At 66.7% G+C, this 56,676-nt stretch carries 52 protein-coding genes and 1 pseudogene (2 of these 53 running past the window's edge); 24 read left to right on the top strand and 29 right to left on the bottom strand.

Annotation, left to right across the window (positions count from 1 at the left end):
- A protein-coding gene (locus tag AB4Y80_RS02125; RefSeq protein ID WP_442211649.1) for an HAD-IA family hydrolase crosses the window boundary here: on the top strand, positions 1-2,512 show its 3' portion. 629 nt of this gene lie to the left of the window's left edge; only the last 2,512 of its 3,141 coding nucleotides appear in the window; its start codon lies beyond the left edge, outside the window; it ends in the stop codon at positions 2,510-2,512.
- On the opposite strand, the pseudogene AB4Y80_RS02120 reads toward AB4Y80_RS02125, so the two are convergent.
- Positions 2,509-2,928, bottom strand: a pseudogene (locus AB4Y80_RS02120) (putative PEP-binding protein); the annotation flags it as partial. The gene AB4Y80_RS02125 and the pseudogene AB4Y80_RS02120 overlap by 4 nt on opposite strands.
- Positions 2,929-3,009: 81 nt before the next feature.
- Entirely contained in the window at positions 3,010-3,180 is a 171-nt protein-coding gene (locus AB4Y80_RS02115; protein WP_442211648.1) for a PEP/pyruvate-binding domain-containing protein, read from the bottom strand.
- Positions 3,181-3,341: 161 nt separating this feature from the next.
- Here AB4Y80_RS02115 and AB4Y80_RS02110 point away from each other — a divergent pair, with 161 nt between their 5' ends.
- Complete coding sequence (locus AB4Y80_RS02110) at positions 3,342-4,775, top strand: DUF4389 domain-containing protein (protein ID WP_442211647.1); 1,434 nt, start codon at positions 3,342-3,344, stop codon at positions 4,773-4,775.
- Here AB4Y80_RS02110 and AB4Y80_RS02105 read toward each other — a convergent pair.
- The 6 genes from AB4Y80_RS02105 to AB4Y80_RS02080 all read right to left on the bottom strand — a co-directional run bounded on the left by AB4Y80_RS02105 (position 4,675) and on the right by AB4Y80_RS02080 (position 13,323).
- Positions 4,675-5,967, bottom strand: a complete 1,293-nt coding sequence (locus AB4Y80_RS02105; protein ID WP_442211646.1) for an MFS transporter — start codon at positions 5,965-5,967, stop codon at positions 4,675-4,677. The genes AB4Y80_RS02110 and AB4Y80_RS02105 overlap by 101 nt on opposite strands.
- Before the next feature lie 67 nt (positions 5,968-6,034).
- Positions 6,035-6,781: a respiratory nitrate reductase subunit gamma gene (gene narI, locus AB4Y80_RS02100; protein ID WP_442211645.1), complete on the bottom strand. Its 747-nt coding sequence runs from the start codon at positions 6,779-6,781 to the stop codon at positions 6,035-6,037.
- Between the two features lies 1 nt (position 6,782).
- Positions 6,783-7,403 carry a nitrate reductase molybdenum cofactor assembly chaperone gene (narJ, locus tag AB4Y80_RS02095; RefSeq protein ID WP_442211644.1) on the bottom strand — a complete coding sequence of 207 codons (621 nt, stop codon included), beginning with the start codon at positions 7,401-7,403 and terminating at the stop codon, positions 6,783-6,785.
- Positions 7,400-9,103: a nitrate reductase subunit beta gene (gene narH, locus AB4Y80_RS02090; RefSeq protein ID WP_442211643.1), complete on the bottom strand. Its 1,704-nt coding sequence runs from the start codon at positions 9,101-9,103 to the stop codon at positions 7,400-7,402. Before narH ends, narJ begins: the two co-directional genes overlap by 4 nt.
- Positions 9,103-12,816, bottom strand: coding sequence for a nitrate reductase subunit alpha (locus tag AB4Y80_RS02085; RefSeq protein ID WP_442211642.1), 3,714 nt, complete (start codon positions 12,814-12,816; stop codon positions 9,103-9,105). Before AB4Y80_RS02085 ends, narH begins: the two co-directional genes overlap by 1 nt.
- 84 nt (positions 12,817-12,900) lie before the next feature.
- Positions 12,901-13,323: a pyridoxamine 5'-phosphate oxidase family protein gene (locus AB4Y80_RS02080; RefSeq protein WP_442211641.1), complete on the bottom strand. Its 423-nt coding sequence runs from the start codon at positions 13,321-13,323 to the stop codon at positions 12,901-12,903.
- Between the two features lie 247 nt (positions 13,324-13,570).
- Between AB4Y80_RS02080 and AB4Y80_RS02075 the strand changes: the two genes are divergently transcribed.
- Together AB4Y80_RS02075 and AB4Y80_RS02070 are read left to right on the top strand one after the other, a co-directional pair.
- Positions 13,571-13,897: a DUF3040 domain-containing protein gene (locus tag AB4Y80_RS02075; RefSeq protein WP_442211639.1), complete on the top strand. Its 327-nt coding sequence runs from the start codon at positions 13,571-13,573 to the stop codon at positions 13,895-13,897.
- 133 nt (positions 13,898-14,030) lie between these two features.
- A complete protein-coding gene (locus AB4Y80_RS02070) occupies positions 14,031-14,699 on the top strand; it encodes a response regulator (RefSeq protein WP_442211638.1) in 669 nt (222 codons plus the stop codon).
- 26 nt (positions 14,700-14,725) lie between these two features.
- On the opposite strand, the gene AB4Y80_RS02065 is transcribed toward AB4Y80_RS02070, so the two are convergent.
- A complete protein-coding gene (locus tag AB4Y80_RS02065; RefSeq protein WP_442211636.1) occupies positions 14,726-16,417 on the bottom strand; it encodes a GAF domain-containing sensor histidine kinase in 1,692 nt (563 codons plus the stop codon).
- A gap of 191 nt (positions 16,418-16,608) precedes the next feature.
- On the opposite strand from AB4Y80_RS02065, the gene AB4Y80_RS02060 reads away from it, so the two are divergent.
- From AB4Y80_RS02060 to AB4Y80_RS02015, 10 genes are all read left to right on the top strand, one after another.
- A complete protein-coding gene (locus tag AB4Y80_RS02060; protein WP_442211635.1) occupies positions 16,609-17,079 on the top strand; it encodes a pyridoxamine 5'-phosphate oxidase family protein in 471 nt (156 codons plus the stop codon).
- A gap of 54 nt (positions 17,080-17,133) precedes the next feature.
- Positions 17,134-18,204: a zinc-dependent alcohol dehydrogenase family protein gene (locus AB4Y80_RS02055; protein ID WP_442211634.1), complete on the top strand. Its 1,071-nt coding sequence runs from the start codon at positions 17,134-17,136 to the stop codon at positions 18,202-18,204.
- An 11-nt stretch (positions 18,205-18,215) separates the two neighbouring features.
- Positions 18,216-18,857, top strand: coding sequence for an NADPH-dependent F420 reductase (locus AB4Y80_RS02050; RefSeq protein ID WP_442211633.1), 642 nt, complete (start codon positions 18,216-18,218; stop codon positions 18,855-18,857).
- 7 nt (positions 18,858-18,864) lie between these two features.
- On the top strand, positions 18,865-19,320 hold the full coding sequence (locus tag AB4Y80_RS02045) for a universal stress protein (protein ID WP_442211632.1): 456 nt from the start codon (positions 18,865-18,867) through the stop codon (positions 19,318-19,320).
- A gap of 75 nt (positions 19,321-19,395) precedes the next feature.
- On the top strand, positions 19,396-21,267 hold the full coding sequence (locus AB4Y80_RS02040) for a heavy metal translocating P-type ATPase (protein ID WP_442211707.1): 1,872 nt from the start codon (positions 19,396-19,398) through the stop codon (positions 21,265-21,267).
- A 222-nt stretch (positions 21,268-21,489) separates the two neighbouring features.
- Positions 21,490-21,951 carry a universal stress protein gene (locus AB4Y80_RS02035; protein WP_442211631.1) on the top strand — a complete coding sequence of 154 codons (462 nt, stop codon included), beginning with the start codon at positions 21,490-21,492 and terminating at the stop codon, positions 21,949-21,951.
- Positions 21,948-22,115 (top strand): hypothetical protein, encoded by a 168-nt coding sequence (locus AB4Y80_RS02030; RefSeq protein WP_442211630.1) that lies wholly within the window; start codon positions 21,948-21,950, stop codon positions 22,113-22,115. The genes AB4Y80_RS02035 and AB4Y80_RS02030 overlap by 4 nt, the downstream gene beginning before the upstream one ends.
- Positions 22,112-22,819, top strand: a complete 708-nt coding sequence (locus AB4Y80_RS02025; RefSeq protein ID WP_442211629.1) for a cytochrome b N-terminal domain-containing protein — start codon at positions 22,112-22,114, stop codon at positions 22,817-22,819. The genes AB4Y80_RS02030 and AB4Y80_RS02025 overlap by 4 nt, the downstream gene beginning before the upstream one ends.
- Complete coding sequence (locus AB4Y80_RS02020; RefSeq protein WP_442211628.1) at positions 22,816-23,769, top strand: hypothetical protein; 954 nt, start codon at positions 22,816-22,818, stop codon at positions 23,767-23,769. The genes AB4Y80_RS02025 and AB4Y80_RS02020 overlap by 4 nt, the downstream gene beginning before the upstream one ends.
- Positions 23,756-24,505, top strand: a complete 750-nt coding sequence (locus AB4Y80_RS02015; protein WP_442211627.1) for a VIT1/CCC1 transporter family protein — start codon at positions 23,756-23,758, stop codon at positions 24,503-24,505. Before AB4Y80_RS02020 ends, AB4Y80_RS02015 begins: the two co-directional genes overlap by 14 nt.
- Before the next feature lie 78 nt (positions 24,506-24,583).
- On the opposite strand, the gene AB4Y80_RS02010 is transcribed toward AB4Y80_RS02015, so the two are convergent.
- The gene (locus AB4Y80_RS02010) at positions 24,584-24,841 is read right to left on the bottom strand and encodes an SHOCT domain-containing protein (protein ID WP_442211626.1); all 258 of its coding nucleotides are present in this window, start codon (positions 24,839-24,841) and stop codon (positions 24,584-24,586) included.
- A gap of 226 nt (positions 24,842-25,067) precedes the next feature.
- Between AB4Y80_RS02010 and AB4Y80_RS02005 the strand changes: the two genes are divergently transcribed.
- Positions 25,068-26,093 (top strand): zinc-dependent alcohol dehydrogenase family protein, encoded by a 1,026-nt coding sequence (locus tag AB4Y80_RS02005; RefSeq protein WP_442211624.1) that lies wholly within the window; start codon positions 25,068-25,070, stop codon positions 26,091-26,093.
- A 299-nt stretch (positions 26,094-26,392) separates the two neighbouring features.
- Here AB4Y80_RS02005 and AB4Y80_RS02000 read toward each other — a convergent pair whose 3' ends face one another.
- The 3 genes from AB4Y80_RS02000 to mgtA form a co-directional block, all read right to left on the bottom strand.
- Complete coding sequence (locus tag AB4Y80_RS02000) at positions 26,393-26,866, bottom strand: hypothetical protein (RefSeq protein ID WP_442211623.1); 474 nt, start codon at positions 26,864-26,866, stop codon at positions 26,393-26,395.
- Between the two features lie 115 nt (positions 26,867-26,981).
- Positions 26,982-27,851, bottom strand: coding sequence for a universal stress protein (locus tag AB4Y80_RS01995; protein ID WP_442211622.1), 870 nt, complete (start codon positions 27,849-27,851; stop codon positions 26,982-26,984).
- Between the two features lie 153 nt (positions 27,852-28,004).
- Positions 28,005-30,656 carry a magnesium-translocating P-type ATPase gene (gene mgtA, locus AB4Y80_RS01990; RefSeq protein WP_442211621.1) on the bottom strand — a complete coding sequence of 884 codons (2,652 nt, stop codon included), beginning with the start codon at positions 30,654-30,656 and terminating at the stop codon, positions 28,005-28,007.
- A gap of 319 nt (positions 30,657-30,975) precedes the next feature.
- Here mgtA and AB4Y80_RS01985 point away from each other — a divergent pair, with 319 nt between their 5' ends.
- From AB4Y80_RS01985 to AB4Y80_RS01975, 3 genes are all read left to right on the top strand, one after another.
- Positions 30,976-33,312, top strand: coding sequence for a phosphoketolase family protein (locus AB4Y80_RS01985; RefSeq protein ID WP_442211706.1), 2,337 nt, complete (start codon positions 30,976-30,978; stop codon positions 33,310-33,312).
- Positions 33,313-33,569: 257 nt separating this feature from the next.
- Complete coding sequence (locus AB4Y80_RS01980; protein WP_442211620.1) at positions 33,570-35,267, top strand: molybdopterin-dependent oxidoreductase; 1,698 nt, start codon at positions 33,570-33,572, stop codon at positions 35,265-35,267.
- A gap of 244 nt (positions 35,268-35,511) precedes the next feature.
- Positions 35,512-36,018 (top strand): GNAT family N-acetyltransferase, encoded by a 507-nt coding sequence (locus AB4Y80_RS01975; protein WP_442211619.1) that lies wholly within the window; start codon positions 35,512-35,514, stop codon positions 36,016-36,018.
- Between the two features lie 17 nt (positions 36,019-36,035).
- Here the strand turns inward: AB4Y80_RS01975 and AB4Y80_RS01970 are convergent, their stop codons facing one another.
- Positions 36,036-36,761 (bottom strand): SOS response-associated peptidase, encoded by a 726-nt coding sequence (locus AB4Y80_RS01970; protein ID WP_442211705.1) that lies wholly within the window; start codon positions 36,759-36,761, stop codon positions 36,036-36,038.
- 125 nt (positions 36,762-36,886) lie between these two features.
- Between AB4Y80_RS01970 and AB4Y80_RS01965 the strand changes: the two genes are divergently transcribed.
- Positions 36,887-37,156 (top strand): mycoredoxin, encoded by a 270-nt coding sequence (locus AB4Y80_RS01965; protein ID WP_442211618.1) that lies wholly within the window; start codon positions 36,887-36,889, stop codon positions 37,154-37,156.
- Here the strand turns inward: AB4Y80_RS01965 and AB4Y80_RS01960 are convergent.
- From AB4Y80_RS01960 to AB4Y80_RS01920, 9 genes are all read right to left on the bottom strand, one after another.
- Positions 37,153-37,938, bottom strand: a complete 786-nt coding sequence (locus tag AB4Y80_RS01960) for an IclR family transcriptional regulator domain-containing protein (RefSeq protein WP_442211617.1) — start codon at positions 37,936-37,938, stop codon at positions 37,153-37,155. The genes AB4Y80_RS01965 and AB4Y80_RS01960 overlap by 4 nt on opposite strands.
- A 23-nt stretch (positions 37,939-37,961) precedes the next feature.
- Entirely contained in the window at positions 37,962-38,612 is a 651-nt protein-coding gene (locus AB4Y80_RS01955; protein WP_442211616.1) for a 3-oxoacid CoA-transferase subunit B, read from the bottom strand.
- Complete coding sequence (locus AB4Y80_RS01950; protein WP_442211615.1) at positions 38,609-39,319, bottom strand: 3-oxoacid CoA-transferase subunit A; 711 nt, start codon at positions 39,317-39,319, stop codon at positions 38,609-38,611. The genes AB4Y80_RS01955 and AB4Y80_RS01950 overlap by 4 nt, the downstream gene beginning before the upstream one ends.
- Positions 39,320-39,411: 92 nt before the next feature.
- Positions 39,412-40,623, bottom strand: coding sequence for a thiolase family protein (locus AB4Y80_RS01945; RefSeq protein WP_442211614.1), 1,212 nt, complete (start codon positions 40,621-40,623; stop codon positions 39,412-39,414).
- A 128-nt stretch (positions 40,624-40,751) separates the two neighbouring features.
- Entirely contained in the window at positions 40,752-41,819 is a 1,068-nt protein-coding gene (locus tag AB4Y80_RS01940; protein ID WP_442211613.1) for a maleylacetate reductase, read from the bottom strand.
- A 74-nt stretch (positions 41,820-41,893) separates the two neighbouring features.
- Positions 41,894-42,466, bottom strand: a complete 573-nt coding sequence (locus AB4Y80_RS01935; protein WP_442211612.1) for a YceI family protein — start codon at positions 42,464-42,466, stop codon at positions 41,894-41,896.
- A 10-nt stretch (positions 42,467-42,476) separates the two neighbouring features.
- The gene (locus tag AB4Y80_RS01930; protein ID WP_442211611.1) at positions 42,477-43,193 is read right to left on the bottom strand and encodes an alpha/beta hydrolase; all 717 of its coding nucleotides are present in this window, start codon (positions 43,191-43,193) and stop codon (positions 42,477-42,479) included.
- 66 nt (positions 43,194-43,259) lie between these two features.
- Positions 43,260-44,213, bottom strand: coding sequence for a VOC family protein (locus AB4Y80_RS01925; protein ID WP_442211610.1), 954 nt, complete (start codon positions 44,211-44,213; stop codon positions 43,260-43,262).
- A 61-nt stretch (positions 44,214-44,274) separates the two neighbouring features.
- Positions 44,275-45,942: an FAD-dependent monooxygenase gene (locus tag AB4Y80_RS01920; protein WP_442211609.1), complete on the bottom strand. Its 1,668-nt coding sequence runs from the start codon at positions 45,940-45,942 to the stop codon at positions 44,275-44,277.
- Between the two features lie 332 nt (positions 45,943-46,274).
- Here AB4Y80_RS01920 and AB4Y80_RS01915 point away from each other — a divergent pair, with 332 nt between their 5' ends.
- The 3 genes from AB4Y80_RS01915 (at position 46,275) to AB4Y80_RS01905 (ending at position 49,095) form a co-directional block, all read left to right on the top strand.
- Positions 46,275-47,252 (top strand): helix-turn-helix domain-containing protein, encoded by a 978-nt coding sequence (locus tag AB4Y80_RS01915; protein ID WP_442211608.1) that lies wholly within the window; start codon positions 46,275-46,277, stop codon positions 47,250-47,252.
- Positions 47,253-47,395: 143 nt separating this feature from the next.
- Positions 47,396-48,484 (top strand): S-(hydroxymethyl)mycothiol dehydrogenase, encoded by a 1,089-nt coding sequence (locus AB4Y80_RS01910; RefSeq protein WP_442211606.1) that lies wholly within the window; start codon positions 47,396-47,398, stop codon positions 48,482-48,484.
- Positions 48,481-49,095, top strand: a complete 615-nt coding sequence (locus AB4Y80_RS01905; protein ID WP_442211605.1) for an MBL fold metallo-hydrolase — start codon at positions 48,481-48,483, stop codon at positions 49,093-49,095. Before AB4Y80_RS01910 ends, AB4Y80_RS01905 begins: the two co-directional genes overlap by 4 nt.
- Here AB4Y80_RS01905 and AB4Y80_RS01900 read toward each other — a convergent pair.
- Genes AB4Y80_RS01900 through AB4Y80_RS01890 form a run of 3 tightly spaced genes read right to left on the bottom strand, consistent with a single transcriptional unit; the run spans position 49,092 to position 51,149 of the window.
- Positions 49,092-49,802, bottom strand: coding sequence for a lipoate--protein ligase family protein (locus tag AB4Y80_RS01900; protein ID WP_442211604.1), 711 nt, complete (start codon positions 49,800-49,802; stop codon positions 49,092-49,094). The genes AB4Y80_RS01905 and AB4Y80_RS01900 overlap by 4 nt on opposite strands.
- Positions 49,799-50,617: a thioesterase family protein gene (locus AB4Y80_RS01895; protein WP_442211603.1), complete on the bottom strand. Its 819-nt coding sequence runs from the start codon at positions 50,615-50,617 to the stop codon at positions 49,799-49,801. The genes AB4Y80_RS01900 and AB4Y80_RS01895 overlap by 4 nt, the downstream gene beginning before the upstream one ends.
- Positions 50,618-50,627: 10 nt before the next feature.
- Complete coding sequence (locus AB4Y80_RS01890; RefSeq protein WP_442211602.1) at positions 50,628-51,149, bottom strand: DedA family protein; 522 nt, start codon at positions 51,147-51,149, stop codon at positions 50,628-50,630.
- Between the two features lie 173 nt (positions 51,150-51,322).
- On the opposite strand from AB4Y80_RS01890, the gene AB4Y80_RS01885 reads away from it, so the two are divergent.
- Together AB4Y80_RS01885 and AB4Y80_RS01880 are read left to right on the top strand one after the other, a co-directional pair.
- Complete coding sequence (locus AB4Y80_RS01885; RefSeq protein ID WP_442211600.1) at positions 51,323-52,549, top strand: FAD-dependent oxidoreductase; 1,227 nt, start codon at positions 51,323-51,325, stop codon at positions 52,547-52,549.
- Between the two features lie 9 nt (positions 52,550-52,558).
- On the top strand, positions 52,559-54,187 hold the full coding sequence (locus AB4Y80_RS01880) for an AMP-binding protein (RefSeq protein WP_442211599.1): 1,629 nt from the start codon (positions 52,559-52,561) through the stop codon (positions 54,185-54,187).
- On the opposite strand, the gene AB4Y80_RS01875 is transcribed toward AB4Y80_RS01880, so the two are convergent.
- The 3 genes from AB4Y80_RS01875 to nrdE form a co-directional block, all read right to left on the bottom strand.
- Positions 54,184-54,717 carry an NUDIX domain-containing protein gene (locus AB4Y80_RS01875; RefSeq protein ID WP_442211598.1) on the bottom strand — a complete coding sequence of 178 codons (534 nt, stop codon included), beginning with the start codon at positions 54,715-54,717 and terminating at the stop codon, positions 54,184-54,186. The two genes, AB4Y80_RS01880 and AB4Y80_RS01875, sit on opposite strands and share 4 nt — an antisense overlap.
- A gap of 4 nt (positions 54,718-54,721) precedes the next feature.
- Complete coding sequence (gene nrdF, locus AB4Y80_RS01870; RefSeq protein ID WP_442211597.1) at positions 54,722-55,699, bottom strand: class 1b ribonucleoside-diphosphate reductase subunit beta; 978 nt, start codon at positions 55,697-55,699, stop codon at positions 54,722-54,724.
- Between the two features lie 631 nt (positions 55,700-56,330).
- Positions 56,331-56,676, bottom strand: partial view of a class 1b ribonucleoside-diphosphate reductase subunit alpha gene (nrdE, locus tag AB4Y80_RS01865; protein ID WP_442211704.1) — the 3' portion only. 1,775 nt of this gene lie beyond the right edge of the window; 346 of the gene's 2,121 nt are visible here — the last part of the coding sequence; its start codon lies beyond the right edge, outside the window; it ends in the stop codon at positions 56,331-56,333.

The raw sequence follows: 56,676 nt of genomic DNA, 5'->3' as shown, positions 1-56,676 counted from the left end.
CCACGCGGAGCGGCTGCGTGCCGCCGGTGCCACGGTACTGGTGGCCTCGCTTTCCGGGCTCGACTGGGCAACAGTGGAGATCCCGGTACCCGCACGGCGGCCTACTCCCCCGGCCCCGGACCCGTGGAGCCTTCTCAGCCATGGCTTCGACCCGGCCCACGAAGGGCGGTGGGAGACCATGTTCACGCTGGGCAACGGGTATTGGGCCACCCGCGGATCCCAGCCCGGCTCCACCCAGGACGGAGTGCACTGCCCGGGAACGTACTTCGCCGGCGTCTACAACCGGCGGGTGACGACGCTCGGGCACACGGAGGTGGAGTCCGAACACCTCGTCAACGCCCCCGACTGGACCTACCTGGCCGTTTATGGACCGGGTGGGGAAGCCTACAGCGTTGGCTCCTCCCTCCTGGTGGACCACACCCGGCGCCTTGACCTGCGCCGGGGGATTCTCTCCATTGACGATACCTACGTCGATGCAGCCGGACGGGCGGTCTCGACGGCGATGCGCCGGCTTCAGTCGCAGGCCGACCCCCACCTCGCGGCCATGCAAACCCGGCTGGTGGCCGGGAACTGGTCCGGAACCATTGCCATCTGCTCGGCCATCAATACGGCCGTGGCAAACCGGAACGCCGCCGGGGACGCCATGCTCGCTGGCGGGCACCTCCTGCCTCCCACCGTCAGCCGACCCGGCACGGACGCCGTGCTGGTCGAGGCCCAAACAAGCCAATCACGGCTCACCGTTGCCCTGGCCTCGCAAACACGGGTCCTGGACCGGCACGGACATGCCGTACCCCACACGAGCCGCTTCGTCTCCGACGGCGGCTTGTTCGGCCATGAGATCACGCTCTCGCTCACCGCCGGTGAGCCCGTGATCATCGAAAAGATCGTCGCGGCCGCGACGTCCCGGGATCCGGCCTTGTCCACGGCAGGGCTGGACGCCGCGGGGCGCCTGGCCCGGGCCCCGGGCTTCGCCGAGTTGCAAGGCGAGCATGTGCGCGCGTGGCAGGGGTTGTGGTCGCGTTTTGCCGTCGAACTGCCCGCGGACACCGGGGCCGCACTAGCCATGAACCTGAACACCTTTCACGTCCTGCAATCGGTGCCGACCGGCGTCGAGCTCGACGCCGGTATTCCGGCACGAGGGCTCCATGGTGAGGGCTACCGCGGGCACATCTTTTGGGATGAACTGTTTGTCTACCCCATGCTGACCCTTCGCCGTCCGGCCCTGACCCGCTCCCTGTTGATGTACCGGTACCGACGCCTGGGCCAGGCACGGGCGGCGGCCTCGGCGGCCGGCCTCAAGGGGGCGATGTTTCCGTGGCAGAGCGGCAGCAGCGGTCGGGATGAGACACCGGCACAGCTGTTCAACACCCTTGACGGGCGGTGGATGCCCGATAACTCCCACTTGCAGGTCCATGTGGGGCTGGCGGTGGCCTACAGCGTCTGGCAGTATTACCAAGCCACCGCCGACGACGGATTCCTGGCGCAATACGGCGCGGAGATGCTGGTCGAGGTGGCACGGTTCTTTGCCGGGCTGGCAACGTATGACCCCACAGGCGACCGCTTCGACATTTCCGGGGTCATGGGCCCGGACGAGTTTCATGATGCCTACCCGGACGGCCCCGGCACGGGTCTTCGGAACAACAGCTACACGAATGTCCTTACCTCGTGGGTCTTGTCCCGGGCCGACGAAGCCATGGCAGTCCTCGCCGGATTGGACACCCCGGACGGCGCCGCGCTGTGGGCTCCCGCCGCGCAGGAGTTGCGGGACTGGGACCACATCAGCCGCCGACTGCGCGTGCACTTCCACGCAGACGGCATCATCAGCCAGTTTGACGGCTATGAAGCACTGGCCGACTTCGACTGGAAGGCCTACCGGGACAGGTACGGCGACCTCGGGCGCCTGGACCTGATCCTCCAGGCCGAGGGAGACAGCACCAACCGCTACCAGATTTCAAAGCAGGCGGACGTCCTGATGCTGTTCTACCTCTTTTCCGCCGAGGAGCTGCGCGCGATCTTCGAGCGCCTCGGCTACGCCCTGCCGGCGGCATTGGTGCGCCGGACCGTCAGTTACTTCCTGGCGCGCACCAGCCACGGGTCCACCCTGAGCCGGTTGGCACACAGCTGGGTGCTTGCTCGCAGCGACCGGGAAAAATCGTGGTCCCTGTTCAACCAGGCTTTGGAGTGCGATCTGGCCGACAGCCATGGGGGCACGACGCGCGAGGGTGTCCACCTCGGTGCCATGGCGGGCACGGTGGACATGGCCATCCGCTGCTACGGCGGGGTGGAAACCCGCCAGGATGAGCTGCTGATCCATCCGAGGCTGCCCGCGGAATTGCCCCGAGTCGTTTTCCAGCTCAGCTACCGCGGGCAACCCATCGACGTCGAGCTCACGCACAGTGCGGCGGTGTTGCGCCTGCACCCGGGGACCATGGCGCCCATCCACGTCCGGGTCGAGGGCATCCGGCGGACGCTGCATCCCGGGTCGGTGTTCCGGCTCGCCCTCCGGAACTAGCCCCTCAGCGAGAGGGACACGCGGGCTGGACCACCGGCCGCCTCGGCTGCCGCAATGACGGGGAGGGTGCGCAGGAAGCTGTCCGGATTCAGCGAGATGGAATYGATGCCCTGCGCCACCAGGAATTGTGCAAAGTCCGGGTGGTTGCTGGGCCCCTGGCCGCAGATTCCAATCCGAATCCCGACCGTGTGGGCCTTGTGGATGGCGTCGCCGATGACCGACTTTACGGCGTCGTCCCGTTCGTCGAAGATGACATTGGAGGGAACCTCGCACATCATGTAGACCTGCAGCGCCGCCTGGCCCCGGGTGAGCCCATTCTCGTTCATCACCGCCAAGACACGGTCCGCCTCGGCCAGGGTCCGGCAAAACGGAACCATCACGATCACATTCTTGAAACCGCAATGTCCCCGAAGCCGGACGATGATGGGGACCCAGTCGGGATCGGTTTGCCCAAGCACCGTGCCGCTCTTGCGGGCCTGGACCGTCTCCGGCTTGGCCTAGACGATGAACAACTCACCGGTGATGCCATCCTTGGCCCATTCCATGTCCATGGGATGTCCGTAGTGGCTCTCTATCTGCACGGCCCACCTGCCAAGGCGCACCACGTCGACGTCATCGAGCCGAACAGAGGCCGACCCCGGGTCTGCACGACCTGTTTGCGTTCTCATGTCTCTCACGATGCACCACCCCGCCGAGACCCCGTAGAGGCAAAGGTCACGTTCAGATTCCTTGTGGCCGGGACCCCCGGCTCCCAATTCAACTTCGATGACCTTTGCCTCTATCACTCCATCCGCCCGCATTGCATGGTGGCAACAAGGAAAGGACCACGATGACAAACAATCCGACGGTTCAAAATGGCAGCCCGGGTCCCGGGACGGCTCGCACCTCGGGAGCGGGCGCCATTGTCGCCCTTGTCCTGGGTACGCTTCTGGCGCTGGTTGGTGTGCTTGGGCTCGTCGGCGCGATCACCTCGGCCGTGGTGACGTCCAGACAGGGAGCGGACGGCTACTTCAGTTCGCCCCTGCGCCCGTTTTCCACCAATTCCTTTGCACTCACTTCCCCCTCTGCCCACGTCGGTGCCGACAAGCTTCCCTTTGACCTGGGCAGCCTCCGGCTCGACGCCGCATCCACGGCAGCCGGCGGCCAGGTCTTCATCGGCATCGGTGCGAAGGCTGACGTGGACAAGTATCTGAGCAATGTCCACGCAACCGAGATCACCGGCCTGTCGTCGTCGCCGTTCCAGGTGGAATACCGTGATGTGCCGGGAGCGGCCACGCCGGAGTCCCCCGCTGGGCAGGGTTTTTGGGCCGTGTCCGCCGCCGGGGCAGGGACACAACAGATCACCTTTGACCTGCGCAGCGGCGACTGGGTGGTGGTGATCATGAACGCCGATGCCCGCGCCGGTGTCTCCGTCAACATGCGGGCCGGCTTCCACTCCGAATTGTTTGGAGTCATCACCCCCGCCTTAATGGTTGGGGCGATCGTGTTCCTGATCGTCGGGGCGGGATTGATCGCGCTCGGGGCCGTCGGCCTGGGAAGGCGGGCATCTTCATCCGGGCCGGGCGCCTTGGGGCAGGGCACATCCGGGCACGAGGACAAGGTCTACCCGGCCAGGCTTTCCGGGCAACTGGACCCGCAGCTTTCCCGCGGCCTGTGGCTGGTCAAATGGCTACTGGCCATACCCCATTTCATCATTCTGTTCTTCCTGTGGTTTGCGCTGTGGGTCACAACGATCATTGCCGGATTCGCCATTCTCTTCACCGGCCGCTACCCGCGCGTGCTCTTCGACTTCGCCGTCGGGGTGCTGCGCTGGAGTTGGCGCGTCGGTTTTTACGCTTACTCGGCCCTGGGCACCGACAAGTACCCGCCATTCACCCTCGCCTCCGCCGTCTACCCGGCCGACTTCGACGTGGACTATCCCCAGCGGCTCTCCCGCCCGCTGGTCCTGGTCAAGTGGTGGCTGCTGGCCATCCCCCACCTGCTCATCATTTCCATCTTCACCAGCACGGCCTGGGCGACCTGGGGATGGAGGGAGAACTGGCCTTCGGACGCCGGGCGCACTGCCGGATTCTCCCTGCTCGGTCTCCTGGTGCTGATCGCCGCCATCATGCTGCTGTTTTCCGGCCGTTATCAGCGGACACTTTTCAACCTGATCATGGGGATCAACCGGTGGATCTACCGCGTCGCCACTTACGTTCTTCTCCTGCGGGACGACTACCCGCCGTTCCGGCTGGACCAGGGGCCGGGCGAGCCGGGGTCCTGACGCTCACCAGGGTAAACACAAAGGCCAACAGGGCCGTCACCACCAGCAGGGACAGCCCAATGGCGTACTTGTAGTTGGTCGCGTCCGGGTTGTAGGTCATGCCCATGACCAACGGCGGGAAATAGCCGCCGAGTCCCCCGGCGGCACTGACGATGCCGCCGATGGTGCCCACCTTGCCTTCCGGGGCCAGGACGCCCACCCAGGCGAACACGCCGCCCGCACCCAGGCCAAGAGCGGCGGCCATGGCAAGGAACACCGGGCCGGCCTGGACGTCCGCGACCGGTTGCAGGGCCACCAGCCAGCCCAGCACCGCCACCCCGGCCAGGGACACCAGGACCACCGGCTTCGAGCCGACCTTATCCGCCATCACGCCGCCGATCGGGCGGGCGATCACGGCGGCCAGCGCAAAGCCGGCGGTGCGGGCGCCGGCGTCCGCGGGGGAAAAGGAATAGACGTCGCGCAGGTAGGTGGGCAGGTAGGTGGCGAAGGAGACGAAGCCGCCAAACACCACCGCATACAGGAAACACATTTTCCACGTCACGGCGAGCCGGGACGCGTCCCGCATCCTGGGCATGACGGGTGCCTTGTTCGGCGTCCAGCCGGGGGCATTCTTCATGAAGACCCACACCAGCACGGCCATCACGGCCAGGACGCCGGCAATCAATAGGTGCGTCGGCACGTAGCCGATCGCCTTCACCAGCCGGGGGTTCAGGAAGGCGGCCAGGGCCGTGCCTCCCATGCCGGAGCCAAAGACCCCTGTGGCGAAGCCGCGTCGCGCGGGCGGGTACCAGGCGCTGACGAACGGGATTCCCACGGCAAAAACGGTGCCCGCCACGCCCAGCAGGAAGCCGGCGGCCAGCACCAGTGCGAAGGAGTTCAAGGACCCGCCCAACGCCACCAGCAGCACCGGGGCAATGGTGGCCACCAGCACAAACGTGAACAGGGCCCGGCCACCGTACCGGTCCGTCATGATGCCCACCACAATGCGGCCCAGTGAACCCACAAAGATGGGCATGGCCACCAGGACGCCCATGGTCCCGGCAGAGAGATTCAGTGTCTGGGCGTAGTGCGTGCTGAGGGTCGCCACCACGTTCCAGGCCCAAAACCCGACCACGGACGCGGCGGTGGCCAGCACCAGGTTTCGGGTTTGACCGCCCCGGGGAGGCGGCGCTGCTGCCCTGACTTCTGCCATGGTCTCTCCTTGCAAGACGGTGCGGTTCAGCGCGGTGGCCGGAGCATGGTGATGAGAAGGTGGCGCTTCAGCGTTGTCGGGTGTCCCGGTCCTTGGTGCCCACCGCGGACCAGCCGTGCCGGTTCGGGGCGCTGGGGCCCTTGTCCCGCGAACGATAGACGATGTAGGGACGGAACAGGTAGTGCAGCGGTGCGGTGAACGCGTGGACGAGGCGGGTGAACGGCCAGATGGTGAACAGCAGCATCCCCACCAGCGTGTGGATGTGGAACGACGCCGGCGCCGCCGCCATCGCCGCGATGTCGGGTTGAAAGACAAACAGCGACCGGAACCACGGCGAGACGGTGTCCCGGTACGTGAGCCCGTGTTCGTTAAAGAACACGCTGGCCAGGGTTGTCCACAGGCCGAAGACAATCGCGGCCAGCAACACCACGTACATGAGCTTGTCGTTGCGGGTGGTGGCCATGAAAACCGGTCCGGTCTTGCGGCGGCGATAGATCAGGATGACAATGCCGCCGAGGGTGCCGACCCCGGCAATTGTGCCGACAAACAAGGCGTTGAAGTGGTAGAGGGACTCGGTCATGCCCAGCGCTTCGGTCCATGACTTGGGGATGACCAGGCCGAAGAAATGGCCGGCTATCACCGCCAGCAGGCCGAAGTGGAAGAGCGGCGACCCTATGCGCAGCAGCCGTGATTCGTACAACTGCGAGGACCGCGTGGTCCAACCGAATTGGTCGTATTTGTAGCGCCAGATGAGCCCGCCAACCAGCACCACCACCATGAGGTACGGCAGAATGCCCCACAATATGACGTCCACGTCAGGCCCCCCTCAACGGCAGGAGGCGCGGATCATAGGGGTCCAGCCCCACAGACTCGGTGGGTGGACCGTGGCCCGCCATGCGCATGACCGCTTGCTCATTCGCCGGCGAGGCGCCGGGGAGCGTGTCGCACACGGCCTGGACCATGGCAGCATGCGGGAGGGAATCGCGCAGCAGGCCAAACTTGATGAGTTCCAAGCTGGGGCGGAACTGCTGGAGCAGCTCCTGGCCGGCCGCCAGGTCAACGGTTGCCGCGAACTCAAGGACCATGGGCAGGTAGTCCGGCAATTCGCCCTGCGTATCCACCAAGGCGTCACTGCCGCGATAGACCTTCTTAAACGCGCCGAGCACCTCGCCGCGGCGGCGGGTGTCCCCATCCGTCCAATAGGACAGGTGCAAGGCATGCCGCTTGCCGAGATCGAACTCTTTCACGTAGTCCGCCTGGGTCGCCATGAGATCGGCGGATTCCAGGGTATCCAGCACGGGGGCAAACGGCGCCAGGGCTCCGGGAAACTCGCCCAGGGCCGCCCTGATGAGGGGCACCCGGGAAACCAGCTCGGCGTCCGGGTAGGCCAGGCACCAGCCTGCAGCCATATAGGTGATCTGGGTTTTTCGACTCATGAGCTGCTCCCGGTGTCAGGGGTGCCGGTCGCGGGCCCGTCGGGATACCGTTCCGGGAAAAGACCGGGCGGGGCACCATTGCCGTCCCAGTTGAGCAAATTGACCCGGCCTTGAAGACTTCGCTCCCCGGACACGGAGTCGGAGGTTTGCCGGTTCTTCAGCGCCTGGAAGGTCTCCACGGCGACCGGGGTGGGGCGTCCGCTGGCCTCGCCAAAAGGCGAGTCCTCCATGCCCATCCCGGGTCCGCCGTCGAAGTCCAGCGAACATCCCATTTCCTCCAGGTCGTGGGCCTGCTCGGCGTGGGCCTTGGGAATCACATAGCGTTCCTCGTATTTGGCGATCGCCATCAGCCGGTACATTTCGTACATCACCGCACCGTCCATGCCCACCGATGCCGGAATGGATTCATCGGGTTCCTCGCCCAGCGTGATGCCGCGCATGTAGGACCGCATGGCTGCCAGCTTGCGCAGCACCAGGGTCACCCGGTCAACGTCGCCGGCCGTAAACAGTTCGGCAAGATACTCCACCGGGATGCGCAGGGCGTCGATGGCGCCAAAGAGGACCTCGTGGTCTTCGGCGTCGTGGCCCTGGTCGCGCAATAGGTCAACCACGGGCGACAACGGCGGCACATACCAAACCATGGGCATGGTGCGGTACTCCGGATGCAGCGGCAGGGCCACCTTGTACACCTTGGCCAGCGCGTAGACGGGGGATTTTTGCGCCGCGATGATCCAGTCTTCCTGGATGCCCTGTTCGCGCGCCGCGGCAATGACGGCCGGATCGTTGGGGTCCAGCAGCACGTCCATCTGGGCGTCGTACAAATCCCGCGGATCGGTCACGGAGGCGGCGGCGGTGACGGCATCGGCGTCGTACAGGAACAGGCCTAGATAGCGCAGCCGGCCAACGCACGTCTCGGCGCACACGGTGGGCAGGCCCACCTCGATGCGCGGGTAGCAAAACGTGCACTTCTCCGCCTTGCCCGTCTTGTGGTTGAAGTAGATCTTCTTGTACGGGCAGCCTGTCATGCACTGGCGCCAGCCACGACACTTGTCCTGGTCGACCAGCACGATCCCGTCCTCCACCCGCTTATAGATGGCCCCGGAGGGACAGGACGCCATGCAGGACGGGTTCAGGCAGTGCTCACAGATGCGCGGCAGGTAGAACATGAACGTTTGTTCAAATTCGAACTTGATCTTGTCCTCGGCCTCGCGGCGCACCTTCTCCACGATCGGATCGAGATGGCCCATCTCCGTAGTGCCGGCCAGGTCGTCGTCCCAGTTCGCGCTCCAGGTGATCTTGGTGTCCTTGCCGGTAATCAGGCTCTTGGGCCGGGCCACCGGGAAGTCGTCGCCCAGAGGGGCATCCACCAGGGTCTTGTAGTCATAGGTCCAGGGCTCGTAATAGTCCTTCAGCTCCGGCTGGATGGGGCTGGCGAAGATCCCCAGCAATTTCTTCACCCGTCCGCCGGCTTTCAACTTGAGGCGGCCGCGCTTGTTCAGCTCCCAGCCGCCCTTCCATTTTTCCTGGTCCTCGTAGCGGCGCGGGTAGCCCTGGCCGGGACGGGTCTCCACATTGTTGAACCAGACGTATTCGACGCCGGCCCGATTGGTCCAGGCCTGCTTGCACGTGACCGAACACGTGTGGCAGCCGATGCATTTGTCCAGATTCATGACCATGCCCATTTGAGCCATTACGCGCATTAGTACTGCACCTCCTGGGAACGTCGGCGAATGGTGGAAACGTTGTCCCGCTGATTGCCCGTGGGGCCAAGGTAGTTGAACGCGTAGGTCAGCTGGGCGTAGCCGCCGATCAAGTGTGATGGTTTCACCAGCAGCCTGGTCAGCGAGTTGTGGATACCGCCGCGACGCCCGGTGGCCTCGGACTTGGGCACGTCAATGGTCCGCTCCTGGGCGTGATAGACGTACACCACGCCCTCCGGCATGCGGTGGCTGACCACGGCCCGGGCCACCAGCACGCCGTTCATGTTTACACACTCCACCCATTCGTTGTCCACGACCTCAATGGAGGCGGCATCCTGCGGGCTCATCCACACGGTGGGTCCGCCGCGGGAGAGCGAGAGCATGAGCAGGTTGTCCTGGTATTCGGAGTGGATGGACCACTTGGAGTGCGGGGTCAGGTACCGAACCACCACCTCCTTGGTGCCGTTGGGGCCAAATTTTGGTTCGCCGAAGAGGCGTTGCATATCCAGCGGCGGCCGGTAGATCGGCAGCGCCTCGCCAATGTCGATCATCCAGTCGTGGTCCAGGAAGAAGTGCATGCGCCCGGTCAGTGTGTGAAACGGCTTGAGCCGTTCGATGTTCTGGGTGAACGGTGCGTACCGCCGACCACCCGATTCCGAGCCGGACCACTCGGGCGAGGTGATCACCGGCACCGGTCCGGCCTGCGTCATGGCGAAGGTGATGTGCTTTTCCTCCGAACCCTCCGCCAGGTCGGCAAGTTTCACCCCGGTCCGTTTTTCCAGCTCCCGGAAACCGCTCACGGCGAGCTGGCCGTTGGTTGTGCCGGAGAACGTCAGGACGGCCTCGGCCATCTTTGCATCCGTGTCCATGGCGGGCCGGCCGTGGGCGGCCCCGCCCACCATCACCCCGTTGGCCTTGGCCAAATAATCCAGCGCCGCATCCAGTTTGTAATGCACGTCCTTGACCGTGAAGCCGAGCTTGTCCGCCAGCGGGCCCACGGCGGCCAGCTTGTGCGCAATGGCTGTGTAATCCCTTTCGACCACCGTGAAGTTCGGCATGTTTTGCCCGGGGACCGCCGGGATGTCATCGCGGCGCCAGTCCCGGACCACGCCGCCGGGCTGGGCGATCTGCCCGGGCGTGTCGTGGAGGAGAGGCACGCTGACCAGGTCCTTGCGGGTGCCCAGGTGCGTGGCGGCCTGGCGGGAGAATTCCTCGGCCAGCAGGTGGAACAGTTCAAAGTCGGTCTTGGTTTCCCACGGCGGATCAATCGCGGGGGTGAAGGCGTGCACGAACGGGTGCATGTCAGTGGATGACAGATCGTGTTTTTCGTACCAGGTGGCCGCCGGAAAAACGACGTCGGACAGCAAGGTGGTGCTGGTCATGCGAAAGTCCGCAGACATCAGGAAGTCCAGTTTGCCCTCAGGCGCCTGGTCGTGCCAGGTCACGTCCGCGGGTTTCAGCGACGCTTCGCTGTCCTGGCCCATCACGTTGTTGTGCGTGCCCAAGAGGTTTCGCAGGAAGTATTCGTTTCCCTTGGCGGAGGAACCAAACAAGTTGGAGCGCCACAGGACCAGCGTGCGCGGCCAGTTGGCGGGCGCGTCGATGTCTTCAATGGCCGGGTTGAGCGTCCCATTCTTCAGCGACCGGGCGACCCAGGTCTTTTCATCCGGGGCCTCGCCCGCCGCCACGGCCGCAGCCGCTTCGTCGGCAAGGTCCAGGGGGTTCCTATCGAATTGGGGGTAGAACGGCATCCAGCCAAGGCGGACCGACTGGGCGAGTGCGTCCGCCGTATGGAGCCCGTCCAGATTGCCGGTGGACAGCGGGGACTTCAGAGCGTCGGCAGAGTAGCCGTCCTGCCGCCACTGGTCCGTATGCATGTACCAGTAGCCGGTGCCGATCATCGTTCGCGGCGGGCGCGACCAATCCAGGGCGTTCGCCAATGACACCCAGCCGGTGAGCGGGCGGGTCTTTTCCTGGCCCACGTAGTGTGCCCAGCCGCCGCCGTTGCGGCCCATGCACCCGGTCAGCATGACGAGCGCCAGGACGGCGCGGTACGTCGTGTCGCCGTGGAACCATTGGCAGATGCCCGCGCCCATGATGATCATCGACCGGCCCTTGGATTGCTCGGCATTGCGGGCGAATTCGCGGGCGACGCGGATGCAGGCCTGGGCCGGGACCGACGTGATCTCCTCCTGCCAGGCCGGCGTGTAGGGGGTGGACGCGTCGTCGTAGTCCGCCGCCCAATCCCCCGGCAGGCCCTCGCGTCCCACCCCGTATTGGGCGAGCATGAGGTCAAAGACGGTCGTGACCAGGTGCCCGTCGACCACGGTCGTGGGCACGCCGCGCTTAAGCACCGAGCCCGCCCCCTGGGGATCCTCGAAACACGGCAGCAGGATTTCGGCGGAGTCCGTGGAGATTTCCTTCAGGCTCAGTGCCGGGTCGATGCCCGCCAAATCGAGATTCCACTTGCCTTCACCGGTCTTTGAGTACCGGTACCCCAGGGATCCGTTGGGCACGATGGCCTGGCCGGTGACCTTGTCAAACAAGATGGTCTTGAACGCCGCGTCTTCCTCCGCGGCATGGGCGTGAAGATCGGCGGCGGTGAGGAATTTTGTGGGGCTGACGGTGCCGTCGGCACGCTGCTCCAAACGGACAAGGAACGGCAGGTCCGTGTACTGGCGCACGTAATCGGTGAAGAAGGGCACCTGGCGATCGACGAAGAATTCCTTAAGCGTCACATGGCCCATGGCCATGGCGAGGGCCGCGTCGGTGCCGGCCGCGGCGGGCAGCCATTCGTCGGCAAATTTCGTGTTGTCCGCATAGTCCGGGCTGATCGCGATGACCTTCGTGCCGCGGTAACGCACCTCAGTCATCCAGTGGGCGTCCGGGGTGCGGGTGACCGGAACGTTGGAGCCCCACATCATCAGGTAGGTGGCGTCCCACCAGTCGCCGGACTCCGGGACGTCGGTCTGGTCGCCGAACACCTGCGGGCTGGCGACGGGGAGGTCCGCATACCAGTCGTAGAAGGACGTCATGACCCCGCCGATGAGCTGGATGAAGCGGGTCCCGACGGCGTGGCTGACGATGGACATGGCCGGGATGGGAGAGAATCCGGAGCAGCGGTCGGGGCCGTAGGTCTTGATGGTGTTCACGTGAGCCGCGGCGGCGATCTCCAGCGCCTCCGCCCATGAGGTGCGCACCAAGCCGCCCTTGCCGCGGGCCTGCTGGTACCGTTTGCGCTTCCGTGGATCGGTGGTGATTTCATGGAACGCCAGCACCGGATCCTTTAGCCGGGCCTTGGCCTCACGGTACATCTCCAGCAGCACCCCGCGCGCATACGGGAAGCGCACGCGGGTGGGCGAATACGTGTACCAGGAGAAAGCGGCTCCGCGGGGACAACCGCGGGGCTCATATTCGGGGCTGTTCGGGCCGACCGAGGGGTAGTCGGTCTGCTGGGACTCCCAGGTGATGATGCCGTCCTTGACGTACACCTTCCAGGAACAGGACCCCGTGCAGTTGACCCCGTGCGTGGAGCGGACCACCTTGTCATGGCTCCACCGGTCGCGGTAAAAGATGTCGCCTGCGCGGCCTCCCTTGCGGAAAACGGCCCGGGAGTCGGCGGTCTCATCCCATTTCGTGAAGAAACGCCCGAGCTTTAACATCGCATCCGACGCCGGCCCGTCCATCCCGGAAGCAAAAGTTTCAGCAGTCATGGCCCCACCCTAGAGTCGGGTGGCACTCAATACTAGAGTGCGGGAATTAGTCAACAAATAGCTGAGCCAATTCCCGCTCCCCGCTCAGTAACGTTCCGGCTCCGCACCCAGCACAAATCGCCGCCCGCTCACCGACGCCGGGGTGATCTCGACATAGGTCCACTTGCGCGTCGGGATCCAGGGCGCCAACGGGAGAAGGTCGGCGGCATCAATCTCGGTCTGGGACTCCAGCACCCGGGCCGTGCCCTTGACCACCACACTCCACGCCGCGGCGGAGTCGACGTCGTCGACTTCCACGGCGACCAGGGCGTTGATCGTCAATTCCGCCAGCTTGGTCCCCGGATTGGTCCGGATCCAGATCTTGCCCCCCGAGGTGACAAAGTTGATCGGAAACACATCGGGTTGATGTGCGACACTCACGGCCAACCGGCCAAATCGGCGATCCGCCAGCAACTCCCACGCCTCGTCCCGGGACAAAACGACGCCGGGCTCCTCATCACTGTTCATGCTCTGATCATCCAACCACTCCCCTGCGCTGCATAGGGTCCAAGGTCAATTCGGGGAAACACCCCGTCGCGGCCGTGCCGGAACAGTCCTCGGATTGGGGCCTTTGGACCGTGGCATCCTGGCTGATTCGGGGCGATCATGGGATCGTCCCACCATGGGGCGGGGCCATGAACCCATCCAACCGCAACAGGGCTCAAGAAACAGGGCACAAGAAACAGGGCCCACGAAAGGGAGTCGGGGAAGCATCATGGAACTCTCGGAGCACGAAGCACGCATCCTCCAAGAACTCGAAGACGACTTGAGCGCGGACGATCCCCGACTTGCGAGGGCGCTAGGCCGTGCGGAACGCCTCCGCCTCCCGGTCCACCGCAGCATCCTGGCCGCGGCCACGATCGGACTGGGCATCGCCCTGATGGCCTATGCCCTGGCGCTCAGGTCCATCCCCTTGGGCGTTGTGGCCTTTGCGGTCACGACTGCGGGCGCCTATGCCACGTCACTTCCCTTCACCTGGTTCCGGCGGCATCGCCGGAGGACGCCGAAGCATGACGATTCCCGCCAGACGCCGGAGCGGTAGCCCGCCATGCTTGCCCGGCGGCGCCGGCGTGTTGGAGAATGGCCTTTCCAGACGGGCGAGGCGGCGTGCATGGCATCCGAAGCAAGCTTCGCCGCGTTCGCCCCTGGCGTCAGTTAAGGATGTGTTGGACTCGATGGACGCGAGATCACAGGCCCCCGCCCCCGCCCCGGACGGCCCGCGGGCCATTCGGGTTTTCATCCTCGATGACCACGAACTGGTCAGGCTGGGACTGAAGGAACTGTTGGAGGGGCATGGCTTCACCGTGGTGGGCTCCTCCGGCTCCGCGACGGAGGCCACCCGCCTGATCCCGGCCCTGCATCCCGATGTGTCAGTGCTGGACGCCCGGCTGCCTGACGGGACGGGCATTGAAGTGTGCCGGGACGTCCGATCCGTGGATCCGGCCCTCAAGTGCCTGATCCTAACGAGCTACGACGACGAACAAGCTCTCCGCGGGGCCGTGCTGGCCGGAGCGGCCGGCTATGTCCTGAAGGAACTTGGCGGCACCGACCTGCTCACGGCCATCAAGCTCACGGCCGGCGGCAAATCGCTCTTCGACTCGGCCCTGAAGAAAAGGATCATCGCAGGCTTAAGCGTTCCCGCTCCCATGGACCCCCGTGTGGCCGCCCTCACGGCCCAGGAGCGCCGTGTCCTGGAACTCATCGGCCAGGGCATGACCAACCGGCAAATCGGCCAGGAGCTCTTTCTTGCCGAAAAGACCGTCAAGAACTATGTCTCCTCGCTGCTGGCCAAGCTGGGCTTTGAACGACGGACCCAGGCGGCGGTCTACATCACCCGGAAATAGCCTCCTCCCCGGTAGCCGGGCACCGTTCACCGCAACCGGGCGGCCCCATCATGGTTCAGCGGGACCGACCAATGGAACCTCGTGCCGCCCCCCGCGAGACTCTCCGCCTCAAAGACGCCGTCAAGGATCCGGGCCCGGGCTTCCATGTTGGCCAGTCCGCTCCGGCTTTCGGGACTTCCGATCCCGCGGCCGTCGTCGCTGACAGTGACGCTGAGGGACCCGCCACCGGCGGTGACGGCGACGTCGATTTCGGCCGCTTGTGAGTGCCTGGCGGCATTGCTGACGCCCTCGGAGACCACGGCAAGCAGTTGATTGGCCAGATCCGGCGGCACGTGGGAGTCGAGGGGGCCGGAAAGGACGATCCGGGGCGCAAACGGCAAGGACCTGGATACTTTGCGTACCGTATTCAGGATGCGGCTGCTGAGCAGGTCCGTTTCACCCGTGGAAGTCCGCAGGGCATAGATGGTGTCCCGCAATTCCTTGATGGTCGCGTCAAGCTCGTCCGTGATGGCTCGAATGCGCGCAACGCCCAGCGGATCGGTGGTGAAACGGCCCAGGCTTTGGACATTGAGACCGGCGGCAAACAGGCGCTGGATCACGACGTCGTGGAGGTCCTGGGCAATGCGGTCCCGGTCCGTGTACAACATCAGCTGTTCACGGATTCGGTGGGCCTTGGCCAGCTCCAGCGCCAGGGCCGACTGGGTACAGTAGACGGCGACCATCTCGACAACGAGGTATGTAAACAATGCGTGGCCGTTCCCGCGCACCAGGATCAACAGCCCGTGTTCGGCGCCCTTGGTGCCCAGACGCGCCAGCAGCGCCGGACCGGTCCGTCCCCCGAATGCCGGCCCCAGCAAGTCCGATGCCTTCTCCATGGTAGTCGGCTTGCCCGAGGCCAGGACGCCTCGCACGGCCACGGGGTCCAGGTCCAGCAGCCGCCCGACCCATTCCGGCAACGCCTCACCGGCACATGCGAGGACTTCAACCTGTCCTGCCTCGTTCGGTGGGCTGGTGATCAGGGCCAGGACGGAATCGGAGGCTTCGAGGGCGGTTTTGACCACAAACTCGGGGCCGGGCACAATACCCTCCCCCACGGCCCCCATCATGAGGACCGCAACTTTTCTGCCGGCTTCCAGCCAGTGGGTGCGCAATTGCGCCTCGTCGAAGAGCTTCGCGTTCTCGATGGCAAATCCGGCAGCACCGGCAAGGGCCACGGCCAGTTCCTCATCCTCGGCCGTGAACAGCCTGCCGTCCTTCTTCTCCGTCAGGTACAGGTTCCCAAACACCGCGTCGCGGATCCGGATGGGCACGCCCAGGAAGGTCCGCATCGGCGGATGGTGCTTCGGGAATCCGTAGGAGGCGGGGTGGTCATGGAGATTCGTCAGGCGGATGGGTCGCGGCTCACGAATGAGCAGCCCCAGGACGCCGTGACCGGTGGGCAACGGCCCGATGAGCTTGGCAAGGTCGCCGTCGATGCCCTCGGTGATGAAGTGGCTCAGGCCCTTGCCCTCCCCGATCACACCCAATGCCCCGTACCGGGCGTCCAGCAGCCGGCAGGCGGACTGCACGATGCGCCGCAGCACTGCTTCCAGGCTGAGCTCCTCGGCCATGGAAATGACCGCAGAGAGCAACCCCTGGAACCGTTCGTCGGGCAAGTGGGGACGCGGATCCGGTACCTGTGGGCTTGGGCAACCCTCATCCGGGCCCGACTGGTCCATTCGTTGCCTCCATTGAATACCCGCGGCTAAAACGTGCGGGCCATCACGTGAGGTAGCCCGTCCCCTGGGGCCCAGACTACGCCCGCAGGGACAATGCCACCACGTCCCGGCATGGCCGGGGCGGAGGCGACGCGGTCAGGGCAGGCCTTTGTCCCCTACCGGCACCGGCCCCGCGATCCTATGCTCGGCCCATGACGAATAAACCAACACCCACAGAAACGCAGAACCTGCCGATCCACGAGTGCTGGGCCCTGCTGCGTGGCGTATCCGTCGGCAGGCTGGCAGTCTGGGTCACCGACCACCCGGACATCTTCCCCATCAACTACACCGTCGATCACGGCACGGTGGTGTTTCGCACCGGGACCGGCACCAAACTTGCGGCAGTGCACGGCGACCACCCCGTCGCCATGGAGGCCGACGGGGTAGATGCGGACACCGGCATTGCCTGGAGTGTGGTGGTCAAGGGTTCCAGCGAAACCCTGTCATCGACGGAGGATTTGCTGGACAGTTTTTCCCTCCGGCTCTTCCCCTGGCAGTCCGGCCACAAGGACACCTTTGTGCGCATCTCCCCCACGGAAGTCACCGGGCGCAGGTTCCGGGTGACCCCACCGGCGGAGTGGTGGACGGCCCAGGCCAATGCGCCCAAGGCATCCCCCGAGTAGCCCGCACCGCATGGACCCAAGACCCCATCCCCATCCCCATCTGAAGGATGCATCGTGAAAGCCCTGATTTACCGCGGCCCCGGCGAGAAGTCGTGGGCCGAGGCCCCCAAGCCCGGGATTCTCCACCCAGGCGACGCGATCGTGCGGGTCGATACGACCACGATCTGCGGGACGGACCTGCATATCCTCAAGGGCGACGTCCCCACGGTGCAGCCGGGAAGAATATTGGGCCACGAGGGCGTGGGCACGGTGGCGGAGACCGGCCAGGGGGTTCACGACGTGGCGGTGGGCGACCGCGTGCTGATCTCCTGCATCAAGTCCTGCGGCCACTGCCCCAACTGTCGTGCGGGCCTGTACTCGCATTGCCTTGGCGAGGAGGGACAGTCCGGCATCGGCTGGGTGCTGGGCCACCTCATCGATGGCACCCAGGCCGAGTACGTGCGCGTGCCGTATGCGGACAACTCGCTGTACAAACTGCCCGACGGCGTCAGCGACGTCGAAGCGGTCATGCTCTCGGACATCCTGCCCACCGGCTTTGAGATCGGCGTCCTCGCCGGCGGGGTCAAGCCCGGGGATGTGGTGGCCGTGATCGGCGCCGGACCGGTGGGACTGGCTGCGATCGCCACCGCGGGGCTCTGCGGCGCCGGTACCGTCGTGGCCATTGACCGCGATGCCAACAGGCTCCGGCAGGCCATGGAATTCGGGGCGACCGATGCGGTGAACTCCACAGAGTCAGACTGGCACAGCCAGGTCATGGCCCGCACCGATGGTGAAGGAGTCGACGTGGCCATCGAAGCGGTGGGCCTGCCGGAAACCTTCACCATGGCCGTCGGCCTCGCCCGGGCCGGCGGGCGCATTGCCAACGTCGGCGTGCATGGGACCAGCGTCGAGCTGGCCCTGCAGGAGCTGTGGATCCGGAACATCAGCATCAGCATGGGGCTGGTCAACACCAACACCACCCCGATGCTGCTCAAGCTCGTGGCCCGGCACAAGATCCCGGCCGCCAAGTTCGCCACCCACACCTTCACGTTCGAGCAGGTGCCTGACGCCTACGACACCTTTGCCCGGGCTGCCGAAACAAAAGCACTGAAGGTCATCATCACGCGCACCCCCGCACGCTCCTGAAAGGCACCATCATGGAAGAAGTCACCATCATCGGCAACGGGCACATGGCCCGGGCCATCGCCGTACGCATGCTCCAGGGCAGGCACTCCGTGCAAATCCTCGGCCGCAACGGGGAAAAGACCAGGGAACTGGTGGAATTCCTCGGTGCCGGCGCACAAGGCGGCGGCGAGGGGGCAGCCGTCGACGGCGGCATAGTCTTTTTGGCCGTGCCCTTCGAAGAAGGCAAGAACACCGTCCTGGTCTATGGCGAGGCGCTGGCCGGAAAAGTCATCGTGGACATCAGCAATCCCGTGGACCTGGCCACCTTCGACCGCCTGCTGGTCCCGGCCGGGACCTCCGCGGTCGAAGAGATCGCCGGGCACGCCAGCCGGGACGCCCACGTCGTCAAGGCCTTCAACACCTGCCTGGCCAAGCCCCTGGAGGCCGGGACCGTGGCCGGGTTGCCCCTGGACGTCTTCATCGCCGGGGACTCTGAACAGGCCAAGGCCAAGGTCAGCGCCGTCGTGGCCGCCTCCGGGCTGCGTCCGATCGACGTTGGGCCCCTGCGCAGGGCCCGTGAACTGGAGGCCATGATGCTCCTGGTCATGGGCCTGCAGGTCAACCCCGCCCACGACAACTTCAACTGGGACACGTCCCTGAAAATTCTCCCCTAGGAAAGCCATGAACGCCTCACCGGAAGGCTCGGAGCGCATTGTCGTCGGCATTGACGGCTCGGACTACTCCCCGCTCACACTGCAAACCGCTGCCACGATCGCGTCGGCCCTAAATCTTCGCCTAGAGGTCATCAGCTGTTGGAACCGCTCGGACATCTACTTTGCCGCGCAAATCCCCGTCGGCGGGTTTCCGGAAGCGGGCCTGCTTGAGAGCGAAGCGACCCGCCTGGTGGAGGACGCGATCGAACGCGCCTTCGGCCAGGAACGGCCCCAAGGGCTGACCGTGAGCATCAGGTATGGCCATCCCGCCCAGATCCTCATCGAGGCAAGCGCCACCGCCCGCATGCTGGTCTTGGGCCGGCGCGGCCGGGGCGGCTTCCTCGGCCTGCGGATCGGTTCCGTCTCCTCCGCCTGCGTCGCCCACGCCCACTGCCCGGTGGTCGTGGTCAATGACGCGGACTAGGCGCACGGTCCCCCGCCGCCGGCCCGGCCACGTCCCGGAAACGCCGATGAGGTGAACGGCATCCGTCCCCGCCTCATGATCGCGGCCACCTTGGTCGTCGGATTGCTGGTGGTGTTGCTGTCTCTGCTGGGCCAGGGTGTCAGCGCTCAAATCGTCGCCAGCACGTTTGCCGCGGCCGCCGCCGTGCAGCGGGGGGCGGGCATGATCCGCGACATGGTCCAGGGACGGTGGGGCGTGGACATTCTCGCCGTCACCGCCATTGTCAGCACGATCGTGGTGGGCGAATACCTCGCGGCCCTCATCGTCGTCCTGATGCTCTACGGCGGATCGGCGCTGGAAGACTATGCCTCGGGCAGGGCGAAGGCGGAACTTGGGGCACTTTTGGACAGGGTCCCCCAAACAGCGCACCGCGAGGCACCGGGAGGGGCGCTTGAGGACATTGCCGCAACGGAAATCGTGGTCGGGGACGTCCTGGTGCTGCGTCCGGCGGAGGTGGTCCCGGTCGACGGGCAGCTGTTGTCCCCGGAGGGATCCTTCGATGAGTCCGCCATCACCGGCGAAAGCCTGCCGGTGGAGATGGTCCACGGTGATGACGTGCTCAGCGGCTCGGTCAATGGGGCGGCCGCCGTGCGGCTGGCCGCCACTGCGACCATGGCGGACTCGCAATACAGCCGCGTCGTGGCCCTGGTTCGCGAGGCCGCCTCCAGCCGCGCCCCCGTGGTCCGTCTGGCAGACCGCTACGCGGCGCCCTTCACGGTCCTTGCCCTGGTGCTCGGCGGCGCGGCCTGGCTGCTGAGCGGGGAGGCACTCCGGTTTGCGGAGGTCCTGGTCGTGGCCACCCCATGTCCACTGCTCATAGCCGCCCCCGTGGCGTTTCTGGGCGGCATGAGCAGGGCGGCCAGGAACGGGATCATCGTCAAGAACGGCGGGACGCTGGAACAGCTGGCCCGCATCAGGACGGCCGTCTTTGACAAGACCGGCACCTTGACGCAGGGACATCCCACGCTCGAGGAGGTCAGGCTGGCGGGTGGGCCTCCCCCGACCTTTTCCGAGAAGGAGCTGCTGGCCCTGGCGGCATCGGCCGAACTCCACTCTTCCCACGTTCTTGCGTCGTCGGTGGTCGCCTCGGCGCAAAGCCGGGGGCTGGAATTATCCAACCCCACCGACGCGGTCGAACACGCCACCAACGGCGTCGCCGCACTGGTCGACGGGCACCACGTCGTCGTCGGAAAGCGGGCGTTTGTGGCACAAGCCGCCGGCCCCATCGACGAGGAGGTGCTTTCCGGCGGCCAGCTGGCCATCTATGTCGGGATTGACGGCGCCCGCGCCGGCACACTCATCATGCGGGATCCGCTGCGGGAAAACGCCGTGCCGACCCTGGCCGCGCTGGCCGCGCTGGGCATGAACCACGCCGTGATGGTCACCGGCGATGCCGCGGCCACGGCAGGGCACATCGCCCGCCTGGCCGGAATTTCCCAAGTGTGGGCCGGATGCCGGCCCGCGGAGAAGGTCTCCATTGTCGCCAACCTGTCCCTGCGGCCGGTCATGATGGTCGGAGACGGCATCAACGATGCGCCCGTGCTGGCGGCGGCGGATGTCGGGGTGGCCATGGGAGCCAGGGGGTCAACGGCCGCCAGCGAGTCCGCCGACGTCGTCATCCTGGTCGATGACCTCTCCAAGGCCGCCACGGCCGTGCGCATCGGCAAGGACACCATCCGCATCGCGGTGCAAAGCATCTGGATCGGGATCGTGTTGAGCGTGGCGTTGATGGTCCTGGCCGCCATCGGGCTGATCCCGGCGGTGGCCGGCGCGCTCAGCCAGGAACTGGTCGACCTTGCCACCATCCTCAATGCATTGCGCGCGCTTAAGTTTAGGGAGCGCGACGCCGGCACCGGCTCGGCGAAGTCCCAGCACGCAACGCCGCAGCCGGTTCAGGAACTGCGCTGATGAGCGTATCCGCTGCACCGGCGCCCGGGTGCCTCGGAGGTCGGCCGGTCGACCGGCTCGAGTCAGTCCCTTCGTCCCACGGGCGGGTCACCCCCAAACGCGTCAACGACGGCCCGTGCCAGCACCTGCCGCGAGGCACAGGGTACAAGGTCTCTAACGCCCGAGCCGCCGCGGTGGGACGCTGGAACCAGCAGCCGACAAACAGCAAAGGAAATGACCGACATGAGCGAGAGTCGCACCGGAATGCAACCACCCGTGGTGATCGTCGGGGTCGATGGATCCGCCGCTTCCGTGGAGGCCCTGCGCCAGGGCGAACGGTTGGCGACCGCGTTGGGGGCCCGGGTGGAGGCGTTGACGTGTTGGAACTATCCAAGCATGTATGAGACGCCCTACGCGCAGGTGACCCTCGATCTAGAAGGCAGTGCGCGGAAGATCTTGGATGGGGCCCTCGAGAGCGCGTTTGGCTTGGACTGGCCCGAGCACCTCTCCACGCTCGTGATTCAGGGACCGATCCGGGCAAGCCTGCTCGAGGCGAGCAGGAAGGCCATGATGGTCGTCGTCGGCCGGCGCGGCTTTGGCGGGTTCAAGGGATTGCTGATGGGATCCGTCAGCTCGGCCGTCGCGGCCCATGCCGAGTGCCCCGTCCTGGTTGTCCACGCCGCCGCGGAGGGGGACCGACGATGATTGACGGGGTGGTCGCGGCCGCCGGGCCGGTCGCGCCGGGAACATATTTTGGCTGGGGCGCGGTGATGATCCAGTCGGGCAACCTTGCCGTAATCCTCGCCATGCTCGTCCTGTTCATCCTCGCCTTGGTGCTGCCCTTTCCCGGCGGGCGGAGCCGAAAATGAACCGGCACAGCGGGCCTGGCCCGGAAGCGGAGCTCCGTGAAGGAGGCGCCTACACCTGGACGGGCAAATCACGCCGCTGGCTGCTGAATTACCTGCCGCCCGAGAAGCTCCTGCCGCAGGACCAGCCCAGCTACGTGGCCTCCTGGGCCTACGTCTTTGGCATGGGCGCCGTGGCCGGTTTGGTCATTGTCATCGTCTCCGGGGTGGTGTTGGGCCTCAACGGACCCCAGTGGTACCACCTGTCCTCGCTCGGCCATTTTGTCAACAGCGCCCACCTGTGGAGCGTCGAACTCTTCTTCATGTTCATGGTCGTCCACCTGTGGCTCAAATTCTGGATGGCCGCCTGGCGCGGAGGGCGCCTGCTGACCTGGATTACGGGCATGCTGGCATTCCTCGTCTCGATCGTGACCGCATTCACCGGCTACCTGCTGCAGACAAACTTTGACTCCCAATGGATTGCCTTCGAGGCCAAGGACGCCCTGAACGCGGTCGGCGTCGGGGCCTGGTTCAACGTCGCCAATCTGGGCCAGATCTTCATGTGGCACATCACGCTGCTGCCCCTGGCCATCGGCGCCGTCGCAACACTGCACGTCGTACTGGTGCGAGTCCACGGCGTCGTTCCCCCCATCGAAGCGGCCCGCACCGATGCACAGCTTCCCGATTCCAGCGCCGACTCCCCCGAACCGGAGGCGAAACAGTCATGAGCGCCGCCCCACCATCCATGTCGTGGCGGAAAGGCCAGAACATCGCCAGCAGGCCATGGCCAGGGAGTGTCCGCGACTATGACCTGTTCAAGGAGCTCACGGTCGGGCTCGTCGTCGTTGGCCTGCTCGTCCTCGGCCTGTCCGCACTGTTCGGCTCCCCGGACGAGCCCGCCCTGACGCTGGAATCATGGGCGACGGCGGCGCCTGCGGACTTCATTGCCACGGCCACCGCCGAGCTGGGCGGCACCAGTGAGACGGCCGGTTACGGTCCCCCCTACAACGCGACACCCGATGCCTCACAGAAGCTCGGCTTCATCGACCTCCAAAGCCTTTCCGGCGTGCGCCTGCCGATCGACACCGCCAATGACTTCGTCATCAATCCCCTCAAGACCCTGCCCTCCCCGCCCGCATCCCTCACTGCATGGGCCGCGGCCACGGACCAACAGCGCACGGACTGGGCCACCGCCTACGCCGCCGCGCTCTCCACGGCGCCGGACAACGACCCCGCGCAAGTCCGGGCAGGGAACTACGGCCCCGTTCCGGCGTTGACCGCCGCCCTGCTCGCCATGGCGAGCCGCGGCAACTTGGACGGGGTGCTGCAAGACGGGAGTGGATTCTACAATCTGGACACCACCCCCGCCATCCTCTTCCTGGGCGACGGCAGCTACTTCTCCGACCTCGCCACCGCCGCCCACCTCACCGGAGACCAATGGGGCGTGATGAACGAGACCGGCGACACCCCGGGCCAGTCCTGGCTCTGGCTGTTCTCCCTCTTCTACCAGATTGAACCCTTCAAGTCCTCACCCAACGCCGACATACTCGTCGTCGCCACCATGCTGGTGCTCTCGCTCCTGCTGACCCTGCTCCCGCTCATCCCCGGACTGCGCTCACTGCCCCGGCACGTACCCCTCCACCGATTGATCTGGCGGGACTACTATGGCCAACGTTGAGCCGAACACGAGCGCCGCCGGGAGGGCGGGCGGGCACGGAAACGAACCCCACACCTTCAACATCGCCGGACGCCTGAACTGGCTCCGGGCGGGGGTGCTGGGCGCCAACGACGGCATAGTCTCCGTCGCCGCCACCGTCGTCGGGGTGGCAGGAGTGACCAATAAGTCAGCCCCCATCCTCGTGGCCGGCATCGCCGCCGTTGTGGGCGGCGCCGTATCCATGGCTTTGGGGGAATATGTGTCCGTCAGCAGCCAACGCGACAGCCAGCGTGCACTGATTGAAACCGAGCGGCGCGAGTTGGCGGAAGACCCTGAGGCAGAGCTGGCCGAACTCACGGGGCTCTATTTGAAGAAGGGCCTCAGTGCGGCAACTGCGGAGCGGGTGGCCGTCGAACTGACAGCACACGATGCCTTGGCGGCGCACCTCTCCACCGAATTGAACATCAGCGAGGACGATCAAGCCAGCCCCTGGCAGGCCGCATACGCGTCGGCGGCGGCATTCGCCGTCGGTGCGGTGCTGCCCCTGCTGGCCATCCTGCTACCGCCGGCCGCGCTGAGAATTCCGGTGACCTTCCTCGCGGTTCTTCTCGCCTTGGCACTGACCGGAACGCTAAGCGCCGGTATCGGGGGCAGCTCCAAGACCATCTCGGCCACGCGGCTTGTCATCGGCGGGGGCCTGGCCCTTGCGGCGACCTACGGGATTGGCAGCGCGCTCGGAGCGAGCGGGATCATCTAGCGACCGGGGCGGGGGCCGCGGCACCAATCCATCGTCGGCGACTGCTCCGGAAGTGGCCGCCTCCGGCAGTGCGGACCCTCAATCGTGGCGCCTGAGCGCTGTTCTCCGGGCGGTGAATTCCTGCTCGTCGATTTCCCCGCGGGCAAAGCGTTCAGTGAGGATTCGCTCGGCATCGTAGTACGGGGGTCGCAACGTATCCGAACGCTGACTCGGGCGGTCCCGCTTGACGAGCAGCACCACCACAGTGGCCACCCCGCCCCAGAAAATGAGCATCAGTGCGGCCATGACCAACCACGCCCCGGCCCCCCACCCGTTCCCGTCCCATCCATACATCATGATCAGACCTCCTTGATAGACATTACGACTGGGCACTCTCCCTGGACAGAGGACTAGGTCCCGAACCGCCACCACGGGCCCCACCTACCGGCGCAGACGGCATCGGCAGTCTCCCGGGCCCTATTCCGCCAGTGCCCCGTCTCGTTCGTGGATGCGGGAAAGGGGCCTTATGCCCTAGTCCTGCGAGGCGTACACCGTCAGGCTCGGAAGAGGAAAGGAGTGGGTCATGCACGCTTGGTGGGTGGGTGAGCCGGGGCCCATGGCTTCGCGGCCCCTGATCTGGGGCAGCCGGCCGGACCCGAAGCCGGGCCCTGGGGAATTGCTGCTCAGCGTTCGAGCCTGCGGCGTCTGCCGCACCGACCTTCACTTGGCCGAAGGCGACCTCGCGCCGCGGCATCCTGGCGTCATTCCGGGCCATGAAGTGGTGGGAATCGTCCGTGAAGCCGGCCCTGGCTGCACCGTGTTCGAACGGGGCGACCGCGTGGGCGTCCCGTGGCTCGGGAAAACCTGCGGACTTTGTCGATTCTGCCTGCGTGGCGAAGAGAACCTGTGCCTGACACCCACTTTTACCGGTTGGGACCGCGACGGCGGCTATGCCGAGCTCATCACCGTTTCCGAGGCCTTCGGCTACAGAATTCCAGACATCTTCACAGACGAACAGGCCGCGCCGCTGCTGTGCTCCGGCATCATCGGCTACCGGGCCCTGAAGCGGGCCGCCCTGCCAGCCGGCGGCCGCCTCGGCATCTATGGCTTCGGCGGATCGGCCCATCTCACGGCACAAATGGCACGCCACCAAGGCGCCTCGGTCTACGTCATGACGCGCTCGCCGGAGGCCCGCTCGCTCGCCCGGAAGCTGGGAGCCGTGTTCGTCGCAGGACCGGACGACGTCCCGCCCGAACCCCTGGATTCGGCCATCCTGTTTGCCCCTGCAGGGAATCTGGTCCCGGTCGCGTTGCGGGCCTTGGACCGCGGGGGCACCCTTGCCGTGGCCGGGATCCATATCTCCGACATCCCGTCCCTGCACTACGAAACGGAGCTCTTCCAAGAACGCCAGCTGCGCAGTGTCACTGCCAACACCCGGACAGATGGTCAGGAGTTCTTGGCCCTGGCCGCACAAATGTCCTTGTTCCCCACGACCATGACCTATGCCTTCTCTGCCGCTGACGATGCCCTCGCAGACCTGGCTGCAGACCGCGTCACCGGGGCGGCGGTGCTCCGGATGAACGACGACGTCGCACCAGACGGCTCTTGAGGGCACCGGCGCGCCCGGGACGATGTGGCCGCCGTCAGTCCCCCATGCCCGTTACTGCCGGCTTCCATGCCGCGGACGGACCCGGCACCACATCAGATTTCCTTCCGTCGGAAGGGTGCGGCAGCGAGTCCCACCGCAGCGACGCATACCACCAGTGATGTCGTGCCCGGTCAGTGGTCAAAGCTGTCGGTGCCGGTGACAGCTTCCTAGCCGCATTCGTCCTGCGGCTCGCACAGGGCTGCCCAGGCAAGCCCATGGCGCAAATCATTGGGGTTGCAGGCTGCCGGCTTCGGGCCCCTTCACGGATGGTCAAAAACCTTGGGTGGCCGTGACACCGAACTTGTGCCAGGGATGATTCCCAGCACGAGCAGTACAAAAATCAGTTCCCCCACCCCCAGCCCAAAGTAGAGCGCCTGCAGGAACGAGTAGGAGCGAATGATGGCCAATTCCACGAAGATCCAAATGAGCAGTCCAAATCCCGCGGCGGCGGCGGCCGGCAGGGCCCATCGTCGATGACCGGCTATCGAGAGCGCCGCAGTGAGTTGTGTTCCGCCAACGACAACGCCCAGAATGAGGCCCGGTCCCAGGAAGGAATGAAAGGGGCTGCCCTCCAAGGAGGCCAACGGCATGCCAGCGCCGTTGAAGGCGATGGCCATGACCGCACCGGCAAAAGCTGACAGCGCCCCAAAGAACAGGAGAATGACCAGTGCTCCGCGGAGAAAGTTCCAGGGTGCCCGGTGGGGACGGCGGACGGACTGGGGCTTTTCTTGCACGGCCAAGCCTCCAATCAATGTCCAGACTTACCTGGTAGCTGCCACACTAGGAGAGTTCGGGGAGGCCGAACACGGCCAAAAGGCCCTGACTTGAGGACGCAACGCCGCAGCCTGTTCAGGAACTGCGCTGATAGGGTTTTTCCGGTCCCGTGGTCACGAAGGTGGGGCAGGCAATCCGGGAAAGTAGCACCGATCCGACGGAGCCGACCCGCATCCGCTTCACGCTCCCGCGGCCCTGGCCACCGACCACGAGCAGCCCGGCCCCTGCCGCCGCGTTGGCCAGGGCCTCGGCGGGACCGTGCCGGGTGTCGAGTACCCGGTGGACCTCCAGGCGGGGGTGCCGGGCCGCAACGGCCGCAACAGCGGAAGCAAGAATCTCCTCCCCCTCCGTCACCACCCCATCCGGCAGTGACTCGCCCTGCGGAAACCTCCACCCCCGTCCGGCGGGGACGGCGGCGTGAACAATCGTCAGCGCCTGCCGGGACGTTTCCGCCTCCCCGGCGGCCACCCGCAGGGCCCGCCGCGATGCCCGGGAGCCATCCACCCCCACAACCACACCCACGCCCGGGCCCGTGGCGCCGGGAATGATCGCAACCGTGCATGCGCTGCGGGCCACGACCTGCAGGTCGACGGCACCGAAGCCTTCGCCGTGCGCGTCGGCGGGCTTGTCGACGCCCACCACCACCATGGCGGCGCCTTCGGAGAGCTCCCCGAGCACGACGGCCGGTTCGCCCCGTGTGATAACGATGTGAATGGTGGAGGGGGGAATCAGTGCCGCGATTCTGTCCCGTTCCCCTTCCAACGCATGGGCCACCGTCTTGATCGCTGCCGGGGTCAGCGGATCCGCGGTGGACGCCCAGTCATCGGGCACGCTGTGAACCATTTGCAGTTCACTGCCAAACCGTTGGGCACGGCGGGCCGCCCAGTCCAGGGCCGTCCTGGACGCTGCCGACCCGTCGACGCCCACGATGATGGTGCTTGGCATGTGCCCTCCTGTTCTGCGCGTTGTTCTGCGCACTGTTCTGCGCGCGGCGGGCCGGTGGCTGCACGGGGGCGGTACCCGGCTCCACCCCAAGTACACCCGCCGCGGGCACACGCCGATAGAGTATAACGGCCCATCCCTGCCCTGCCGGCGCAATCAGCGGGAGAGGACCGAATGGGGAACGCTGAACCGGGCTGCGCGGCGATGAACATGGTGCGCGTGGTCGCGCCGGCGGACCATCGGCGGAAGTTGCGCGGTGCGGGAAAAGAACCATTTCTTGATGCCCTCCGCCAGGACCAAATACACCACGGTCATGGCCAGCAGGGCCAGGAAAAACGGAACGGGCAGCGGGTCAAAGCCCAGCACCCCGGCCAGGGGTGAGAGCGGCAGCAGCACACCCGCGGCCACCACGCCGAGGGAGGCACCCAGCAGCCCGCCGGAGGGGCGGCTGCGCAAGAACGGCACCCGGCGGGTCCTGATGGCAAAGATGATCAGCGTCTGCGTGGCGATGGACTCGATGAACCAGCCGGCCCGGAATTCCCCGGGGGCCGCCTTGAAGACGAACAGCATCAGGGCAAAGGTGGCAAAGTCGAACAGGGAACTGGCGGGGCCGAAGACGAGCATGAAGCGCCGGATGAAGGCAATGTCCCAGTGGGACGGGGCGATCAGCTGCTCCTGGTCCACACGGTCGCCGGGGATGGCCAGCTGGCCGGTGTCATAAAGCAGGTTGTTCAGCAGGATCTGCCCCGGGAGCATGGGCAGGAAGCTCAACACCACCGACGCTGCGGCGGCGCTGAACATATTGCCAAAGTTGCTGGAGGTCCCCATGAGGACGTATTTGATGGTGTTGGCAAAGATGCGCCTGCCTTCCCGCACCCCTTCGGCCAGGACGCCGAGGTCCTTGTCCATCAGGACAATGTCCGCCGCATCCTTGGCGACGTCGGTAGCGCTGTCCACCGAGATGCCGACGTCGGCGTGGTGCAGGGCCAGGGCGTCGTTGACGCCGTCACCCAGGAAGGCGACGGCCCGGCCCTCCCGGCGCAGGAGGCTGATGACACGGGACTTTTGTTCCGGTGATACGCGGGCAAAGATGCCCACCTCCGGCAGCACCTCGGCCAGTTCGGTGTCCGAGAGCGCGTCCACCTGCACGCCGGTCAGGGTTTTGCGGGATTCCAGCCCCAGGTCCATGCACACCTTTTCCGCTACCCGGGCGTTGTCCCCTGTGGCGATCTTGACGGTGATGCCCAGCTTCGACAGCTCGACCAGGGAGTCCTTGGCATTGGACTTGGGCCTGTCCAGGAAGACCAGGAAGCCGGCGAGCGCCAACCCGCGCTCGTCGATAGGGGAGATCGTGTCCATCCCCGCGGCGGGGCGTGAGGCGACGGCGACGACGCGGGCACCGGCGTCGTACTGTTCATCCAGCAGGGCCTGTGCCTCCCCGGGGACCCCGTCGCACAGCGGCATGACGTCCTCGGGCGAGCCCTTCGTGACGATTTGGCGGTTGCCGGCCGCATCGGCCACGAGGGCACTGGTGCGGCGGCGCCGGTGGTCGAAGGGGATGATATCCAGGCGCCGGTGGCCGGCCGGTTCAAAGTCGCCGGCGGCCGGCGCTTCCCACAGGGCGGCGTCCAGGGGGTTCTGGCCAAGCGTGGAGACGGTGCCGTGCGAGTAGTCGGCCTCGGTGGCGGCCAGGCCCAGGGCAAACAGCCGGGCCGCGGAGATGTCCGGGCGGGCGGGCAGGGCGGCCGTGAAACTGATGCGGCCCTCGGTCAGGGTGCCGGTCTTGTCCGTGACCAGCACATCCATGTCGCCGAGGTCTTCAATACAGACCAGCCGCTTCACGAGCACCGCCCGCTTCGCCAGGGCCCGGGTACCGGCGGCCAGGGCGGTGCTGACGACGGCGGGCAGCAGCTGCGGGGTGACGCCGACGGCGATGGCGAGGGAAAACAGCAGCGAGTCAAGCGGCGGGCGGCCCAGCAGCAGGTTGGCCAGGAAGATCAGCGTGGTGAGGGCGAGCGCCACCTGCAGCAGCAGGTAGGAAAACCGTTTCAGGCCCACCTGGAATTCGGTTTGGGGCTGGCGCTCCCCCAGCCCCAGGGCGATCCGGCCAAACTCGGCCCGGCCGCCGGTGGCGACCACGACGCCGGTGCAGTTGCCGGCCGCCACGACGGTGCCCATGAACAGGCAACACGCCAGGTCACCCAGGGAGGCCTCTGCGACAATGGGGGCGGGCGTTTTGTCCACGGGCAGGGATTCCCCTGTCAGGATGCTTTCATCACAGAGCAGGTCCGAGCCAACCAGCAGCCGGATGTCGGCCGGGATGACAGCGCCCACGGCCAGCCGGACGACGTCGCCGGGCACGAGGGCGACCAGCTCGATTTGGCGTTCCTTGCCGTCCCGAAGGACCACAACGGTGTGCGTGACGCGCGAGTGAAGTGCCTCCGCGGCCCGTTCGGCCCGGAACTCGTTGCTGAATCCCAAACCGACGCTCACCACCAAGATGGCGCCAATGACTATCGAGTTCGTCGCATCCCCCAGGAACATGGACACGCCGGCGGTGACAATCAAGAGGATCAGGATGGGACTGCGCAACTGCCGCCACAGCACCGGCCAGGGGCTGGCCTTGTGCGTGCGCAGGGCGTTGGGGCCGGTCTGCGCCAGGCGGCGTTGTGCCTCACTGCCGGAGAGCCCCTGTGGGGTTGATCCCATCTCGAGGAGGACCTGGTCGGGCGTCAGCCGTGCAGCATGGGCGATGGTGAGTGCCTGAACCGGCGCCCCGGACGCCCTACCGGTCGCCAGGCGGTCCATCGACGTCCCGCCGCCCTGCCCCGGACCGTGTCGGCATCCCGGCGAATTCGGGCCCGTTCCGGGCCGGGCCGACCGCCCCGAACAGCTTGCCCGCACGTCCGCCCATGGCAGCCCCGTCCTTAACGTGTCCGCGGCCGGCCCCAACCGCCCGGCCCAACAGGAACAATACTTGCCCCGTGCAGCGGTGCGCGAAAGGGTACAAGGTCCCTAGCACCCCGCCCGCCACGGTGGGACGCTGAAAGGCACGGGGCCGGCATCGACGCATCACCACAGGGAGTCAATCGTGAATGGCTTGAACGGGGCGACGCAGGAGTGGGACATGCTCGGGCGGTATTGGGCTGCGGCAAATTACCTGACGGTGGCCCAAATCTATCTCCAGGAAAATGTCCTGCTGCGTGAGCCGCTGCGGCCCGAACACATCAAGCCGCGCCTGTTGGGACATTGGGGAACCAGCCCGGGCCTGTCGTTCGTCTATGCCCATCTCAACCGGCTCATCCGCCGCACCGAAGCCCAGCTCCTCCTGGTGGCCGGGCCCGGGCACGGCGGCCCGGCGGTGGTTGCAAATCTCTACCTGGAGGGCAGCTACACGGAGATTTATCCCCGGATTTCCCGCGATGCCGCGGGGCTGCGCCTGCTGGTGCGCCAATTCTCCACCCCGGGCGGCATCCCCAGCCACGTAGGTCCGCCGACTCCCGGTTCCCTCCACGAGGGCGGGGAGCTGGGCTATTCGCTGGCCCATGCCACGGGCGTGGCGATGGACAATCCCGACCTCATTGTCGCCTGCGTCATCGGGGACGGGGAAGCCGAGACGGGACCCCTGGAGGGAGCGTGGAAGGCGCCGGCCTTCCTCAATCCCGGCCGGGACGGGGCGGTGTTGCCGATCCTGCACCTCAACGGGTACAAGATTTCCTCTCCCACGGTGCTGGGCCGCCGGACGGACGGGCAGGTCGCGGCGCTGCTGACCGCGCACGGCTGGGATCCCGTCGTCGTCTCCGGCCACGACCCGGCCCTGGTGCACCACCAGCTGGCCAGGGCACTGGACCACGCGCACGCACGGATCCGCCACGTCCAGGACCAGGCGCGACGGCACGGAGCGGGCGGGCCGGCACGCTGGCCGGCCCTCATCCTGCGCACGCCCAAGGGCTGGACCGGGCCAACCGCCGTGGATGGCGTCCCCGTGGAAGGCACGTTCCGCGCCCATCAGGTTCCGCTGGCCGGGGTCCGGGAAAATCCGGCCCACCTGGCGCAGCTGGAGGCGTGGCTGCGCTCGTACAAGCCGGAGACTCTCTTTGACGCCGGGGGGCACCTGGTGCCCGAACTTGCCGCCCTTGCCCCGCGGGGCACGCTGCGCATGGGAGCCAACCCCTGGGCCAACGGCGGCACCAGTGCGGCCCCGCTGCCGTTGCGCCCGCTGGAGAACTATGCCCTCGACGTCGGCACTCCCGGGTCCACCCTGCACGAGACGACCAGGCCGTTGGGCGAAATGCTCCGGGACATCTACGCCGACACGGCGGACGATCCCCGATTCCGGCTGTTTTGCCCGGATGAGACCACCAGCAACCGCCTCGGCGCCGTTTTCGAGGTCACCGACCGGTGCCTGATGGGGCCGCGCCAGGCCGGGGATGACCATGTTTCACCGGACGGCCGGGTCATGGAAGTCCTCTCCGAACACCTCTGCCAGGGCTGGCTGGAGGGCTACGCCCTCTCCGGGCGGCACGGTCTCTTTGCCACCTACGAGGCCTTCGCGATGGTCAGCGCCTCCATGACCGTCCAGCACGCCAAATGGCTCGCCCATGCGCGGGAACTGCCGTGGCGGCACCCCGTTCCAAGCCTGAATATCCTGCTCACCTCCACGTGCTGGCGCAACGACCACAACGGCTTCAGCCATCAGGGACCGGGCCTGATCGACACCGTCCTGTCCCTGTCCGGATCGGTGGTCCGGGTGTATCTGCCGCCGGATTCCAATACCTTGCTGGCCGTGGCCGAACACGTCCTGCTCAGCAAGGACTATGTCAATCTGGTGGTCGTGGACAAACAGGCCCACCCGCAGTACCTGTCCCTGGACGACGCGCGGCGCCACGCCGCCGCCGGCGCCTCCACCTGGCATTGGGCAGGAAATGAGGACGCCTCCGGGCCGGACATCGTCCTCGCCTGCGCCGGCGACGTGCCGACCGAGGAAACCCTGGCCGCCGCGTGGCTGCTGCAGCGTCATGTGCCCGGGCTGCGGGTCCGCGTGGTCAATGTGATGGACCTGCTGGTGCTGCCTCCCCCGGATGTCCATCCGCATGGCCTCCCCAACGTCGATTTTGAGGCGCTCTTCACCTCGGACCGCGAGGTGATTGTGGCCTGGCACGGGTACGCCCGCGCTTTCCACCAGCTCCTGCACGGTCGCAGGAATCCGGCCCGCTTCCATGTCCGGGGCTACAACGAGCGGGGCACCACCACGACGCCGTTCGACATGGTGGTCCTGAATCGAATGAGCCGCTTCCACCTGGCTTTGGAGGCCCTGCATCGGGTGCCGGGACGGTTCGAGGGAGCCCGCGAGCTGGCGGAGCACTGCACGGCCATGCTCGCCAGCCACGAAAGCTACATTCACGAGCATTTCCAGGACCTGCCGGCAATTCGCGACTGGACATGGACACCGCCACGCGGCTGAGCAACGGACGGAAGCAAGCATGAGAGAGGGGATCCGTCAGCTCGGCCGTCGCGGCCCATGCCGGGTGCCCCGTCCTGGTTGTCCGCGCCGCCGCGGCGACAACCCTACTCGGCAGTATGATCGGGGCAACGAGGATCCCGGCCCACCCGACCCTCTCCGCCTAGAATCGAAGCCCGATGAACGACATGTTGCCAACGCCACCCTCTGCGCCCGGATCCCATGAGTCCGATCCTGTCCACGGTTTCAGGGCCCAGCTGGTGAAAGGCGGCAACGTCATCGATCCGCGGACATTTGCCGGTTCCCTTCCCCAGGACCGCGGCGTCGCTCCCCGGGTGCGCGTCGGGCGGGACAAGTGGTTCAACCTGCTCTGGCTGCTGCCGATCGGCCTAATTCTGGTGATCACTGCGATCGCCGTTGCCAAGGGCCTGCGTGGCCTGCCGTCGGTGCAGTCGTTCATCCACCACTATCCCGGCATGTCCGAGCTGCCCGGGAATGCCCCCGTGGGATTCCCGGCCTGGCTTGGCTGGCAGCATTTCTTGAATCTGTTCTTCATGATCTTTATCATCAGGTCCGGCGCGCAGATCCTCACCGACCACCCGCGGTTGTACTGGACGCGGCACAGCACGCCGGACAGGGAATGGTTCCGCATCCAAAAGCCCGTGCCGGCGGAGCCGCTGTGGACGGCCAAGCAGGACTCCATCAGCCTGCCCCAACAGATTGGCTTGCCGGGGCTGCGACACTCGATCGGCCTCGCCCGCTGGTGGCACCTGGGGGTGGACACGCTTTGGCTGCTCAACGGCGTCGTGTTTTATGTGCTGCTCTTTGCCACCGGGCAGTGGCTGCGACTGGTCCCGCTGCACTGGGACGTCCTCCCCAACGCCCTTTCGGTGGGCATCCAATATCTGTCCCTGGACTGGCCAGTCGAGGCCGGCTGGACCAACTACAACAGCCTGCAGTTGATTGCGTATTTCGTGACCGTCTTCGTCGCGGCGCCGCTGGCACTGGTCACCGGATTGGGTATGTCCCCCGCCCTCTCCACCCGGTTCCGGCGGATCAGCAAGATCCTGAGCATCCAAACCGCACGGTCCCTGCACTTCCTGGTCCTGGTTTGGTTCCTGCTGTTCATCGTCGTTCACGTGAGCCTGGTGGTCACCACCGGTGCCCTGCAAAATCTCAACCACATGTACGCCGGCCGGGACGACGGCTCCTGGGTCGGTTTTTGGGTCTTCGCCGCCTCGATGGTGGTCGTCATTGTCGGTTGGGTTGCGGCAACTCCTTATACGCTCCGCCACCCGCGGGTCATCCAGCGCGTGGGTTACGCCCTGATCGGCCCCGCCCAGCGACTATTTGAGCACATCGACGCCCAGCCGGGTGAATACACGGAGCAGGACATCTCCCCCTACCTGTGGCACAACGGACACTACCCGGACTCCGCGGAGTACAAGGCCCTGCAGGCCGGGGAATTTGCCGACTACCGGCTGCGCATCGACGGCATGGTCGAGAACCCCGTGGACCTGGATCTGCGCCAGCTTCGCGCCCTCCCCCACCACGAGCAGATCACCCAGCACTTCTGCATCCAGGGCTGGTCAGGAGTGGCGAAGTGGGGCGGGGTGTCCATGCAGACCATCCTCGAGCTGGTAAAGCCCCTGCCCCAGGCCAAGTGGGTGGTTTTCTACTCCTTTGGCGACGGACCCGAGCGGGGCATCTACTACGACGCGCACGCCATCGAACAAATGAGCTTCAAGCTGACCATGCTGGCGTACGACATGAACGACGAGACGTTGTCCTTCGGCCACGGCGCCCCGCTGCGCCTGCGCAATGAAACACAGCTCGGTTTCAAGATGGTCAAGTGGATCAAGGGCATCGAATTTGTCGAGGACTTCTCCGAGCTGGGCGGCGGCTTTGGCGGCTACAACGAGGACCACGAATTCTTCGGCTACCGCCAATCCATCTGACCCCCGGGCGCCGTCCCGGACTTGGGCTCCGGGGGACCACCGTCGATTCGCCAGAAATTCGGTGTACGCTCACTTCACGCGGCAACGCCGCCAATTGGGAGGAAACGGGGTTGGCCCGGGCACGATGCCGGGCCACAAAATCGTTATGAACATAGCTGTCAAAGGCGTGGGCGTCTAGCATTGCCTTACGGTCAAAAGATGCCGCCGCGCCGTTGCCTGCACACCGATTTCTAAGGAGCGTTCCATGACTGAGATGGTCACACTCATCGCCAAAACCACGCCGCTGGAACGCGAACTGAAGACGACCTCGCGCACCATCGTGACATCTGACCTGCCCCGGCTCGGCGAACTGTATTTCACCGCCTATGACCCCGGGGTGGCCGGGGAATCGCTGGCCGAAGCGGTCGCCGACATCAAGGCGTCCCTGGAGGGCAAATACGGCAGCTTCCTGCCCGAGGCCTCACATGTTGCCCTGGACGACGACGGCAAGATCGTGGCCGCCGTCCTCGTCGTGGAACACGCGATCGGCGACGACACGCCCGACGCACCGTTCATTATCGAATTGATCACCGATCGCAACCATCGCCGCCGCGGCCTGGCCGAGGACCTGGTCATGGCCACCATGGACACCTTGTTCAACAACGGGCACAAGGACGTGGCCCTGCGGGTGGAAGCCTCCAACTCCGCGGCCCTGGCCCTGTACCTGTCCCTGGATTTCCGCCGCTGGAGCCCGGACGACGGCGACGACTAGGGCCGACGCCGGCCGCGTCACCGGCGCAGCGGCGTCATCAGCTCCGGCGAGTCGTTGCGAACGTTGCCGACCTCCGGCCCCACCGGATCGAGCCGCCACGTGGCGGCCTCTGCATGGGCTTCGGCCAGCACCGTGTCCAGTATCAAGGCCGGGTCCTGCGCCGACGGGTCAAGCCATTCGGCCATGTCGGCGCGGGTCAGCGGCACCGGCAGCCGGTCGTGCAGAGCCGCCAGTTCGCCGTCGGGCGGGGAGGCCATGGTGAGGATGGTGCAGGAGAGCAGCCACTGGTCCGCGGCGCCGGCCGCCTTGGCCGGGTCCTTCCACCACGAGTAGAGGCCGGCAAGGGTGATCAGCGATCCGTCGCGGCTGTGCACAAAATACGGCTGCTTCGTCTTGGCGTCGGGCAGTTTCCGCCACTCGTAGTAGCCCTCGACCGGCACGGCACAGCGCTTGGACTTCAGCGCGGCCCGGAACGTGGGCTTGTCGGCAACGGTCTCGCTGCGGGCATTGAAGGAACGGACCCCGACGCCGGCGTCCTTGGCCCAGGGTGGCACCAGCCCCCACTTGGCCACGTGCACCTGCCGGTGCGGCTCCCCGTCGATGAGGCGCTCGAGCACGATCGGCACGTCGGAGGTGGGCGCCACATTATAGGAGGCCGGCACTTGCAGCCCGTCCTGCGCCTCCGCCTCAAGCTCGGCCACCAGGTCCCCGACGGCCCTGGCCATTACGTATCGTCCGCACATGCTGTCCATGGTGGCATGGTGGGCCCGATAGGGGAATACGGCACCCACCCGGTAGCGTTGTGCCCAGTGAAACCCGGCAGCCATTACGCAGTCATTCATTACGCAGTCATTCCAAGGAGCGCACCGTGCAATACACCCCCGAAACCGGCACCATCACCATGTTTTCCACCACGTGGTGCGGCTACTGCAAGCGCCTGAAGAAGCAGCTGGACGGGCAGGGCATCGGGTACACGGAGATCAACATCGAGAACGTCCCKGGGACGGCCGAGCTTGTCGAATCACTCAATGGGGGCAACCAGACGGTACCCACGGTGATCTTCCCGGACGGCTCCGCGGCGACCAACCCGTCGCTGAAGGACGTCCTGGCCAAGCTCGGCGTGCCTGCCGTTAACTAGCGTCCGCCGCGGGCGGCCACGTCGGCGGAGATGGCCGCCACGGCGGCGAGCAGGTGTGACCGGATGGAATCCATGTGGTCCCCTTCGTCGCCGTAGCGGGCGCGCATCGAGACGTTGATGGCCGCCACGACGGTCCCGGCGGCGTCGCGCACGGGTGCGGCCACGGAGAGCAGGCCTGCCTCCAGTTCCTGGTCCACCACGGCCCAGCCCTGGCGGCGGACCTGCTCGAGCTCACCGGCCAGCTCCGCCACGGAGGAGAGGGCGGTCTCCGTCAGGGGCACCATGGTCACGCCGTCCAGGTAGTGCCGCAGCGCCTGCGCCGGCAAGCCCGCCAGCAGGACCCGTCCCATGGAGGTCGCGTACGCCGGAAACCGGGTCCCGACGGTGATGGCCACGCTCATGATCCGCTTGGCCGGCACGCGGCAGACGTAGACGATGTCGCCGCCGTCCAGGACCGACGCCGAGGTGGACTCCCCCACTTGGCGGGAGAGCAGTTCCAGATGCGGTTGGGCCAGCTGGGGCAGGGAGAGGCTGGAGAGGTAGGAGTAGCCTAGGGCCAGCACGGCCGGGGTCAGTTCAAACATTCGCCCGTCGGTGCGCACGTAGCCAAGGTCGGACAGGGTCAGCAGGAACCGCCGGGCCGTGGCACGGGAAAGATCCGTGCGCTGGGCCACCTCGCTGAGCGTCATGCGCGGATTGTCTGCGTCAAAGGCGCGAATGACCGCCAGGCCGCGGGCCAGGGATTGCACGAACTGCTCGCCGGCGGGTTTGCTCTCGGTCATGGTCTCCCCAGTTGATTGGACGGTCAGGCCCCCTCGGGCGGTAGCAGCGCAACATCCACGCGCCGGGCCAGGTCCGCAAAGTCGATCCCGTAGGTCTCGCGGACGCGGACACCCTCGGGGCCGATCAGGAACACGGCCTCATTAGTGTATATGCGTCGCACGCATCCGACGCCGGTGAGGGGGTAGCTGCAGTGCGGGACCAGTTTGGCGACCCCCTCCCGGGTGAACAGTGACATCATCACGTACACCTCCTTGGCGCCCGTGGCCAGGTCCATGGCCCCGCCAACGGCCGGGATCGCATCCGGGACGCCCGTGTGCCAGTTGGCCAGATCGCCCGCGGCCGAGACCTGGAACGCTCCGAGCACGCACACATCCAGGTGTCCGCCGCGCATGAGGGCAAACGAATCGGCGTGATGGAAGTAGCTGGCCCCCGGCCGTTCGGTGACGGGGATCTTGCCGGCGTTGATCAGGTCTCCGTCGACCTGGTCCCCGACGGCCGCGGGCCCCATGCCCAGCATGCCGTTCTCCGTATGGAGGGTGACGTTTTGGCTCGCCCGCAAGTAGTTGGAGACCAGCGTGGGCTGGCCGATGCCCAGGTTGACGAAGGAGCCGGGGGCGATGTCCCCCGCCACCAGCCTGGCCAGCTCCTCGCGGCCCAATCGTTCCCGGCTCACTGCATTGCCCCTTCCCGCTCGAGAGTTGCTGCCGCGGCGCCGGGCAGGGCGCCCAGCCTCACCACGGTGTTGACGTAAATGGCGGGCGTGACCACCGTTTCGGGGTCCAGCCGGCCGGTGGCGACCACCGTGGAGACCTGCACGATGGTCCGCGTGGCCGCGGCGGCCATGACCGGGCCAAAGTTGCGTGCCGTCTTGCGGTAGACCAGGTTGCCGGCCCGGTCCGCCGTCCATGCCTTGATCAGTGCCACATCGGCGTGGATGGGGGTTTCATACACGTGGCCCCGTCCGTCGATGATGCGGGTTTCCTTGCCCTCGGCCAGGAGCGTGCCGTAGCCGGTGGGGGTGAAGAAGCCGCCAATGCCGGCCCCCGCCGCGCGAAGGCGCTCGGCGAGGTTGCCCTGGGGCACCAGTTCCAGCTCAATGGCGCCGGCCCGGTAGGCGGCATCGAAATGCCAGGAGTCGGACTGCCGCGGAAAGGAGCAAATGATCTTGGCCACGCGGCGTTCCTTGATCAACAGGGCCAGCCCGGCGTCGGCCTGGCCGGCGTTGTTGTTGACCACCGTCAGGCCCGTCGCCCCGCCGTCCAGGAGGGCGTCGATGAGTTCCATCGGCTGTCCGGCGTTGCCGAAGCCGCCAATGAGGATGCACGAGCCGTCCCGAATCCCCGCCACCGCCTCCGCGGCCGTTTCCACAAAGTTGAGCATTGGCCCAATCCCCTCACATCCGTTTGGTGCATTGCCTGGTGCTTTTTTTGGTGCATTGGTGCCGGCCGATCCGGCGGATCCTCCGCGGCCTCTCAGGGCCGGGTGGCGTGCACGTTTTCCAGTACCACGGCCAAGCCCTGTCCCACCCCAATGCAAATGGCGGCAACACCCCACCGCCGGCCCGAGGCCCGCAGCCGGTGGGCCAGGGTGCCCAGGATCCTGATGCCGGAGGCACCCAGCGGGTGCCCGATCGCCACGGCTCCGCCCCACTCGTTCACCAGGAGCGGGTCAATCCCCCACGCGTCGATGCACGCCAACGACTGCGCCGCGAAGGCCTCATTAAGCTCGACGGCGCCCACCTCGCCCCAGTCGATGCCGGCGCGTTTGAGGGCCAGGTTGGCCGCGTCCACCGGCGCAAACCCGAAGTACTGCGGCTCCACGGCGGAGGCGCCGCGGCCGGCAATGCGCGCCAGCGGCTCACGGCCGAGCAGCTCGGCGCCGGCCTCGGTCCCCAGCAGGGCCGCCGCGGCGCCGTCGCTGAGCGGGGAGGCGTTGCCGGCCGTGACCGTGCCGCCGTCCTCCGTTGCGGACTCGGCGCGAAAGACGGTCTTCAAGCCCGCCAGGGTACCGGCCGAGCTGCCCGGGCGGATGCTTTCATCCCGGACCAGCCCGGTGCCGGGGACCGCCACCACCTGATGGTCGTAGTGGCCGGCCTGCCAGGCGGCGTCGGCCAGGTTGTGGGAGTTCGCCGCGAACTCGTCCTGGCGCTCACGAGTGATGCCGTGACGTTGGCGCAGCTGCTCGGTGGCCTCGCCCAGTGACACCGTCCATTCCGCGGCCATGGCCGGATTCACCAGGCGCCAACCCAAGGTGGTGGAGACCAGCGACGCGTCGCCCGCCGGGTAGGCCCTGGCGGGCTTGGGCAGCACCCAGGGCGCACGGCTCATCGACTCGACCCCGCCGATCGCCACCAGCTGCGCCTCGCCGGCATTGATTTGGCGGGAGGCGATGATGGCCGCGTCCAGGCTGGAGCCGCACAGGCGGTTCACGGTGGTGCCGGGGATCGAGGTGGGCAGCCCGGCCAGCAGCGTGGCCATGCGGGCCACATTCCGGTTCTCCTCGCCCGCGCCGTTGGCGTTGCCGAAAATCACCTCATCGATGCGCCCGGCCTCCAGCGACGGGGCCCGCTCGACCACCGCTGCCAGCACGTGGGCGGCCAGGTCGTCCGGGCGCACCCCGGCCAGCCCGCCGCCAAACTTGCCAAACGGTGTTCGCAGCGCGTCGTACAGGTATGCCTGCTTCATGGGGTTCCTCACAGCTTCGTTCCGGACCGCATCCGCGCGGTCCTTGCTAGGTTCACTTTGTGAACAAATGTACGCCTTATGAACATCGTTGGCTAGTGGCCGGCCCGGACGCCCTCGGTCGGGCAGCCTTAGCCAAGCCCCGGGGCGCTGCCGGCCCAGGCAGCGTGGAGTAGTTGTTCGAGGTCCTCGGAGGTGACGGAGCGCGGATTGGAGGGTGGGATCACCGGCAGCATGAGCTGGGCGGCCTCGGCGATGTTGGCCTCCTCCAGGCGGTAGTCCCGCAGCGCCCGTGGCGCGTCGAGCTTGTCCCTGAGGCTGTTCAGGCCCTCGGTGGCGGTGGCGGCGCCGAAGGCGGCGGCGATGCGCGCCGCGGCCTCGGGTGCCGCCGTCGCGTTGAACGCCAGGACATAGGGAAGGACCGTCGCATGGGTTTCGGCGTGGGGCATGTTGTAGGCCCCGCCCAGGACATGACAGATCTTGTGGTGCATTCCGGACCCCGCCGAGGCGAACGCGACCGCGGAGAGATAGGCACCGTAAAGCGCCTGCTCCCGTCCGGTCTTGTTGCAGAGATCGGCCTTGATGAGTGGCAGGCCCAGGGCAAGGGCCCGGATTCCCTCGGCCGCCAAGGCCCGGTTGATCGGATCGGCGCGGGGGGCCCACATGGAGTCGATGCAGTGCGCCAGGGCATTCATTCCCGACGCGACGGACAGCTCGGCCGGCAGCGAGTAGGTCAGTTCCGGGTCGTAGATCACCGTCTGGGGCAGCACACTGTTCGCCACGCCGGTGGACTTGCGGGATGCCTCCGTCAGCCCCCAGACGTTGGTTGCCTCGGAGCCGGCATAGGTGGTGGGGACGGCGATGATGGGCAGCCCGCTGGTCAGCGCGATGGCCTTGGCCAGGCCCGTGGTGGAGCCGCCACCCACGCAAATGAGCAAATCGATGCCGGCTTCGGCGGCGGCCGTGCGGGCCTTGACGGCCTTTTCGATCGGCACGTGCGGGGCTACCTCGTGATAGTTCAAGGCAACCGCAATGCCCGAACAGACGCTGGCGGCGATCTGCGCCTCGGCCTCCGAGGAGATCACCATGATGGCGGCGGCCCCGCGGCGCGCTACTTCGGCCGCAAGGTTTTCCGCGGCTTTGCCCGAACCGAAGAGTATGCGCTGTCCAAGAGTGTCATGTTCAAATGCGAGGTCCATGTTGGGTCCTTTTTGGGAAGGTGATTGAGTGCTGCGAACGGGATGTGCCGTGGATATGGCGGCAGGGGCCCGGGCTAGGACTCGGGGGCTATGAAGGCCGCCTCGACGTGGATGGTGACCTTGTCCCCGACCAGCACGCCGCCGGCCTCAAGCGCCGCGTTCCAGGTCAGGCCGAATTCCTTTCGACTGATGACGGTGACGGCGGAAAACCCTGCCCKGGTGGCACCGAAGGGATCGACGGCCACGCCGTTGAACTCGGTGTGGAGGGTGACCGACTTGGTGATGCCCCGAATGGTGAGGTCCCCGTGCAGATCGTAGGTGTCCCCGCTGCCGGTGCAACCGGTGGAGACGAAGGTCAGGTGGGGGAACTGGTCAACATCGAAGAAATCCGCGCTTCGGACGTGGGCGTCCCGGTTGGCATCATTGGAATTGAAGCTCTGGGCGACGATCGTTGCGGTGGCCAGCGACTTCTCCAGGGTCTCTGCCACCCGAAGGGTGGCGGAGACGTCGTCGAAGCTGCCGCGGACCTTGCTGATACCCGCATGGCGGACGGTGAAGCCGACCTCGCTGTGGGGGCCGTCGAGGGTCCAGGTCCCGGGCGTGAGGGTGGTGGGGATGGTTGGACTGGAGCCGGTTACTACGGACATTTTGATTTTCCTAACGTTGGGAATCGACTGTGGGGTGGTGCAAGGAGGTGCCGGGATGCCTGACGGGCTCGCGGCGTTGCGCGGCCCGTTCGGGAGCGCGAGTCAGCAGGCACCCCGCCGCGGTCATGGCCTCATCGGTGATGACGTGTTCGGTGCCGGGCGAGATGCGCAGGTCCACCTCGGCCCCCATCGCGGCCAGGAGCTCGGCGGTGTCCTGCACCCGCCCCGGCGGCACCCAGGGGTCATGCTCGATGCTGCGCAGGACGGCGGGGACGCCGTCGAGGGGCCGCCCGGCCGGGGGTTCGATGGGCCCGTGCCCCAGGAAGCCGCCGGTGAAGATGAGCAGTCCCGCCGGCGGGCTGGGCCAGCTGACCATGAGCTGCGCCAGGAGGCAGGCGCCCTGGGAGAAGCCCCACAGGACCACGTCCCGGTACGGGATCCCGTCGGCCTCGATCCCGGCAATGCTGTGTTGGAGGGCGTCGAGCGCGTGCGCAAGGTCGGGCTCGTTGTGTTCGATCGGATCCATGAAGGGTCGCGGGTACCAGCTGTCACCAAATGCGTGGGGAGCGTAGTACCGGATCCCTTCGGAGTGGATCCGCTGTGATTGCTGGTGCATGAAGGATGGGGTTTGGCCGCGTCCGTGCACCGCCAGAACTGCCAGCCGGGTCTGTGAGGGTTCGGCGCCCCACGATTGCATCGGCCGTCCCACATGCCTGTTGGCTTCCATGGCGGGTGCTCCTTCCTAGACGGGGATCCGGGCGGGGCGCCCCGTTGAGGGGCGCCCCGGGGTGGATTAGACGGTGATGTGCTCGAGCTGTTCGAAGATTTCCTCACGACGCGACTCAAACTGCGGCGGGAGCTGGAACTTGGTCCCCAGCTCCTCCGGGGACTCGTCGCAGTCCCAGCCGCCGTCGGCGTGCGTGACGGCCAGTTCAAACAGGGCCCCGCCGGGGGTGCGCACGTACACGGACTTGAAGTACTTGCGGTCCTTGAGTTCGGAGATGTCCGTATAGCCGGCACCTTCGATGCCGAACTTGGCTTCGTCCTGGTTCTCCAGGGTGTCCAGGTTCCAGGCGAAGTGGTGGAAGGTTCCGGCGCCGAAGTGCCAGGTGCCCTGGTCTTCGGTGCGGTTGGCGATCAATTCGATGTGATTGCCGATTTTCCCGTTCCCGACCTGGAACGCGGCCCGGTCCCCGTCTTCGTGAATCTCGCCCTGGGCGAAGAAGGTGTCGTTGGCGAAGTCGACCATGCGTTCGGGGGTGGAGACGTGTATGCCGACGCCATGGAGACCGTGGATGGCGTGCTCGGCGGGCACGCCGTTCCCGGCGAATCCTTCACGCTCGTCGTTGGCGTTTCCAACGAATACGTACTCGATGCCGCTGGGGTGGCGGAAGGTGAGCCGTCGCTGGTCAAATACCTCCACGTTTTCCGTCTGGATGTGGCGTTCGGTCAGGCGCCGGTGCCAGAAGTCCAGGGACGTGGGGGGCACGGAGAGCAGGACCTCGCGGGCCTGGTTCGTGCCGCGCTTTCCGATGAGGCCGGCCTGGGCCCAGGGGAAGGTGGTGATCACCGAGGACGGGTCGCCGTTGGCGTTGGCATAGTAGAGGTGGTAGACGGGGGTTGTCCCGTCAAAGAGGACCGTGCGCTTGATGAAGCGCATGCCCAGGGTGTTGACATGGAAGTCAACGTCCTCCTGTGCTCCGGCGACGGACAGGGTGACATGGTGCGAGCCTTCGAGGTAGGCCATCTTCTTGCTCCTTCTTGTGGATGAAACTCGGGGGATGAAAGTTGTATGGGTCGCGGCGGGGTTACACCGGCAGGGGTTCGGCCAGTCCTTCGGCGTCCGGTGCCGCGGGTTGCGGGGAACGGGCGAGCAGGCCGGAGAGTGCGTCCGCAATGGACAGCTCGGTGGCATCGGCATGCCCTGTTGCCCGCCAGGCCACGAAGCCGTCAGGGCGAACCAGGGCGGCGCCGGTCGCGGAGATGCCGTAGGCCTCGGCGAATCCACCGTTCGCGTCGGGGTAGTCGGCATTGACGCCGATGGAGTGGACGTCAATGGGGACGTTAAGCGCCTCCGCGGCCAGGCGGGCGCCTTCGCGCCACTCGGATTGGCCCGGCCCGGTCAGGAGGACAAAGTTGCGTCCAAAGAGGTCCAGGGTTGAGGTGACGTCACCGCTGTCCGCCAGGGGGTGGTGTGGCGCCCGGGTGCCGGTCCGGCCCTTGGAGACGCGGGGGTCGTGCTGGATTTCACCCTGGTCGTCCCCGTCGGACACGACCGCGGCGGAGCGGTAGTGGTAACCAAGGTCGATGTTCGCATCGCTGACCACCGGGTCCATCCCGTTCTTTGCCAGGAACGGCGCCGCCCGGGTGACATACCGGGAATACGCTTGTTCGACGGTAAAGGCCGCCACCGGCCTGCGCTCGGGATCGTAGCTTGCCAGCAGCTCGGGCCCGGCCTGGCCGCCGATGACCGCGGCGAGTTTCCACGCCAGGTTGTGGGCGTCATGGATTCCGGTGTTTCCGCCGTATCCGCCGTACGGGGGCATGGAGTGGGCCGCGTCGCCGACCAGGAAGACCCGCCCGCTCTGGAAGGTCTCCGCCACCTCAGCCGTTGCCTGCCAGCGCATGACGTCATCGATTTCCACGGCGATTCCTTCGTCGCCGAGGCCGGCGCGCACCAACTCCACGCAGCGTTCGTCGGTCAGATCGGTCCAGATGTCACTGTTCGGGTTTTGTGGGTCCCCCAGGCCATGGACTGCCAGGAAGCCGGACTTGTAGGGTTTTTCGATGCGGAAGAAGCCCTGGAGGGTGGGATTGACCACCATGATCACGCCCAGGTTCCGCTCGCGCAGCAGGTCCTTGACGTCCGCGCGGAAATAGATGGTGATGCTCTTGGAGAGCACCCCGTGCCCGACGGTGCCGATGCCGAGCTGCTCACGGATCGGGCTGTGGGCGCCGTCGGCTGCGAGCATGTACTGTGCCCGGACGGTTGAGGTAACGCCGCTGTCGCGGTCCTTGATCACGGCCGTCACGCCGTCGGCGTCCTGTTCGAAACTGAGAAGTTCGGTGCCAAACAAGGTCTGGGCGCCGAGCTGGCGGGCCCGTTCGCTAAGGACCGGCTCAACGGCCACCTGGGTGGCGAACAGCCTTTCACACGGGCTCAGATCCCGGACCCCGTCATTGAGTTTGGGCAGGTACCAGGCGATTTCCTTGCCCGCCAGGCTCTCCACCGCCATGATCGCGGCATCCTGGTCAAACTGTTCGGCCGACTTGGCCCGGATAATCTCCTCGAGCCCGACGGTGCGCAGAACCTCCATGGAACGCTGGAGAATGAGCGCGGCCCGGGGATGGATGGCCGGTCCCCGATGGCGTTCCACGACCAATGAAGGGATTCCGTGGGTGCCCAGCAGGGCGGCGCTGGTCATGCCTACAAGACTGCCGCCGACTATCAGGACCGGAACTTCATAATCATTCATAGCTGCCTCTTCCTGGCCTCCCGGCTTGCTGACGCCGGTGGGCGTATTCGTTGCTGGTGCTGTGGGGAAGCCGTCCTTTGGGGGCGATCCTCGGCGTGGGCGGATGGTCGAATTCATCCGCCTGCTGTTTTCATTTCGCGGCTTCACCCATAGGCTATGAGTGAGTTGGGTCACTGCGCATTGCCGAGGAGTGCAGTTGCATAGTCGATCCGTGCAGACCCACTCGTCGGCCCGTCCGCCCGCTCGCGGGCGGCGTACTCTTCAAACAGATGCCGACTCATGCATCGCCGCGTGGTTTTCTATTCCCTGCAGGTCGCAGAGAAGGATTGAGTATGAACAGCGAGGCTTCCCGGTCAGAATCGCCCGCCCCGGATCCGCAGGCGGGTGTGCGGAGCATCGAGGATTGGGCCGCCCTGCTCTCCCGGTCACTGATGAACTTCAACGTCGAATCCGACGGCCCGGGAGCCTTCCAGGGCTATTTGCGGAACCGGAAAGTCGCCGGCATTGAATTCATCGAAATGTCCACCGGGCGGCACACGGCCCACCGCGGGGCCGAAAGCATCGGCAGCGCCGAGCGGCCCGACTACCTCCTCTGCTTGCAGATTGCCGGCGTGGGGGAATTCTCCCAGGACAACCGCACCGCCGTCCTGCAGCCCGGAGACCTCACCCTTTTTGACACGACGCGGCCCACCACGGTCGTCAGCAGCAGCGACTATCGAAACTTGTGCATGAAGTTTCCCCAACACCTGATCGGGCTTCCCCGCGACCAGATAGGGCAATTGACGGCAACGCGCACGGGGGCCCGGGACGGATTCGCCCCGGCGGCCGGCACCTTGCTCATGACACTCAACGGGCTCATGGACACCATCTCCGGCCGCAGCAGGGTGCTGGCCGCCCAGGGTGCCCTGGACCTGGTCACCACCATGTTCCAGAGCCAGCTGGACATTGCCGGCCCGCCGCATCGGGCGGCCCGGCCCATGCTCGAACAGGTTCAAAGCTACATCGACAAGAACCTCTCCAATCCCGAGCTGGGCCCCGGACTAATCRTGGCGGCGCACTATATTTCCCTCCGTCAGCTGCACAGTATTTTCCATGCAGAGGGCCTGACGGTTTCCTCGTGGATTCGCAACCGCCGCCTCCAGCGCTGCCGACGCGATTTGAGCGATCCCGCCCTCCAGTCCGTGTCCGCGGCCTCGATTGGGATGCGATGGGGCTTTAAGACCGCGTCCCACTTCGGCAACACGTTTAGGGAGGCCTTCGGCCAAACACCGAGCGAATTCCGCCAGGACGCCCACAGCGAACCCCTCTAGCGGGGGCACCGCTCCGCCGTCACCAATGCCGGGCATCGGCTGCTTCCCCGATGCCCGGTCCACTGTTTGCCGCCAAGTGGCGGGCGGGGCGGACATGGGGCAAGATGGCATCTGAACATCGGTCATCACAAAGGAGCAACGCAATGGTTCACAAGGTTCAAGGCGCCGTGGTCATGGCCAAGGACGCGCCCGTGACGCTTGTGACGATCCTGGTCCCGGACCCAGGGCCGGGCGAGGCCCTGGTGGACATCCTGACCTGCGGGGTGTGCCACACCGACCTGCACTACAAGCAGGGCGGCATAGGTGATAACTTTCCGTTCCTGCTCGGCCACGAGGCCGTGGGCGTGGTCAGCGCCGTGGGACCGGATGTGACCACCGTGGCTCCCGGCGACCGGGTCATCCTGAACTGGCGGGCCGTGTGCGGCAATTGCCGCGCCTGCCGCCGGGGCCGCCCGCAGTACTGCTTTGACACGGCCAACGCCACCCAGAAAATGACGTTGGAGGACGGCACCGTCCTCACCCCCGCCCTGGGCATCGGCGCGTTTGCCGAGAAGACGCTGGTGGCTGCCGGGCAGTGCACCAAGGTCGATCCCGACGTCGACCCCGCCGCCGCCGGCCTGCTCGGCTGCGGCGTCATGGCCGGGCTGGGCGCCGCCATGAACACCGGCGGGGTGGGCCGCGGGGACACCGTGGCCGTCATCGGCTGCGGCGGCGTGGGATCGGCCGCGATCGCCGGCGCGGCCCTGGCCGGGGCCACCACCATCATCGCCGTGGACCGGGACCCGAAAAAATTGGAGTCGGCCAAGGCGCTTGGCGCCACCCATGCCGTGGACGCCACCGCGGGGGACGTGGTGGAGGCCGTCCGCGCCCTCACCGACGGGTTCGGCGCCGATGTGGTCATCGACGCCGTCGGCCGGCCCGAAACCTACAAGCAGGCCTTCTATGCCCGCGACCTTGCCGGCACCGTGGTCCTGGTCGGGGTGCCGACGCCGGAGATGACCCTCGAGCTGCCGCTGCTGGACGTTTTTGGCCGGGGCGGGGCCCTGAAGTCCTCCTGGTACGGGGACTGCCTGCCCTCCCGCGACTTCCCCACCCTCATCGCGCTGTACAAGCAGGGCCGGTTGGACCTGGATGCGTTCGTCAGCGAACGCATCACCATCAACGACATCGAGGCCGCCTTCACCCGGATGGGCCAGGGCGCCGTGCTCCGTTCGGTGGTGGAGTTCGCATGAGCGTGCGCGTGGACAGGCTGGTCACCGCCGGCACCTTCTCCCTGGACGGGGGCACCTGGGAGGTGGAGAACAACGTCTGGATCATCGGCGATGACTCCGATTGCGTCATCGTCGACGCCCCGCATGATCCGACGGCCATCCTGGAGGCCGTGGCCGGACGCACCGTCCGGGCGTTGCTGCTTACGCACGCCCACGACGACCACATCCGGGCCGCCCGGGCCGTGGCAGCGGGCACCGGCGCGCCGATCCACCTGCACCCGGCGGACCGGATGCTCTGGGATGCGGTGTATCCGGAGGCGGCGCCGGACGTTGACCTGCACGACGGCGACTCCCTCACCGTGGGCGGAACGGCCCTGACCGCGCTGCACACCCCGGGGCACTCCCCCGGTTCCACCTGCTTTTACGCCGAGTCCCTCGGTGTGGTCTTTACCGGCGACACCCTGTTCAACGGCGGGCCGGGGGCGACGGGCCGGTCCTACAGCGACTTCCCCACGATCGTCCGCTCCATCACCGAGCGGTTGCTGAGTCTGCCGCCGGAGACGACGGTGCTGACCGGGCACGGGGACTCCACCACCATCGGCGCGGAGGCGCCGGGCATCCGGGCGCTTTAGCGGACAAGCTCCGTGTGGGCTGCATAGGCGGCCAGCACGGCGTCCTCCACGGCGTCCACGGTCAGCCCGGGCACCAGGTCCGCCGCGCCACCGGCGGTGCGAGGGTCCCAGTCGAGTCCGAGCGCCGCGTACGTATCCACGAGCACCTCGCGGATGGGCGCGGAATCCTCCACCACGATCACCGAGCTGAACAACCAGGCCCCGGAGACAACGCGCTGCGCCGTGCCCACGAGCTTCACGGTCCCGGCGGTGCCCCGGCCGAAGACGCTGAACTCGCCGGGACAGTATTCCCCGGCGATCTCCCCCACCCCGGCGTCCACGCCCAGTGATGCCAGGGCGGCGGTGAACAGCTCACCAAAGAAGCGGAACCGCGGTTTCGCCTCGGCGATGGCATCGGTTTCCGGCTGGATGTGGTCCACGATCAGGCAGCCCCGGTGGTAGGCCGCGGCCCGGCCACCGGCGCGGCGGACGGCGGGCACAAAACTGCGGGCCAGGGCGGCCCGGCGCGCGTCCGGGAACCCCGGCATGCGGGTGTCGCGCTGGCCGAAGGCGACGGTGGGCTGGGGCCGGTAAAGCCGCAGCAGGGCGGGGTCCTGCCCGGCCCTGACGGTGGCGAGCAGGTCCAGGCCGCGGTTGAGATCGGCCTCCGCGCCGAGGGTCTCCGTCTGCCGGCGCACCACCAGCTCCGGGGCAAGGTGGACGCTCACCGGGCGGCGCGAACGGGCCGGACGGTCAGGATCTGTTCGGACCGGCCAAACGCGCCCGCGGTGTCGTGCAGCACCGAGGAGGTCAGCCCGATGCCGTCGCCGGCGAACGTGACGCGGCTGTCCAGGCCCAGCCACTCCCCGACGGGTTCGCGGTGGATGTGCAGGGACAAGTCGACGTTGGGGAAGATGTAGCTGCCGGGGCCGGGGGCGACGCGGGCGGCGATGCCGTTGGCGCTGTCCACCAGGCCCAGCAGGCGCACCAGGGCCGAGGAGGTTTCGCCGTCGACCATGCCGTAGGGGCTGCGCAGCCAGGCGCGGCCGCGACCGGGGCGATGGCCGGGAACCGTCCGGCCCTCCAGGGTGGCGATGAACCCGCCGGGCCAGATGTTCATGCCGTCCCAGGGCTGGGCGTCGGCCGGCGGCGCGAACGGCTCCTCTTCCAGCCCCGCGACGGCGGTGGTGTCGGTGGTTTGCAGGCGCCAGGCGGTGGCCCGGACCGCCGGGCGGCCGTCCGCGCTCAGCTCGGCCTGGAGCAGCTCGATGGTCTTGCCGGCGCGCAGGACCGAGGTGTCGATGGTGAATTCGCCGCCGGGGATCAGCCCCAGGATGTCAAAGTTGAGCCGGGCCAGGCGCATGCCCGGACGCGGCGCGCACTGCTCCAGCGCCCGGACCATCAACCCGGTGACCGGGGCCATATGCTGTTCCTCCGGATTCCAGGCACCCTGGGCGTGTTCGGTGGATTCAAAGCGGTTTCCGCCCAGGTGCCGGTAATAGGAGCCCTGGCGCACGGAGGTCAAAGTGGTCGATTCCTGCATGTCTACGACTCTACCCGTGGTGTTCGACGCCCCGGGCCGTCGTGCCGCCCGCAGCGGTGGCCGCGCGCAGCCGGGCCCGGCGGCGGCGCAGGCACCACCCGGCCGCCAGGGCGACGGCGGCCATCACGGCGAGGGCGACCCCCGCCCCGGGCGAGCCGGCCGCGGCGGCGATGGCGGCGTCGAACGCGGCCAGGCCGATGGTGGCGTAGATGGCCGCCCACATGATTGAACCAACCACGGTGGCCGGCAGGTAGCGGCGCAGCGGCATGCGGCCCAGCCCGGCGGCGGCGTTGACGGCCGTCTGGAAGCCGATGGTCAAGAAGCTCACGGCCACGGCGGGCGCACCCCAGCGCGCGATGGCCTTTTCAGCCCGGCGCACCGACGGGGAATCCAGGTACCGCACCAGGGCGGTCCGTCGCCCGCCGGCGGCGATGCCCCGCCCGGCCCAGTACGTGGCGTTGGAGCGCACCATGACGATCACGAAAAGGACGCCAAAGGCCCACACGAAGGGCAGGGCCAAAATGCCGTCCATCACGGGGTGGTCCACCGCATGTGCTGCGCTCCCTGCCGTTCAATTCAGCAACAAAAACTTAGGCTATTTGCTTTCTTACTTTATCCTCCGGACCGGTGCCGGCACCAATTCCCCGGAGTAGCATCGGGGGCAGGCCACAGTTCCATCTGCCGGGACGGCCAGGGAGGTTCCCGATGCCCGATCACACCATGGAAACCGAGTGTTGCATTGCCGGGGGCGGCCCGGCCGGCATGATGCTGGGGCTGCTGCTCGCCCGGGCGGGAGTCGAGGTCCTCGTACTGGAAAAGCACGGCGACTTCCTCCGGGACTTCCGCGGCGACACCATCCACCCCTCCACCCTGGACCTGCTCGACCAGCTGGGCCTGCGGGAGCGATTCCTGCGGATCCCGCAAAGCAGCATCACCACCCTCGACGTCGTGGTCCGGGGCACCCGCCTGACTCCGGTGAATTTCGGCCGCCTGCGCGGGGTGAACAAGCGGCTTGCCCTCATGCCCCAGTGGGACTTCCTCGAGCTGCTGGCCGGGGAGGGCCGCACCCTGCCGACCTTCCGCCTGCTCATGGGCACCGAGGCGACCGGCCTGCTGCGGCGGGGCGGCGCCGTCACCGGGGTCACGGCCCGGGGGCCCGACGGGCGGCTGGACTTCGGGGCGCGGCTGACCGTGGCCGCGGACGGGCGGACTTCCACGCTCCGGGCCGCGGCGGGGCTGCGCCCGGACGCCCTGGGCGTGCCCATCGACGTGCTCTGGTTCCGCCTGCCGATTCCGCCGTCGCCGCCGCCGGACACGCTGGGCTACCTGCGCAACGGCACCCTGGTCATCACCATCCCCCGCCCCGGCTATTACCAGATGGGGATGCTCATTCCCAAGGGCGGTTTCGAGACGTTCCGGGCCGCCGGGCTGGACGCCTTCAAGGCCCGCGTGCTCGCCAACGCCCCGTTCCTGGCTCCCGTTCTGGGCACGCTGACGGACTGGGAGCAGGTCAAGCTGCTCTCCGTCCAGCTGGACCGGCTGCGGCGGTGGTCGGTGCCCGGACTGCTCTGCCTCGGCGACGCCGCCCATGCCATGTCCCCCGTTTTTGGGGTGGGCGTGAACTATGCCCTCCAGGATGCCGTGGCCGCCGCACGCTACCTGGCACCGGGACTGCGCGACGGCACGCTCACCGAGCGGGACGTGCGCCGGGTGCAACGGCGGCGGCAATGGCCGGTCCGCCTCATGCAGCCGCTGCAGCAACGGGTCCACGGGCTGCTCTCGACCGCCGACACCGCCGGCACGGCGCCGATGTCGCCGTGGCAACAACACGCCGCCACGCTGGCCGCCACCTGCGCCCGCCCCCTGCTTTCCCGCCTGGTCGGGCGCGGCTTCCTGCCGGAAAAGCTCACCGCCGACCCCGCCAGGCGTTAGCATTCTCACATGACGACCACAGCTACCTCCTACACGTCCGGAACCTCCACCACCCCGTTACTGGGCGAGACGATCGGCGGCAACTTCGCCCGGACCGCCGCACGCTTCCCCGACCGGGAAGCCCTGGTGGACACGCCGTCGGGCCGGCGGTGGAGCTATGCGCAGCTGGACGGCGACATTGACGCGTTGGCGCGCGGATTGCTTGCCGCCGGCGTCACCCAGGGCGACCGGGTGGGCATCTGGGCGCCCAATGTGCCCGAGTGGGTGCTCATCCAGTACGCCACGGCGAAGATCGGCGCCATCCTGGTCAACGTCAACCCCTCCTACCGCGTCCACGAGCTCAGGTACGCCGTGCAGCAGTCCGGGATGCGCATGATCGTCGCCCTGCCGGAGTTCCGCGGGTCCGACTACGCGGCCATGATCGAGGCGGTGCGCCCGGAGTGCCCCGGGCTGACCGAGGTGGTCTATATCGGCGGCGGGTCCTGGGACGCGCTCGTGGCGGGCGGGGCCGCGGTGCCGGCGGACGCCGTCGGGCAGGCCATGGCCCGGCTGGGCACCGACGATCCCATCAACATCCAGTACACCTCCGGCACCACCGGGTCCCCCAAGGGCGCCACCCTCAGCCACCACAACATCCTCAACAACGGCTTCTTCGTCACGGAGACCATCAACTTCACCGAGGCGGACCGCCTGTGCGTCCCGGTGCCGTTCTACCACTGCTTCGGCATGGTGATGTGCAATCTCGGCGCCACCACCCATGGCGCCACGATCGTGATCCCGGCGCCGTCCTTTGACGCCGCCGCCACGCTGCGGGCCGTCCAGGACGAACGCTGCACGGCCCTGTACGGGGTGCCGACCATGTTCATTGCCGAACTCAACCTGCCCGACTTCCCCTCCTATGACCTCTCGAGCCTGCGCACCGGGATCATGGCCGGCTCGCCCTGCCCGGTGGAGGTCATGAAGCGGTGCATGACGGAGATGCACATGGGCGAGGTCTCCATCGCCTACGGCATGACGGAGACCTCGCCCGTGTCGATGCAGACCCTGCCGGACGACGACGTCGCCCACCGGACCGAGACCGTGGGCCGGGTGCACCCGCACCAGGAAGTGAAGATCGTGGACCCCGCCACCGGGTTGACGGTCCCGCGCGGGGAGCCCGGGGAATTTTGCACGCGCGGCTACTCGGTCATGCTCGGTTACTGGAACGACCCGGCGAAGACGGCCGCGGCCATCGATGCCGCCCGCTGGATGCACACCGGAGACCTGGCCGTCATGTACGAGGACGGCTACGTCAACATCGTGGGCCGGATCAAGGACATGGTGATCCGGGGCGGGGAAAACCTGTACCCGCGCGAGATCGAGGAGTTCCTCTACTCCCACCCGGACATCGCCGATGTCCAGGTCATCGGCGTCCCCGATGAAAAATACGGCGAGGAACTGTGCGCCTGGGTGCTTATGAAGGCCGGCGCGGAACCCCTGGATGCGGCCGCCGTGGCCGCATTCTGCGAGGGGCGCCTCTCCCGGCACAAGGTGCCCCGCTACGTGCTGGTGGTGGACGAGTTCCCCATGACCGTCACCGGCAAGGTGCGCAAGATGGACATGCGCCGGCGCACGGTGGAGTTGCTGGGGCTGGGCTAGTCCGGCAGGCGGCGGCGGAGCCCGGGCCAGGCTTTTTCAAAGCCGGGGTGCAGCGCCAGCCGGGCGACGCCGTCGACCGCCACCCACTCCAGGGCCAGGCTTTCGGGGTCGCTGATGGTCGGCTCAAAGGGGGAAACGGCCTGCACGGCCACCGTGGTATAGCTCCAATAGCCGACGTCGAACACGGAGGTGAACAACAGCTCCAAGATTTCCCCCGGCACGCCGGCTTCCTCCCGGGCCTCGCGCAGTGCCCCGGTCACGGCGTCCTCACCTTCGTGCAGGGCGCCGCCGGGCAGCCCCCACGTGCCGCCGTGATGGGACCAGAGGGCCCGGTGCTGGAGCAGGACCCCGCGGCCGGCGTCGAACACCAACAGCCCGGCCGAGCCGAACCTGCCCCAAAACTTGCCGGCCTCCCCCTCGACCCAGGCGTCGCCGGGGTCGCGCGGGCCGGCGATGTGGCCGGGGCGCACAGCCGCCGCGGCATCCCGGACAAACCGGGCTGCCGCGGCGGCGGATTTTTCTGTTGCCAACGGGTCAGAAGTCCCAGTCGGCGTCTTCGGTGTTGACGGCCTTGCCGATCACGTAGGAGGAGCCGGAGCCGGAGAAGAAGTCGTGGTTCTCGTCGGCATTCGGGGACAGCGCGGAGAGGATGGCCGGGTTCACGTCGGTGACGGCGGCCGGGAACATGGCCTCGTAGCCGAGGTTCATCAGCGCCTTGTTGGCGTTGTAGTGCAGGAACTTCTTGACGTCCTCGGCCAGGCCCACGGAGTCATAGAGATCGTGCGTGTACTGGACCTCGTTTTCGTAGAGCTCAAACATGAGCTCGAAGGTGTATTCCTTCAGCTCCGCCTTGCGCTCCTCGGACAGACTCTCCAGGCCCTTCTGGTACTTGTAGCCGATGTAGTAGCCGTGCACAGCCTCGTCACGGATGATCAGGCGAATCAGGTCGGCCGTGTTGGTCAGCTTGGCCCGCGAGGACCAGTACATGGGCAGATAGAAGCCGGAGTAGAAGAGGAAGGACTCCAACAGCGTCGAGGCGATCTTGCGCTTGAGCGGGTCGTCGCCGTAGTAGTAGGACTCAATGATCTGCGCTTTCTTTTGCAGGTTCACGTTCTCCACCGACCAGCGGAAGGCCTCGTCGATTTCCTTCGTGGAGCAAAGCGTGGAGAAAATCGAGGAGTAGCTCTTGGCGTGCACCGACTCCATGAACGCAATGTTCGTATAGACGGCCTCCTCGTGCGGGGTGATGGCGTCCGGGATCAGCGAGACGGCGCCCACCGTGCCCTGCAGGGTGTCCAGCAGGGTCAGGCCGGTGAACACGCGCATGGTCAGCAGCTGCTCCTCCGGGGTCAGCGTGGCCCACGACTGGATGTCGTTGGACAGCGGCACCTTCTCCGGCAGCCAGAAGTTGTTGACCAGGCGGTTCCAGACGTCCACGTCCTTCTCGTCCTCGATGCGGTTCCAGTTGATGGCCACAACGTGGCTCGCCAACTTCAGCTTTTCCGGTGTCATGTTTCCTTCTCGGGCAGTTTGGACTGATTCCCTTAAACCATACCTACACATTGCCTTGAACCGAACCAAAATAGACGCCGTTCATTGTACGAGTATCCGCACATTTTCGGGCCTTCCAAGCAGGGGTAAGCGGCAGTTCATGGCCTTCCATGCACTGCCGCTCGCCCCGCCTGGAACACTTCCTGAGAAGTGAAATTAATCTATTACTTCGACTCTTTTACAGTCTTACTCGGGTGTGACTTTCCGTACTTCTCGGTAACGTAGCGGCCAGTTTTTGCGCTGCGATATGAACCTTTGGCCATAATCGGCGATCCTCCTTTCGTTGAGTCTTAGTCAATTGATCCAACGGCCCGGCTATCGGGGCCGGACAATGATGCGGATCGTGCGGCATGTCGTATGCCGGATGACTGGGGTCATCGTAAATTCCTTCCTTGGGGCTATGCCCGGAAGGAGCGCCTTCGACAGAAAGCGGACTGCTCCTATAGACTCAACATTCCAAGGGATTGGAAATGTCTCGGTCTCCGGGACTTTGAAGGGCCACGCTTTGCCGAGCTTGGCCCTTCAATTCTTTAAATCCCTACTGCGCTCGACGGCGGAAGGTCCCGCCGTCGTGTTCTTCAGTTATGTGGTGCTACAGCATGCAGGAGACGCAACCCTCCACCTCGGTCCCTTCCAGCGCGAGCTGGCGGAGCCGGATGTAGTAGATGGTCTTGATGCCCTTGCGCCAGGCGTAGATCTGCGCCTTGTTGATGTCACGCGTGGTGGCGGTGTCCTTGAAGAACAACGTCAGGGACAGGCCCTGATCAACGTGCTGGGTGGCCGCGGCGTAGGTGTCGATGATCTTCTCGAAGCCGATCTCGTACGCGTCCTGGTAGTACTCCAGGTTGTCGTTGGTCAGGTACGGGGCCGGGTAGTACACGCGCCCGAGCTTGCCCTCCTTGCGGATCTCGATCTTCGAGGCCACCGGGTGGATGGAC

This window comes from Specibacter sp. RAF43 (assembly GCF_052114065.1).
GTDB lineage: Bacteria > Actinomycetota > Actinomycetes > Actinomycetales > Micrococcaceae > Specibacter.
This window is presented reverse-complemented; position numbering and strand designations above follow the sequence as displayed.

Bases quoted from the DNA above. Each gene is read 5' to 3' on its own strand.
- AB4Y80_RS02115 (WP_442211648.1), bottom strand. From the start codon at position 3,180: ATGAGAACGCAAACAGGTCGTGCAGACCCGGGGTCGGCCTCTGTTCGG.
- AB4Y80_RS02110 (WP_442211647.1), top strand. From the start codon at position 3,342: ATGACAAACAATCCGACGGTTCAAAATGGCAGCCCGGGTCCCGGGACG.
- AB4Y80_RS02105 (WP_442211646.1), bottom strand. From the start codon at position 5,967: ATGGCAGAAGTCAGGGCAGCAGCGCCGCCTCCCCGGGGCGGTCAAACC.
- narJ (WP_442211644.1), bottom strand. From the start codon at position 7,403: ATGAGTCGAAAAACCCAGATCACCTATATGGCTGCAGGCTGGTGCCTG.
- narH (WP_442211643.1), bottom strand. From the start codon at position 9,103: ATGCGCGTAATGGCTCAAATGGGCATGGTCATGAATCTGGACAAATGC.
- AB4Y80_RS02085 (WP_442211642.1), bottom strand. From the start codon at position 12,816: ATGACTGCTGAAACTTTTGCTTCCGGGATGGACGGGCCGGCGTCGGAT.
- AB4Y80_RS02080 (WP_442211641.1), bottom strand. From the start codon at position 13,323: ATGAACAGTGATGAGGAGCCCGGCGTCGTTTTGTCCCGGGACGAGGCG.
- AB4Y80_RS02075 (WP_442211639.1), top strand. From the start codon at position 13,571: ATGGAACTCTCGGAGCACGAAGCACGCATCCTCCAAGAACTCGAAGAC.
- AB4Y80_RS02070 (WP_442211638.1), top strand. From the start codon at position 14,031: ATGGACGCGAGATCACAGGCCCCCGCCCCCGCCCCGGACGGCCCGCGG.
- AB4Y80_RS02065 (WP_442211636.1), bottom strand. From the start codon at position 16,417: ATGGACCAGTCGGGCCCGGATGAGGGTTGCCCAAGCCCACAGGTACCG.
- AB4Y80_RS02060 (WP_442211635.1), top strand. From the start codon at position 16,609: ATGACGAATAAACCAACACCCACAGAAACGCAGAACCTGCCGATCCAC.
- AB4Y80_RS02050 (WP_442211633.1), top strand. From the start codon at position 18,216: ATGGAAGAAGTCACCATCATCGGCAACGGGCACATGGCCCGGGCCATC.
- AB4Y80_RS02045 (WP_442211632.1), top strand. From the start codon at position 18,865: ATGAACGCCTCACCGGAAGGCTCGGAGCGCATTGTCGTCGGCATTGAC.
- AB4Y80_RS02040 (WP_442211707.1), top strand. From the start codon at position 19,396: ATGATCGCGGCCACCTTGGTCGTCGGATTGCTGGTGGTGTTGCTGTCT.
- AB4Y80_RS02035 (WP_442211631.1), top strand. From the start codon at position 21,490: ATGAGCGAGAGTCGCACCGGAATGCAACCACCCGTGGTGATCGTCGGG.
- AB4Y80_RS02030 (WP_442211630.1), top strand. From the start codon at position 21,948: ATGATTGACGGGGTGGTCGCGGCCGCCGGGCCGGTCGCGCCGGGAACA.
- AB4Y80_RS02025 (WP_442211629.1), top strand. From the start codon at position 22,112: ATGAACCGGCACAGCGGGCCTGGCCCGGAAGCGGAGCTCCGTGAAGGA.
- AB4Y80_RS02020 (WP_442211628.1), top strand. From the start codon at position 22,816: ATGAGCGCCGCCCCACCATCCATGTCGTGGCGGAAAGGCCAGAACATC.
- AB4Y80_RS02015 (WP_442211627.1), top strand. From the start codon at position 23,756: ATGGCCAACGTTGAGCCGAACACGAGCGCCGCCGGGAGGGCGGGCGGG.
- AB4Y80_RS02010 (WP_442211626.1), bottom strand. From the start codon at position 24,841: ATGATGTATGGATGGGACGGGAACGGGTGGGGGGCCGGGGCGTGGTTG.
- AB4Y80_RS02005 (WP_442211624.1), top strand. From the start codon at position 25,068: ATGCACGCTTGGTGGGTGGGTGAGCCGGGGCCCATGGCTTCGCGGCCC.
- AB4Y80_RS01995 (WP_442211622.1), bottom strand. From the start codon at position 27,851: ATGCCAAGCACCATCATCGTGGGCGTCGACGGGTCGGCAGCGTCCAGG.
- mgtA (WP_442211621.1), bottom strand. From the start codon at position 30,656: ATGGACCGCCTGGCGACCGGTAGGGCGTCCGGGGCGCCGGTTCAGGCA.
- AB4Y80_RS01985 (WP_442211706.1), top strand. From the start codon at position 30,976: ATGCTCGGGCGGTATTGGGCTGCGGCAAATTACCTGACGGTGGCCCAA.
- AB4Y80_RS01975 (WP_442211619.1), top strand. From the start codon at position 35,512: ATGACTGAGATGGTCACACTCATCGCCAAAACCACGCCGCTGGAACGC.
- AB4Y80_RS01970 (WP_442211705.1), bottom strand. From the start codon at position 36,761: ATGTGCGGACGATACGTAATGGCCAGGGCCGTCGGGGACCTGGTGGCC.
- AB4Y80_RS01960 (WP_442211617.1), bottom strand. From the start codon at position 37,938: ATGACCGAGAGCAAACCCGCCGGCGAGCAGTTCGTGCAATCCCTGGCC.
- AB4Y80_RS01950 (WP_442211615.1), bottom strand. From the start codon at position 39,319: ATGCTCAACTTTGTGGAAACGGCCGCGGAGGCGGTGGCGGGGATTCGG.
- AB4Y80_RS01945 (WP_442211614.1), bottom strand. From the start codon at position 40,623: ATGAAGCAGGCATACCTGTACGACGCGCTGCGAACACCGTTTGGCAAG.
- AB4Y80_RS01940 (WP_442211613.1), bottom strand. From the start codon at position 41,819: ATGGACCTCGCATTTGAACATGACACTCTTGGACAGCGCATACTCTTC.
- AB4Y80_RS01930 (WP_442211611.1), bottom strand. From the start codon at position 43,193: ATGGAAGCCAACAGGCATGTGGGACGGCCGATGCAATCGTGGGGCGCC.
- AB4Y80_RS01925 (WP_442211610.1), bottom strand. From the start codon at position 44,213: ATGGCCTACCTCGAAGGCTCGCACCATGTCACCCTGTCCGTCGCCGGA.
- AB4Y80_RS01920 (WP_442211609.1), bottom strand. From the start codon at position 45,942: ATGAATGATTATGAAGTTCCGGTCCTGATAGTCGGCGGCAGTCTTGTA.
- AB4Y80_RS01910 (WP_442211606.1), top strand. From the start codon at position 47,396: ATGGTTCACAAGGTTCAAGGCGCCGTGGTCATGGCCAAGGACGCGCCC.
- AB4Y80_RS01905 (WP_442211605.1), top strand. From the start codon at position 48,481: ATGAGCGTGCGCGTGGACAGGCTGGTCACCGCCGGCACCTTCTCCCTG.
- AB4Y80_RS01895 (WP_442211603.1), bottom strand. From the start codon at position 50,617: ATGCAGGAATCGACCACTTTGACCTCCGTGCGCCAGGGCTCCTATTAC.
- AB4Y80_RS01890 (WP_442211602.1), bottom strand. From the start codon at position 51,149: ATGGACGGCATTTTGGCCCTGCCCTTCGTGTGGGCCTTTGGCGTCCTT.
- AB4Y80_RS01885 (WP_442211600.1), top strand. From the start codon at position 51,323: ATGCCCGATCACACCATGGAAACCGAGTGTTGCATTGCCGGGGGCGGC.
- AB4Y80_RS01880 (WP_442211599.1), top strand. From the start codon at position 52,559: ATGACGACCACAGCTACCTCCTACACGTCCGGAACCTCCACCACCCCG.
- nrdF (WP_442211597.1), bottom strand. From the start codon at position 55,699: ATGACACCGGAAAAGCTGAAGTTGGCGAGCCACGTTGTGGCCATCAAC.